Genomic DNA, 54,935 nt, shown 5'->3' with positions numbered 1-54,935 from the left:
CGAGCATGCGGCGCGCCTCGTCCTTGATGGCGGCGGTGACCTCGATACGGGCCCGCTCCCGGGCCCCGCGCACGGTACTCATACGAGCAGTGTGCCAGAAACAGAGCACTGCCCAAAAATCAGAGCGGAGATCCACTTAGAGAGCACTGCTCTTGCTTTGGGGTGGCGATCCGTGCACACTGATCTCAAGCGAGAGCACCGCTCTCCTAATCACCCGGAGCAAGTCATGAACGCGCCCACCCCGTACTACGTACAGGCCAGCCCGCTCGCCACCCGCTTCAACTCGTTCTTCGGGAAGCTGGCACGTCTCGGCATAAGCCTGGCCGGCTCGGCCGAGCTGTCGGTGCGCGGCCGCAAGTCCGGCCAGATGCAGCGGATCCCGGTCAACCCGCACACGTACGAGGGCGAGCAGTACCTGGTGTCGGCGCGCGGCCACTCCCAGTGGGTCCGCAACATGCGGGTGGCGGGCGGCGGCGAGCTGCGCGTGGGCCGCAAGGTGCGCACCTTCACGGTCACCGAGATCACCGACCCCGTGCAGAAGGCCGCTCTCCTGCGCACGTACCTGGAGAAGTGGGGCTGGGAGGTCAACCGGTTCTTCCAGGGCGTGACCGCCCGGTCCTCCGACGCCGAGCTCCAGGCCGCCGCCGGCGACCACCCGGTCTTCCGCATCACGGTGTCGAACTGACACACCCGGCCGCACCCGGCGTACGCAGCACCCGCGGGCGGCTCGCGCCGCCCGGCGCACATAGCGGACCGCGGACCGCGGACCGCAGACCGCCCATCGCGCACCGCGGCGTGCCCCTGCCCGGCCCCGGCCCCGACCCCGACCCGCCAGGCCGACCGCCATCGCACCCCGGCCGTCACGCCCCCGCGTCGCGCCCCGGCCCCGGCCCGCCACGCCGACCCGCCCCACCCCGCGCAAAACCAGCGGCGGCCTTGCCCGCACGCCCGGCAAGACCGCCACCCTCATCCGTACACCGGCCGGGGAGAACCCCGCCGCCGTAGCCCGTTTCCCGGAACCCGGCTCACCGGCCGGCCCGCGCCCCTGCCGGTCCCCGGCCCGCGCCCGGGCCAGGAACCCGCAGAACTCCGGAATCCAGATCCCGGACCCAGGCCCCTGGGCCCCCCGGCCACGGCCCCGGAACCGGTTACGCCTTGTCCGTCTCCTGCTCCGGCCCCTGCTCCGGCCCGTGTTCCGGCCCCCGCCCGGGCTCCTGCCCCTCGGCCCGGTTCCGTGCCTGCCTCCCGTCCAGGATGTGCAGCGCCTTGCGGGCGAGCGGGTACGTCCGCACCAGGTCCGGCAGCGTCGTCGCACCCCGCGTGATGCGGGCGAAGGCCCGCCACGCCGGGCGGAAGCCCGTGATCGCGGCGTGCAGCAGGCCCGGCTTGGCCTCGAAGGCGGTCAGCATCCGCTTGCCGACACTCATCTCCACGCCCAGTCCGGCCTTGACCGCGAACGCGTAGTTCAGGGCCTGGCGGCGCGCGTCCACCGCGTCCTGCGCCTCGGAGATCTTCACCGCCCACTCCCCGGCCAGCCGGCCCGAGCGCAGCGCGAAGGAGATGCCCTCCCGGGTCCACGGCTCCAGCAGTCCGGCCGCGTCGCCCGCGACCAGGACCCGGCCCCGCGACAGCGGCGACTCGGGCTTGCGGCAGCGGGTCAGATGTCCGGACGAGATGGCGGGTTCGAAGCCGGCGAGGCCGAGCCGGGCGATGAAGTCCTCCAGGTACCGCTTGGTCGCGGCGCCGTCGCCCTTCGCCGAGATGACCCCGACGGTCAGGGTGTCGCCCTTGGGGAAGACCCAGCCGTAACTGCCGGGCAGCGGGCCCCAGTCGAGCAGTACCCGCCCCTTCCAGTCCTCGGCGACCGTCTGCGGAACCGGGATCTCCGCCTCCAGGCCGAGGTCCACCTGGTCCATCTCGACGCCGACGTGCGCCCCGATCCGGCTCGCGCTGCCGTCCGCGCCCACCACGGCGCGCGCCAGGACGGTCTCGCCGTCGGCGAGCACCACGGCGACCGTGCGCCGGTCGGGCACCGCCGCCCCGTGCTGCTCGACCCGCGAGACGGCCGTACCCGTACGGATGGTGGCTCCGGCCTTCTCGGCCTCGGCGACCAGCCCGGCGTCGAAATCGGGCCGGTTGACGAGCCCGAACAGCATCTGCCGCGAACGGCGGGTGCGGGTCAGCTTCCCGTTGAGCGAGAAGGTGACCGCGTGGATGCGGTCCTGGAGGGGCAGGACGAACCCGGGCGGGAGGGCGTCGCGCGAGGGACCGATGATCCCGCCGCCACACGTCTTGTACCGGGGCAGCTCGGCCTTCTCCAGCAGCAGTACGCGCCGCCCCGCCGTCGCCGCCGCGAACGCGGCCGAGGCTCCGGCCGGGCCGGCCCCGACCACCACCACGTCCCACACGTCACCGGTGCCCCCGGGCACCTCGGCCATCCCGTCCTCCGCCCCCTGAGCGGCCTGCCCTGCTGCTGAGTCGGGTCCCCCGACGGTGCTGTCGTCGCTGCTCACGATGTGCTGCTGCTCCTGATCATGCGGTTGCTCCGATGCAGGGAAATCCTACGGCGCGAGACCGGCCCGTCCTGCTGTGCGAGGATCGGGACTGCCTTTCGCCGTACCCGGCATACGCCCACCACGCGGATGCGGGCGGCGTGCACGTACTGCCGAGTACACATACACGGCGTACGCGTACACGGCGTACACCTACACAACGTCGCACCCAAGAGGAGCGTGCCCATGTCCCAGAATCCGATCGCCGAGACCATCGCCTCGCTGATGCCCCGCGCCAAGCAGGAGCTGACCGAGCTGGTGGCCTTCCAGTCGGTGGCGGACTGGGCGCAGTTCCCGCAGAGCGAGAGCCAGGGTGCGGCGAACTGGGTGGCCGACGCGCTGCGCGCCGAGGGCTTCCAGGACGTGGCGCTCCTCGACACCCCCGACGGCACGCAGTCGGTGTACGGCTTCCTGCCGGGGCCGGCGGGTGCGCCGACCGTGCTCCTGTACGCGCACTACGACGTGCAGCCGCCGCTGGACGACGCGGCCTGGATCTCCCCCGCCTTCGAGCTCACCGAGCGCGACGGGCGCTGGTACGGGCGCGGGGCCGCGGACTGCAAGGGCGGGTTCATCATGCACCTGCTGGCACTGCGCGCGCTGAAGGCCAACGGCGGTGTGCCGGTGAGCGTGAAGGTGATCGTCGAGGGCTCGGAGGAGCAGGGCACCGGCGGTCTCCAGCAGTACGCCGAGGCCCACCCGGAGCTGCTGACCGCCGATACGATCGTCATCGGCGACACGGGCAACTTCCGGCTCGGTCTGCCGACCGTGACGGCGACGCTGCGCGGCATGTGCCTGATCAAGGTGAAGATCGACACCCTGGGCGGCAACCTGCACTCCGGCATGTTCGGCGGCGCCGCCCCCGATGCGCTGGCCGCGCTGATCCGGCTGCTGGACTCGCTGCGCGCGGCGGACGGTTCGACGACCGTCGACGGCCTGGCCTCGGACGCCGTGTGGGAGGGCCTGCAGTACCCGGAGGCGGACTTCCGCGCCGACGCCCGCGTACTGGACGGGGTCGGGCTGATCGGCGAGGGTACGGTCGCGGACCGGCTGTGGGCCCGTCCTGCCGTCACCGTGCTCGGCATCGACTGCCCGCCGGTGGTCGGCGCCACCCCTTCGGTGCACGCGAGCGCCGGCGCGCTGGTCAGCCTGCGCGTGCCGCCGGGCGTGGACACGGCCGAGGCCGTCAAGCTGCTGGAGGCGCACCTGGTGGCGCACACTCCGTGGCAGGCACGCCTCGGCCTGGAGGTCGTGGGCCAGGGCCAGCCGTTCCGGGCGGACACGGACAGCCCGGCGTACGCGTCGATGGCGGCGGCCCTGCAGGCGGCGTACCCGGGCGAGGAGATGCAGATCAGTGGCATGGGCGGATCGATTCCGCTGTGCAACACGCTGAACTCGCTCTACCCGGAGGCGGAGATGCTGCTCATCGGGCTGAGCGAGCCCGAGGCGCAGATCCACGCGGTGAACGAGAGCGTCTCTCCGCAGGAGCTGGAGCGGCTGTCGGTCGCGGAGGCCCTGTTCCTGGTCAACTACGCGGAGTCCAAGCGCGGCTGACCCGCGGACCGGCCCCGAGCCGGGGCCGGGGCCGGGGCCGGGCCGGGGCCGGTCGGCCTGCGCCAAGGGCGAACTCCGCTCCCGGTGAAAGGCGTGCCGGGAGCGGAGCCGGCGGACGTACGTTCGGGGCATGGATCTCGTCGAAGTGCTTCCGCAGCGGCTCCACATGCTCCGCTTCCCGATCGGCCAGGCGTACCTCTGGCAGGACGGGGAAGCCCTGACCCTCGTCGACGCCGGACACGCCGGTTCCGCGCCGGTGATCGAGGAGGCCGTCCGCTCCCTCGGGCTGGACCCGCGACGGCTGGAGCGGATCGTCCTGACCCACTGCCACCGCGACCACGTCGGGGCCGCGGAGGAGCTCGCCGGCCGCTGGGGTGCGCGGGTGGTGGCGCACCGGCTGGATGCTCCGGTGGTCCGGGGTGAGCTCCCGGTACCGGATCCGGACCTGCTCGACTGGGAACGCCCGCTGTACGAGCACGGCTTGACGGTGCCACCCGCGCCGCCGACGCGGGTGGACCGGGAGGTCGAGGACGGCGACGTGATGGGGTTCGGTGGCGGGGCGGTGGTCGTCCACGCCCCGGGCCACACGCCGGGCAGCATCGGCATCCACCTGCCGCGCCACGGTGTGCTGTTCACGGGGGACTGCATCGCCGCGGTGGGGCAGGTGATGCTGGGTGTGTTCAACGTGGACCGCGCGCAGGCCCAGGCCTCGTTCAGGCGTCTGGCGGCGCTGTCCCCGTCCGTGGCCTGCTTCGGGCACGGCGACCCGCTGACCGAGGGCACGGCCGCCGCCCTCCGCACGGCCGCAGCCGCGGAACCGTCCCTTCCCTAGGGCATGTCGTGCCGGCCGGCCCGGGCTGACCGGCACGACACACCCGGCCGCCGCCCCGTCCGACGGCTGCGACGGTTCGACTACGGCCTCGGGCGCCCGGCCTCCAGGTAGAGGGGGCGGCCCCGTTCGCGGGCCCGGAGGGCCCAGCGCAGCCGTTCGTAGCGGACCGGGGGCAGGAGGTCCGCCGCCTCCTCCTCCGTGACGAACCGCCACGCCCGCAGCTCCGGGCCGGGCAGCCGCAGCCCCGCCTCCGCGGCGGGTGACAGCCGGCCCCCGTCGAACAGCAGTCGCAGCCCCCCGTACGCCGGGGGCACCGGCGGCTCCCAGTCCACGACGAGCAGCCCCGGCACGGCCTCCAGTTCCAGGCCCAGTTCCTCCGCGACCTCCCGCACCCCGGCGCACCCCGGCGCCTCGCCCGCCTCCACGACCCCGCCCGGGAACTCCCAGCCCGGCTTGTACGTCGGATCGACCAGCAGCACCCGGTCCTCGTCGTCGAAGAGCAGCACCCCGGCCGCGACCGTCTCCCGCGTCGGCTCCGGGGTCTGCACGATGTCGCAGACCCGGGCCGCGTCCGTGCGTACGGCTTCGGCGATCCGCTCCGCCGTCTCGCGTACGGTCAGGGCGCCGTTGTCGATGACGTGCGCGTCCGCCGCGAGCCAGCCGCCCAGCGCCTGCCGGTAGACGGGGATGTGGTCGTACGCCCACTGCCGCACCCTGACGTCCACGTCGGCCGGGTCCCCCGGCTCCTCCCGGGTGGCGATCCGCTCGCGCAGGATCGTTTCCGCTGGGGCGAGCAGCACGTGCCGCACCGGAATCCGGCGGGCGGCCAGCCCGCCGAACATCTCGTCCCGGTACTCCTGCCGCAGCAGCGTCATCGGCACCACCAGCACCCCGCCCAGCTCCGCGAGCATCGCGGCGGCCGTCTCCACGACCAGACGCCGCCAGCTCGGCAGGTCCTGATAGTCGGACACCTCCGCGAGGCGTTTGCGCGGCAGCAGTTGGCGTAGTGCGTCGCCGACGAGCTCCGGGTCGTACAGGGTGCTGTCCGGCAGGATCCCGGTCAGTTCGCGGGCCGTGCTGGTCTTCCCGGCGCCGAATGTGCCGTTGATCCAGACAATCACGTCTACCCCTCTCCCCATGGCTCGTCCGGAGCCCCCAGTGGCTTGCCCGCATCACCCTGCCACGGAAACCCGCTCCCCGGCCCAGTGCTTATCCTCAAGGTCGGAAAGGGCAGCCCGGCCCCGCCCCACCACCGCCTCCGGAGGTTTCCGTCCCGTGCCGCAGACCCGCCGCCCGTCCGACCCCCGCTACGGCAACCGGCCGACCATGAAGGACGTGGCGGCCCGCGCGGGTGTGGGCCTCAAGACGGTCTCGCGCGTGGTCAACGGCGAGGCCGGGGTCACCCCCGACACCGTCCGGCGGGTCCAGGAGGCCATCGAGGCGCTGGGCTTCCGCCGCAACGACAGCGCCCGCGTGCTGCGCAAGGGCCGTACGGCCACGGTCGGGCTGGTCCTGGAGGACCTCGCCGACCCCTTCTACGGGCCGCTGAACCGCGCCGTGGAGGAGGTGGCCCGGGCCCACGGGGCACTGCTCATCAACGGGTCCAGCGCCGAGGACCCCGACCGCGAGCGGGAGTTGGCGCTGGCGCTGTGCGCGCGCCGGGTGGACGGGCTGATCGTGATCCCGGCCGGGGACGACCACCGGTACCTGGAGCCGGAGATCCGGGCGGGCGTGGCCACGGTGTTCGTGGACCGCCCGGCGGGCCGGATCGACGCGGACGTGGTGCTGTCGGACAGCTTCGGCGGTGCCCGCGCGGGCGTGGCGCACCTCATCGGCGGCGGCCACCGCAGGATCGGCTTCATCGGGGACCAGCCGCACATCCACACGGCGACGGAGCGTCTGCGCGGCTACCGGGCGGCGATGGCGGACGCGGGGCTGCCGGTGGCGGAGCCCTGGGTCTCCCTCGGCACGACCACTCCGGACCGCGTCGGGGAGGCGGCCCGGGCGATGCTGACGGGCCCCGACCCCGTCACCGCGGTGTTCGCGGGGAACAACCGGGTGACGGTCACTCTGGTACGGGTGCTGGCGGAGCGCCCTCGGCCGGTGGCCCTGGTCGGCTTCGACGACTTCGAGCTGGCCGACCTGCTGCGGCCCGGGGTGACGGTGGTGGCCCAGGACGCGGCGGCCCTGGGCCGGGTGGCCACCGACCGGCTGTTCCAGCGCCTCGCGGGCGCCGCCCTCCCCCCGGCCCGCATCGAGCTCCCGACGCGGCTGATCCCCCGCGGCTCGGGCGAACTCCCCCCGGCCGCGTAGGGGTCCGGCTTCAGAGGATCAGCCCGCGCAGTACGGGCACGGCCCCGCCGGCGGCGGTGAGCCCGGCGAGTACGGACAGGGCGACGGGAACCCCGCCCAGGAAGCTCAGCCCGCCGACCACGCCGCCGATCAGCAGGGCGATGACGAGCACGACGGCGGTGTGCAGGGACAGGAACGGCTGGTGCTGCTGCTGCGTTTCGCGTGGAGTGGTCATGGCTCGATTGCACCCCCGGACGGGCCGCCGGCCCGCACGTACGGAACGGATCCGGTCCGAGCCGATCGCCCCGGAAGTCCCTTGAACGACGGGCTCGTTCGGCCGAACGCCACACCCGTTCCCGCTCGTTCGGGAAAGTTCGGGACTGTTCCGCCCGCGGCGTTCTAACCTGGGCGGCCACACATGGCCGAGGGGGGACATGGGGGACACGGAGCCGCAGCCGCGCGCCGCCTTCGAGGAGGGACTCGCCGCGCTCGCCGGTGAGCTGACGCGATTACGGATCGGGCGGGGCCGGCCCTCGTACCGCGATCTCGAAGCCCGCGCGGCCGGTTCCGGTACCGGGCTCCGGCTGCCGGTGGCCACCCAGAGCGATGCCTTCAACGGCAAGAGGCTCGTGCGGTCGGACACCTTCATGGCACTGGTCCGGATCCTGCTGTCGTACGACGAATACGGCCGCCCGACCGCCATCCCCGCCCACACCGCACCCGAACTCGCCGTCTGGCGGAGGCGCTGGCAGGACCTGGCCGCGCTGCAGCCTCCCGGGCACTCCCGCGCCCGCGCGGCACGCGCCGCGCGGGCCGCCGCGGCGAGCGGTGAGGCGGTGCACGAGACCTCCCGGGACGCGCCCACGGGCCCCCGCGAACCCGCCGGCCCGCACGAGCCCGCCGGCCCGCACGAGCCCGCCGGCCCACAGGAGCCCGCCGCTCCCCAGGACCCCGTCCGGATCGAGGGCCTCTTCGGCCTCTTCGCCTCCCACGCCCACGCCCACGCCGACCCCGACGGCCCCTCCGAGGCACCCCGAACGTCCCGGCACCCCGAACCGGGTCGGGGACCGGCCCCCGAACCGGCCGCGGCCCCCGAGCCGGGCGCCGACCCGCCCTCCGAGCCGCCCTCCGAGCCGGCTCCCGGACCGGTTCACCGGCCCGATCCCCCGGCGGCCCCGGCCCCGGATGCCGGCCGGACTCCCCCGCCGGCCGCCGGCCAGGCCCCGTACGCCCTCCGGCACCGCCTCACCGGGCACCTCGCCCCGGTCCGGGACGTGGCCTTCTCCCCCGACGGCCGCCTGCTGGCATCCGCCGGCGGGGACACCGTCCAGCTGTGGGACACCGCGACGGGCGTCGGCACCATCACCCCCTTCACCGCGACGCACCCCCTCGCGTTCACCCCCGGGGGGCAGCTGCTGGCCGCGGACGCCAGGGATCCGTCGGTGCTCCACCGGATCGAACCGGCGACAGGCCGACCCGAAGGTCCGCCCCTCACCGGCCACGCCTCCCCCGTCACCGACATCACCTGCTCCCCGACCGGGGGCATGGCCGCCACCTTGGAACGCGGTGGCACGGTACGGCTCTGCGACCTGTCCACCGGCGGGCTTCCGTTCGTCCTCACGCACGGCGGCGGCACCGACCCGATCGACGCGGTGGCCTTCGCCCGCGACGGCCGGCTGCTGGCCGCAGCCCGCAGTTCACGCGTCTGGGACCTGCTCGACAGGGGTGTCGCCGGCGCGCCCCGTGCCGCGGACGGCGGCACTCCGGAGGCCGTCGCCCTCTCCCCCGACGGGCAGCTGCTCGCCCTCGGCCACCGCGACGGCCGTACCTCCCTGCACGAGGCCGCCGGCGGACGTGACGAGCTGACCCTTCCGGGCCACGCCGGCCCGGTCCGCGCCCTGGCCTTCTCGCCCGACGGCCGGCTGCTCGCCACGGGCTCCGACGACGCGACGGTACGCCTGTGGGACACGGCCACCGGCCTGCCCGTCGGCCCACCGCTGAGCGACCACGCCGGGCGGATCGAGGACATCGCCTTCTCGGCCACGGGAAGGCTGCTGGCCACCGCGTCCTCCGACGAGACGGCCCTCCTTTACGAGCGCTCCGGCACCGGCCCCGGCCGTACGACACCGCTCGCGGCGACGGCCCTGGGCGTGGCCCTGCGTGACCGGCAGCCGGTCCGGCTGCCGCCCGTACAGGCCGGGGCCGCCCTCGTCCGGGTGGCCTTCTCGCCCGACGCCGGCATGATCGCCGCGACCACGGTGACCGAAGTGGTCCGCCTGTGGTCCCCGGTCACACGGCGGCCGCTGCGGGCCGGGACGGCCGAGGCACGGGCCCTGCCCGGGTGCCTGGCGTTCACCCCGGACGGGACCCTGCTCGCCACGGCGCACACGGGCGGTGCGGTCCGGCTGACCGGTCCGGCGACCGGCGCCGTCCATCGGGAAGTGCAGACGGAACACACCGGCGCCCTGACCCGGCTCGCCTGCTCACCGGAGGGCCGGCTGCTGGCCACGGCGGACGCGGACGGGACGGTCGAGTTCAGGGATCTGGCCACGGGACGGCAGTTCGGCGGTCCCCTGGCCGCCCACCAGGGCAAGGTCGTCGCCCTCGTCTTCGCCCCGTACGGGCAGGTGCTCGCCACGTCCGGCACCGACGGCAGGGTGCTCGTCTGGCACGCGCGTCATCCGCACCGCTTGGAGGCGCCCCTCGCGGTTCACCGGGCGGTGGCGTTCTCGCCGGACGGCCGGACCCTGGCGACGGGCTGCGAGGACAGGACCGTACGCCTGTGGGACCCGCGCAGCGGCCTCCAACGCGGCGGACCGCTGATCGGTCACACCGCCCCGGTGACCGACCTGGCCTTTTCGCCGGGCGGGGACCTGCTGGCCTCGGCTTGCGCGGACGGCACGACGCTCTTGTGGGACCCGGCGACGGGGCAGCGCGCCGGCGGGTCGCTTCCGGGCCACGAAGGGGCCGTCAACGCCGTGGCCTTCTCCCCCGATGGGAGCCTGCTCGTCACCGCGGGTCAGGACGGCGCCCTCCACCGGTGGGTCCTCGGGCCCCTGTGAAACGCCGCGGGGCCCGGCCGGGGCGTACCGGCCGGGCCCCCGTCCGCCGTGGGACCGATCAGGCGGTCGCCGTGAGCGTCGCCGAGCGGCGCGGGATCGCGAACGCGTCCAGCTCGGCGCGGGTCAGACCGGTCAGGGCGGTGACCTCCTCGGCGCCCACCGCGCCGCAGTCCAGGCCGCGGACCAGGTAGCCGGCCAGGGCCTTGGCCGTGGCGGGCTCGTCCATCACGTCGCCCTCGATCTTCGCGACGTACGCCTTCAGCCGCGCGGCCGCGGCTTCGAGGCCCTCGCGGTAGAACGTGAAGACCGCCGCGTAGCGGGTCGGCAGGTGGGCCGGGTGCATGTCCCAGCCCTGGTAGTACGCGCGGGCCAGCGCCCGCCGGGTGAGGCCGTAGTGCAGCTTCCAGGCCTCGTGGACCTGCTCGGTGGTGCCGACCGGCTTGACGTTGGTCGAGCCGTCGGAGACCCGTACGCCGGTGCCGGCGGCCGCGACCTGCATGATCGCCTTGGCGTGGTCGGCGGCGGGGTGGTCGCTCGACTGGTACGCGGCGGAGACGCCGACGCAGGCGCTGTAGTCGAAGGTGCCGTAGTGCAGGCCGGTGGCGCGGCCCTTGGCTGCCTCGATCATCCGGGCCACGGTGGCGGTGCCGTCGGAGGCGAGGATCGACTGGCTGGTCTCGATCTGGATCTCGAAGCCGATGCGGCCCGGGCGCAGGCCTCGGGCGGTCTCGAAGGCCTCCAGCAGCTTGACGAAGGCGCTGACCTGCTCGGCGTACGTGACCTTCGGGAGGGTCAGGACGAGGCCCTCGGGCAGGCCGCCGTGCTCCAGCAGCCCGGAGAGGAAGATGTCGGTGGTGCGGATGCCGCGGTCGCGGACGTTGGACTCCATGCACTTCATGCGGATGCCCATGTACGGGGCGTTCGTGCCGTTGGCGAAGGCCTCGGAGACGAGGCGGGCGGCGCGGGCCGCGGCCTGGTCCTCCTCCTCGTCGGAGCGGACGCCGAAGCCGTCCTCGAAGTCGACGCGGAGGTCCTCGATGGGCTCGCGCAGCAGCTTGGCGCGGACCCGGTCGTAGACGGGTACGGCCAGCTCGTCGGAGATGCCGAGGACCTTGGCGAAGGTGACGGCGTCCGGGGCGTGCTCGTCGAGGGCGGCGAGGGCCTGGTCGCCCCACGAGCGGATGGTGTTGGCGGCGAAGACGTCACCGGGGACGTAGACCGTGTGGATGGGCTGGCGGGTGCCGGGGTCGCCCGGGTAGTGGCGCGCGAGCTCCGCGTCCACCGGCGCGAGGGAGGCGCTGATGCCCTCGCTGACCGCGCCGGCGAGGCTCGTCGCCACCTTCTCCTGCTGACCCATCGTGCACTCTCCTCTTTTTCCGCTTCACGGAAGCTTAGATCCGCATAGCAGAATTTAATGAGGGGTTCTTGTCTAGTCAATGGTTGCAGGAAACACCTCGGGGCCGCGTGGTGAGTGTCACCACGCGGCCCCGAGTCACAGCATCGAAGCAGGTCAGCCCTTGCGGGCCTTGATCTCGTCGGTCAGCTGCGGGACGACCGCGAAGAGGTCGCCGACCACGCCGTAGTCGACCAGGTCGAAGATCGGGGCCTCGGCGTCCTTGTTGATGGCCACGATGGTCTTCGAGGTCTGCATGCCGGCCCGGTGCTGGATCGCGCCCGAGATGCCGGAGGCGATGTACAGCTGCGGGGAGACCGACTTGCCGGTCTGGCCGACCTGGTTGGAGTGCGGGTACCAGCCGGCGTCGACGGCGGCGCGCGAGGCGCCGACGGCGGCACCGAGGGAGTCCGCGAGGGCCTCGATGATGCCGAAGTTCTCGGCACCGTTGACGCCGCGGCCGCCGGAGACCACGATCGCGGCCTCGGTCAGCTCGGGGCGGCCGGTCGACTCGCGCGGGGTGCGGGAGACGACCTTGGTGCCGGTGGCCAGGGCGCCGAAGGTGACGGCGAGCGCCTCGACGGCGCCGGCGGCCGGGGCGGCCTCGACCGGAGCCGAGTTCGGCTTGACGGTGATGACCGGGGTGCCCTTGGAGACGCGGGACTTGGTGGTGAAGGACGCGGCGAACGCGGCCTGCGTCGCGACCGGGCCCTCGTCACCGGCCTCCAGGTCCACGGCGTCGGTGATGATGCCGGAGCCGATGCGGACCGCGAGGCGGGCGGCGATCTCCTTGCCCTCGGCGGAGGACGGGACGAGCACGGCGGCCGGGGACACGGACTCGTACGCGGCCTGGAGCGCGTCCACCTTCGGTACGACGAGGTACTCGGTGAACTCGGGGGCGTCGGCGGTCAGGACCTTGACCGCACCGTGCTCGGCGAGCACGGCGGCGGTGTCGGCCGCACCGGCGCCGAGGGCGACGGCGACGGGCTCGCCGATGCGGCGGGCCAGCGTCAGCAGCTCAAGGGTGGGCTTGCGGACGGCACCGTCCGCGTGGTCGACGTAGACGAGGACTTCAGCCATGGGAATGCTCCTGCGAATGCGAAGTAGTCAGGGGGCGATCGGGAGGGTTTCGGCCGAAGCTCTTAGATGAACTTCTGGCCGGCCAGGAACTCGGCCAGCGCCTTGCCGCCCTCGCCCTCGTCCTTGACGATCGTGCCGGCGGTGCGGGCCGGGCGCTGGGTCGCGGAGTCGACCGCGGTCCAGGAGCCTTCGAGGCCGACCTCGTCCGACTCGATCTCCAGCTCCTCCAGGTCCCAGGACTCCACCGGCTTCTTCTTGGCGGCCATGATGCCCTTGAAGGAGGGGTAGCGGGCCTCGCCCGACTGGTCCGTCACGGAGACGAGCGCCGGGAGGGAGGCCTCCAGCTGCTCGCTCGCGGAGTCGCCGTCGCGGCGGCCCGTCACGGTGCCGTCCTCGACCTTGACCTCGGAGAGCAGGGTGACCTGCGGGACGCCCAGGCGCTCGGCCAGGATCGCCGGGAGGACGCCCATGGTGCCGTCGGTCGAGGCCATACCGGTGATGACCAGGTCGTAGCCGGCCTTCTCGATGGCCTTGGCGAGCACCAGCGAGGTGCCCATGACGTCGCTGCCGTGCAGGTCGTCGTCCTCGACGTGGATGGCCTTGTCGGCACCCATGGACAGCGCCTTGCGCAGCGCGTCCTTGGCGTCCTCGGGGCCCACCGTCAGGACGGTGATCTCGGCGTCGTCGGCCTCTTCGGCGATCTGCAGCGCCTGCTCGACGGCGTACTCGTCGAGCTCCGACAGCAGACCGTCGACGTCGTCGCGGTCGACCGTCAGGTCATCGGCGAAGTGCCGGTCGCCGGTGGCGTCGGGCACGTACTTCACACAGACAACGATCCTCAGGCTCACGCCGGCTCTCCTACCGCATCGTCTTTTTTCTGATACCGCCTTGTGCAGGCAGCATAGGCGCCTTGTCGGGCGGATCCCGGTCGGGGCGGCCCGCGCTCCGAAGGGAATGTTACTCGTCAGTACACCGTGGGTGCCCCGCGGTGGCAAGGCCGGTGAACTGTGATCTGTCCAACGCCGCACGAACCCGCCCCAGCAGGGACGATTCAGTCGCGCAGCGCGTTGAAGCGACCCTGGTGGTACAGGAGCGGCCGGCCTTCCCCGGCCGGGTCGCCCGCCACCGCCTCCGCGATGATCACCCGGTGCGCCCCTGCGGGCACACGGGCCACCACGCGGCACACCAGCCAGGCCAGTACGCCGTCCAGCACCGGAACCCCGTACGGACCCTCGGCCCAGCCCGTGCCGGGCCCGAAGCGGTCGGCTCCGCTGCGGGCGAACAGGCCCGCGAGGTCCTGCTGGTGCTCGCCGAGTATGTGGACGCCGAGGTGCTCGGCGTCGCGTATCGCGGGCCAGCTGGAGGCCCCCGTGGCGATGGTGAAGGACAGCAAGGGGGGATCCGCGGAGACCGAGTTGAGCGAGGTCGCGGTGAATCCGACCGGACGGCCCCCCTCCTCGGCGGTGATCACGGCCACGCCTGCGGCGTGTCGGCGGAAGACGGAGCGCAGCAGGTCGGGCGAGCCGGGCAGGCCGGAGGCGGCCGGGGCGGCGATGGAGGCGGTCGGGGCCGTCATGGAGGTGCTTCCTTCTGCCGCGGGGGCGGCGTGCGCGGGCGCGGGGGGATCGGGTCGGGGACCGGGTTCGTTCAGTCGTTCCGACAACGCGCGCTCGCGTAGCGGACGAGGTCCACGTGGACCCGCCCGTAAAGCAGGAGTTCGTACCGCATGCCGCCAGCCTGGCGATCTCCCGTGTACACAGTCAAGCCGCTCCGGGCAGATGCGAGGCGCGTCACGCTGCGTGCGGGCGCGTGCACCGGCGCGCCGGCCGTCGCACCGGCCGCACGGCGGGCCGTCGCACCCGTCCTGGCACCCGTCCTGGCACCCGTCCTGGCACCCGTCACATCGCGGCGCCCAGCGCGGCGATCACGTCCGCCTTGCGCGGCATCCCGGCCGCGCGCCGCACGATCCGCCCCCGCGCGTCGAGGACGAGCACGGTCGGCGTCTTCTCGATGCCCAGGGCGCGCACGAGCTCAAGGCGGGCTTCAGCGTCGATCTCGATGTGCTCGACGCCCTCCACCAGGCCGGCCACGTCGGCGAGGATCCGCCGGGTGGCCCGGCAGGGCTGGCAGAACGCGCTGGAGAACTGCACCAGGCTGGCCCGCCGCCCGGGCTCCGCGCCCAGCTCGGCCGCGCCCAGCCGCGTCAGGCCCGTGGCCTGCGCGTCCTCTTCGCCGTGCACCCCTGCTCCCGTCGCCGCGGACCTGGTTGCCGCATCATTGAATTGCGTTCGTACGGTGATCCGAGCGCCCCGGCCGCGCGCCGCATTCCCGGCGTGACGAGAATCTCCTCGGGCACGGTCGTCTGGGCTGGCCAGCAGCCCGCGTATGGGGCACGATCCCCAAGGGCAGCGTACCTACGCAGCCGTAACTTCCGGCCGGGAGCACCTCCCCAGGCAGAAAGCGGGGTCTCCCCCTCATGGCTGAGCTCGTCTACCCTCCGGTGATCGGCGCCGCCCACACCCTCTTCAAGGCGCTGGACATCCGCATCGACATGAAGGGCACGGAGAACATCCCGCGCAAGGGCGGGGCGGTCCTCGTGTCGAACCACATCGGCTACCTCGACTTCATCTTCGCCGGCCTGACCGCGCGGCCGCAGAAGCGCCTGGTCCGCTTCATGGCGAAGGAGTCGGTCTTCCGCCACAAGGTGTCCGGTCCGCTGATGCGCGCGATGAAGCACATCCCGGTGGACCGCAAGCAGGGTGAGACGGCCTACCAGCACGCCCTGGACTCGCTGCGCTCCGGCGAGATCATCGGCGTGTTCCCGGAGGCGACGATCTCCCAGTCGTTCACCCTCAAGAGCTTCAAGTCGGGCGCCGCGCGCATGGCCCAGGAGGCCGGCGTCCCGCTGATCCCGGTGGCGCTGTGGGGCACCCAGCGGCTGTGGACCAAGGGCCGTCCGAAGAACCTCAAGCGCAGCCACATCCCGGTGACGATGCGGGTCGGCGAGCCCATCGAGGCGCCCGCCGACCAGTACGCCGGGGCGATCACCCGCCGCCTGCGCGAGCGGGTCCAGGAGCTGCTGGACGCCGCGCAGAGCGCCTACCCGGCCAGGCCCAAGGGCCCCGAGGACTCCTGGTGGCTGCCGGCGCACCTGGGCGGCACCGCGCCGACGGCCGCCCAGGTCAAGGAAGCGGGCTGATCCGCCGCCACCGGACCGGGTGATCGTGCGGCCGCGCCGTTCACGGCGGGGCCGCACTGACGTACGACCGGCCGTCAGTTGGGGTTGTCGGCGTGGGTCAGTGTCTCCCACGCCTCGAAGTGGTTCTCGGTGCCCGCCGGGCGCCGCCCCTCGGTCAGCTTGCGGGTGTTCTCCATGCTGACGCCCAGGCGGGTGTGCAGGGCGTTGTAGCCGACCTCGGTGGCCGGGCCGATGCCCTTCGCCAGGCTCCCGCCGCACAGCCAGGACGGCACCTTCGCGCCGAGCTCGTACTGGGCGTGGAAGCCGAGCGCGTACCGGAACCGGTCCTTGAACTGCGGGTAGAGGTCGCGCCCCTGGATCCGCGAGGTCTCGGCGACGTGCATGGTCGCGGCGATCGCCATGCCGGTGTGGCCGAAGTCCCGGCAGGTCTCCTGGGCCAGTCCGTCCACGAAGGTGCTCTGGCCGTGCCAGTAGTCGACGAGCTCGCTCTTGGTGTCGATGGTCGAGCGCGGCGGGTACTTCGGCTGCGCCCCGTCGGAGGCCAGGTAGAAGTACGCCGGGACCCGGCCGAGGTAGATCGCCATCGCCTTGTCGTAGCTCGCGCGGTCGTCGAGATGGACCGAGATGCCGACGGCGGCGTCCATCATGATCAGTTCCCAGTTGCCGTTGCTGTTCGGCTTCCCGTTGATGACCTCGGGCAGGTAGACGTCGCGCAGCATGGTGGCGAAGCGCCCCTGAGCGGCCCAGCCGCCCGTGTACGTGTGCTTGATGATCTCGGCGGCGCGCGGCCAGGTGGAGCCCGCCCAGCCGCTCTGCAGCGGGGCGTTGGAGTTGGTGTGGTCCTTGATCTTCGCGGACCAGGCGTCCATCAGCTCGATCGACTTCCTGGCGTACTCGGCGTCGCGGGTGATGTACCAGGCGAGGGCGTCGGTGTAGGCGGCGATGGCGTCCTCGCGCTCGTCGCCGCAGCCGATGTCCGGGTTCGAGTACGAGCCGCACTCGACGACGGCGCGCGGTTTCGGGGTGCGTGACAGCGAGGCGTAGCCGCTGGAAAGCATCGCGTCGAAGGCCCCCTTCCACGGCTCCTCCCCCGCCTGCACCTTCGTGCGGACGAAGTCCAGCTGGGCGCGGCTGTCGAGGACTCCGGGGTGGGCGAACTGCGCGGGGGCCGCAGGGAGCGCGGGGGCCGCGGGCCGGCCGGCGGCGGGAGCCGGTGGGGGCCCGGCCTGGGCGGTGGGGGTGAGGGTCAGGGCGGCGGCCAAGCCCAGTACGAGGGCGGCCAGTCCCGCGGGAACTCCGTGGCGCATGGAGCACTTCCGTTCGGCGGTGGGGGGAACGGGATTCTCTGCCGCCGAAAGTACCCATGGGCATGCCAAGTTGACAACGTTATCCGACAGGAAACCTTCCTATCTCCGTGGGGAGGTTGCGCCACAGCTCCTGCCGGTCGGCGGACCGCCGGAGGGCCGCCAGCGCGGCCGGGTGCGGGGCGGCGTACAGCTCGGGGTAGTCCGCCTCGCCGAGCTCGGGGCGTACGGGGAAGGCGAGGCGCTCGGCATCCAGGGCGAAGCGCGCGTCCACGCCGGGCTTGTTGCCCCGGGGGTCCAGACGGGCCCAGCCCGCACCCCCCGGCAGCCGGAGCGCGATCAGCCCGTGCACGACGGGGTTCGAGCCGTCGTCCTCAGTGAGCCGCTGGTAGCAGAGGCCGGCCGGGACGCCCCGGGCCCGCAACAGGGCCACCAGCGCATGGGACTTCGCGTAGCAGATGCCGTTGCGGGTGCGCAGCACGTCCGAGGCGCGCCAGGAGACGCGCGGATCCCCGGAGTCGGCGGAGTGGGGGATGGTGTCGCGAACGAACTCGAAGGCGGATTCGGCGTATGAATATGCATCACCGGTGGCACCCCAGAGGGTGTCGGCGATCCCCCGTACCAGCGGGTGGCCGTGGTCGACGGTCTCATCCGCCGCCAGATAGGCGTGAACATCAGGGCTTTGCGGGATCAGCTGCATGGCCCGGAGCATAGGCATACCCCCGACCGCAGATCAATACATTTGCGGTAGGGGGTATATCTATTCAGACCCTCAGCGGGACAGCTCTTCCTTCAGCGCCTGAAGGAAGCCGTCCACGTCCTCTTCCTGGGTGTCGAAGCCGCACATCCAGCGGACGTGGCCGGCGGCCTCGTCCCAGAAGTAGAAGCGGTAGCGCTGCTGGAGCCGGCGCGTGACCTCCTGCGGCAGCTTCGCGAACACCGCGTTGGCCTGCACCGGGTAGAGGATCTCCACACCGTCGGTCTCGCGCACGCCCGCCGCGAGCCGCTGCGCCATCGCGTTCGAGTGCTGCGCGTTGCGCAGCCACAGGTCCTTGGCGAGCAGCGCCTCCAGCTGCACCGACACGAACCGCATCTTGGACGCGAGCTGCATCGACATCTTGCGGATGTGCTTCATCTGCCGGACCGCGTCCGGGTTGACGACCACCACGGCCTCGCCGAACATCATGCCGTTCTTGGTGCCGCCGTAGGACAGCACGTCCACGCCCACCGTGTTGGTGAACGTGCGCATCGGCACGTCGAGCGAGGCCGCGGCGTTGGCTATCCGGGCCCCGTCGAGGTGGACCTTCATGCCGTGCCCGTGCGCGTGCTCGCAGATCGCCCGGATCTCGTCCGGCGTGTAGACCGTGCCGAGCTCGGTGTTCTGGGTGATCGAGACGACCTGCGGCATCGCCCGGTGCTCGTCCTCCCAGCCCCAGGCCTGCCGGTCGATGAGCTCGGGGGTGAGCTTGCCGTCCGGGGTGGGGACGGTGAGCAGCTTGAGCCCGGCCATCCGCTCCGGGGCGCCGCCCTCGTCGACGTTGATGTGCGCCGACTCGGCGCAGATCACCGCACCCCAGCGGTCCGTCAGGGCTTGGAGGGCCGTGACGTTCGCGCCGGTGCCGTTGAAGACCGGGAAGGCCTCCGCGTACGGGCCGAAGTGGCTGCGGATGATCTTCTGCAGGTGCTCGGTGTAGTCGTCCTCGCCGTAGGCGACCTGGTGGCCGCCGTTGGCCAGGGCGAGGGCCTCCAGGATCTCCGGATGGACCCCCGCGTAGTTGTCGCTCGCGAATCCGCGCACCGCCGGGTCGTGGTGGCGGCGGGCATCGGTCTTCACGGTTGCGGAGTGAGCCACAGACGCTGTCCGTTCACATCGATGGCGGGCCGCTCCCAGACGCCGGCGATGGCCTCGGCCAGCTCCTTGACGTCGGTGAAGCCCGCGAACTTCGCATTGGGGCGCTCGGCGCGCATGGCGTCGTGCACCAGTGCCTTGATCACCAGGATCGCAGCCGCGGCGCCCGGGCCGTCCTCGCCCCCCGCCTTGCGGAAGGAGTCGGCGAGGGCCAGCGTCCAGGCCTCGGCCGCCGCCTTGCCCGCGTTGTACGCGGCGTTGTTGGCGACCGGCTTGTGCGCGCCGGACTGGCTGACCAGGACGTAGCGGCCGCGGTCACTGCGCAGCAGCCCGTCGTGGAAGGCGAGCGAGGTGTGCTGGACGGTGCGGATCAGGAGCTTCTCCAGGAAGTCCCAGTCCGCGAGGTCCACATCGGTGAAGGTCTTGCTGCCACGCCAGCCGCCGACGAGGTGGACGACCCCGTCGATCCGGCCGAACTCCTTCTCCGTGCGCTCGGCCCAGGCCTTGGTGGCCTCCAGGTCGAGCAGGTTCACGGTGTCACCGGTGACGGTGGCGCCGCCGTGGGCGTAGCGGGCCGCGTCCACGGACTCGGCGAGGCGCGTCGGGTCGGCGTCGGCGGCGACGACGACCGCACCGGCCTCGGCGAGGCGGAGCAGGGCGGCGCGACCGGCGGGGCCGCCGGCCCCGGCGACCGCGACCACGGCACCGTGGAGCTTGCCGTTCCCGGACTTCCCAGCGCTGTTCATCTGTGCAGCCTCCTGTGCGCGAGCGCTCACGCGGCGACCCGCTCGGCCGAATCCGCGTTCACCGCAGTGATGCCCTTCGTGGAGGCGATCACTCCCTTGAGCTTCTTGGCGAGCGCCTCATAGAACATGCTCAGCGGAAACTCGTCGGGAAGCACGTCGTCGACGAGCTTGCGCGGCGGCTGCGTGAGGTCGAGGGCGTCGGGGCCCTTGGCCCACTTGGAGCCCGGGTGGGGAGCCAGGTAGGTGGAGACGAGCTCGTACGCCTTGAACCAGTGGACGAGCTTCGGGCGGTCGATGCCGGCCCGGTAGAGGTCCTCGATCTCGGCGCACAGCTCGTTGGTGACCTGCGGGGCGCGCATCCAGTCGATCTTCAGCTTGTTGTCCGTCCAGCGCACGACGTCGTGCTTGTGGAGGTACGCGAAGAGCAGCTGGCCGCCGAGGCCGTCGTAGTTGCGGTTGCGGTCGCCCGAGACCGGGAAGCGGAACATCCGGTCGAAGAGGACGGCGTACTGCACGTCACGGCCGTGCTCGTTGCCCTCGGACTCCAGCTTCACGGCCTCCTTGAAGGCGGTGAGGTCGCAGCGCAGCTCTTCGAGGCCGTACATCCAGAACGGCTGGCGCTGCTTGATCATGAAGGGGTCGAACGGCAGGTCGCCGTGGCTGTGGGTGCGGTCGTGGACCATGTCCCACAGGACGAAGGCCTTCTCGCAGCGCTCCTGGTCCTCGACCATGCGGGCGATGTCCTCGGGCAGCTCGATGCCCAGGATGTCGACGGCTGCCTCGGTGACCTTGCGGTAGCGGGCCGCCTCGCGGTCGCAGAAGATGCCGCCCCAGGTGAAGCGCTCGGGGGCCTCGCGCACGGCGATGGTCTCCGGGAAGAGCACGGCGGAGTGCGTGTCGTAGCCCGGGGTGAAGTCCTCGAAGGTGATGCCGAGGAAGAGCGGGTTGTCGTACCGGGTGCGCTCCAGCTCGGAGAGCCACTCGGGCCACACCATCTTCAGGACGACGGCCTCGAAGTTGCGGTCGAGGTTGCCGTTCTGCGTGTACATGGGGAAGACGACCAGGTGCTGGAGCCCGTCGGCGCGCTCGGCGGCCGGGTGGAAGGCCAGCAGGGAGTCGAGGAAGTCCGGCACCTTGAAGCCGTCCGCGACCCACTTGCGCAGGTCGGAGACGAGCGCGCGGTGATACGCGGCGGCGTGCGGCAGCAGCGGCGACAGCGTCTCCACTGCGGCGACCGCCCGCTCGACGGCGGCGGCGACCTCGGCCGGTGCCGGGGCGTCCGCGGCGTCGAAGTCGATGGAGCCGTCCTTGGCCTGCCAGGGGCGGATCTCCTCCACGGCGGCCTTGAGCTCGGGCCACGCAGGGTGGTCGACCACCCGCGCACCGGCGGCTATCACCGCACCGCCAGAACCCGGCACAAGAATTTCCGTCATGTCACTTCCTCCACAGGAGAACCTCGCGTCAACACAGCGTATGGGTGCGAGCCTGTCCTGCTCAAGGGGCCGTGCGGGAAATTGTCCTGCGCGACCCCCATGGACACCGTAATTCTTCCCGCCGTCCATCGTGCGGGCGAGCGCTTCGCCCCTTTCGCACACCGCCGCCCGCCCCCGGTGACCCCTCGGGCGTCCGCCTGCGGGGTCACCGGGTGACGTCGGTCACTCAGGCGGTACGGAAGTGCGGAATGACCTTTTCGCCCCATTGCCTCAGGGTCTCCAGGCAGGCCTCCTGCGGCACCGTGCCCATCTGGATCAGGCACATGATCTCGTCCGCCCCCGCCTCCTTGAGCCGCCGCACGTACGCGATGGCGTCCTCGGCGCTCCCGTACGCGTGGTCGGCATGGAACGTCGCCGTGGACGTGGGCCGCACCGGGATGGCCTGCTCGTGCAGCCGGGCCACCACCTGCTCGGCCGCCCGGCGCATCTCCGCCGCCTCGTCGGCGCCCGCGACCACGGCCTCGTCCGGGACGCCCGCCCCGCCGTACCAGTGGCCGATGGACTGGGCGAAGAACCGCTGGCCGCGGATGCCGATCCGGCGCGCCCGGTCCGGGTCGTCGAGCACGATGGTCGGGCAGAGCACCGAGAAGTGGTCGTTGACCGCGGTGGAGACGAGGCGGGCGCCGTCCCGGCCGGCCACCGCCCCGTCGTACACGGCCCGCATCGCGGTGATGGACTCCGGCCCGGCGAAGCCCATCACCAGGGCCCCGACGCCCAGCTCGGCCGCCTGCACGAGGGTCTCGGCGCGGCTGCACGCCAGGAACAGCGGCGGATGCGGCGTCTGGCGCGGCCGCGGCAGGATCGGGTGCGGGTCGATGTCGATCAGCTCGCCGTGGTACTCCAGCTCCTCCTCCTGCCAGGCCTTGCCGATGATCCGCAGCGCCTCCTCCACCTCCTGCGCGGTGCGCTCCCGGTCGACCCCGCACAGGGAGGTCTCCTGTTCGGTGCCGCCGCGTCCGGCGCCGAGGTCGAGGCGGCCGCCGGAGAGCAGGTCGAGCATGGCGGCCCGCTCCGCGACGCGGACCGGGTGGTTGAAGTTGAAGGGCATGCAGACCACGCCGTGGCCGATGCGTATGGTGTGCGTCCGGGCCGCGACCCAGGTCAGGAAGACCTCGGGCGCGGACATGTGCGCGTACCACTTCAGCGAGTGGTGCTCGACGGCCCAGATCCGGTCGAATCCCATCTGCTCGGCGAGCACGGCCTGCTCCACGCAGTCGTGGATGACCTGGTGTTCCCGCTCCACGGTCGGGTCGGCGAGCTGAGCTTCGAAGATCACGGAGAATTTCACGATGCCTCCAGGGTTGCGTCCCGTGCCCGGCCTTACTTCAATTCGGAATATGACTAGTAGTCAGACGTCGAAGAAGCAAGACCTACCGGCGACCGCGTGGGCCGTACTCGGGCTGCTGTCCTTCCCCGGGGAGCGCACCGGGTACGAGCTGAAGAAGTGGGCGGACTCCTCCCTGCGCTTCTTCTACTGGTCCCCGGCCATCAGCCAGATCTACGCCGAACTGCGCCGGCTGGAGGAACTCGGGTACGCGGCCTCCGCGCGCTCGGGACCGGAGGAGGCGCGGGCCAAGCGCCGTTACGCCATCACCGGGGCCGGGCGGGCGGCCCTCGCCGGCTGGGCCTCGGAGACCGCGGAGGCCGGCCCCCCGGTGCTCAAGCACGGGCTGCTGCTGCGGATCTGGCTCGGCCACCTCGCCGACCCCGAGCTGTTGCGCGCGATGGTCGACGGGCACCTGGAGCGCACCCGGGGCGAACTGGCCGCCGTACGCGAGGCCATGGCGCAGGCGGACGACGTACCGGAGTGGGCCTTCCCGGCGCTCGCGCTGCGCTGGAGCGAGCGGCAGCACCTGGCCGAACTGGAGCTGGGCGAGGCCCTGCTGGCCGATCTCGCCGAGCTCGGCACCGCCGGTACGCAGACCCCGGCGGGGGTTCGTCAAGGCGGCGGGGACGCGCCCACGCCCGGGTGACGCGGCAAGGCCTCCACGCCCCGCGCGACGGCGTACAGCACTGGCGGGAACCGGTCGAAGGGCGCGTTCCGGGCGCTGCACGAGCGGTCCCATCGCATCCCCGGCGCACTAGCATGCGACCTCACCGCGCGCGGCCGGTAGGGACACCGCGACCGCGCGGGGAGCCGCCGTCGACGGAAGCGAGAGAACCTTGACTTTCCTCATCATCGGTCACCGCGGGGTCATGGGTGTCGAACCGGAGAACACCCTGCGGTCCTTCGTCCGCGCGGAACGTTCGGGGATGGACGTCATCGCGCTGGATCTGCAGCTCAGCAAGGACGGCGTGCTCGTCGTCCTGCACGACGCCGAGGTGGACCGCACCACCGACGGCTCCGGAGCCGTGGCCGACCTGACCCTGGCCGCGCTGCGCGAGCTGGACGCCGGTCAGGGTGAACGCGTGCCGGTGTTCGAGGAGGTCCTGGACGCGGTCCGGACCCCGCTCCAGGTGTCGGTGCAGGACGGGCCGACCGCCGCGGCGCTGGCGGATCTGATCCTGCGCCGCGACCTGAGCGCGCGGGTGGAGGTGGCCTCCTTCGACGACGCGGCGCTGGCCGGGACGGCCCGGCTGCTGCCCGGCGTACGGAGGGTGCTCCACGCGGACCTGGCCGACGGGGCCGGGAACGTGGTCGCCCGGGCCCTGGCCTGCGGCGCGCACACGGTCGCCCTCGACATCCGCGCGCTCACCCTGGACACCGTGGAGTCGCTCCACGGGGCCGGGCTGAGGGTGATCGGGCGGACGGTCGACACCCTTCAGCAGCTGCGGCTGGCCCGGGCGCTCGAACTGGACGGCGCGGCCACCGGGTTCCCGGAGATCCGCAGCTCGGGCCGGTTCATCGCCTGACCGCGGCGCCCGCTCCGTACTACAGCGACTTGACCAGCAGCTCGAAGGCCAGGTCCTCGCGGAGCGGGACACCGAAGCGCTGGTCGCCGTAGGGGAAGGGGCTCATTTCGCCGGTGCGCCGGTAGCCGCGGCGCACGTAGTAGGCGATGAGCTCCTCCCGTACGTTCACCACCGTCATCCGCATCTCCTTGGCGCCCCACGCCTCGCGGGCGCGGCGCTCCGCCTCGGCGAGGATCTCCTTGCCGAGGCCGCCGCCCTGCAGGCCCGGGCGGACCGCGAACATCCCGAAGTAGGCGTGGTCGCCGCGGTGTTCGAGCTGGCAGCAGGCGACGAGCTCGCCGGCGCGCTCGACGACGAGCAGGACGCCGTCGGCCGCCCCGATGATCGCGCGGACCCCCTCGGGGTCGGTGCGCTGGCCGTCCAGGTAGTCCGCCTCGGTGGTCCAGCCGGCGCGGCTGGCGTCGCCGCGGTAGGCGGACTCGACGAGGGCCACCAGTTCCGGTACGTCCGCCTCCACGGCACTGCGGAAGTTGAGGGCGGTGGAATGGGCGGTCGACATCGGAGGCTCCCGTTCTGCTCAGCGGCATATGACATGCCCGGTGCGGCAAGGAGAGCCTAACCCGGGGCGGCGTGCGGGTGTCCGGGCCGGGGCATCTCTTCCGTGACGCCGACGAACCGGGGGGTTCCGCCGTGCACGGTCCCGCGATGTCCCTGCCCGCTTCCCTCTCCGCCTGGCTGCTCGTCCTGCTCTGCGCCGTGAGCGGCGGGTACTGCCTGCGGAGGGTGCGCAGATCGGAGCGGGAGGCACGCGGCGGGGCGGCGGGCGAGGCGGTGATGGGCTTCGGGATGGCGGTGATGGCCGTCCCCTCGGGCATCGGGCCGTGGGGGCCCGGGATCCTGCTGGCGGTCTTCGGCGGAGCGGTGCTGCACGCGCTGTGGCTGCTGCGCGACGGGGTGCACCACGCGCACCACCTGGTCGGCTCGCTGGCCATGGCGTACATGGCGTACATGGCGCTGACCATGGCCGGCGGACACGGGCACGGCGGGGGCCCGCCGCTCGTCACCGGGGCGCTGCTCCTCTACTTCGCCGGGTACGTGCTGCTCGGCGGGGCCCGGCTGGTCACGGCGGGCGGGGGCGGGCAGCCCTCGGGCGGCCCGCCCCCGGTGCCCGCGGAGCTGACGCGGGCGTGCCGACTCGCCATGGGCATGGGCATGTTGGCGATGTTGCTGAGTCTGTGACGTCCGGGGGCCGTGCGGGCAAACGTGTCCTGCGTCACCAATCACCAAAGGCCGTACCCGCAGGTAGTCCCGCGCTCATAGGCTGGCGGACATGATGGTCCCCGCCGCACTGCTGCTGCTCGGCGCCCTGACCGCGGTGCTCGCTCCCCGTCTGCTGGCCCGGGCCGAATGGCCCGAGCGGGAGCCCGTCGTCGCCTTGTGGGTGTGGCAGTGCGTGGTGGGCGCGGTGCTCCTGTGCTTCGCCCTGTCGATGCTGCTGAGCGCTGCCGCCGCCTGGCTGGCGGTCCGGGGCCGGCTGTTCGCCGCGGCTCCGCACGGGGTGGTCGACGCGTACGCGCTGGGCCCGACCGGCGGTCCGTGGGCCGCGGGGACCGCGCTGGCGCTGGCCGGGGGCGGGCTGTGGACCGGGGCGCGGCTGACCCGGGAGGTGCTGCGGGCGCGTGCCCGGCGCCGGGCACAGGGCGCCGAGCTGCTCGTACGGGCGCCGCTGATGCCCGGGGAGGATCCGGCCGGGGCGAGGGTCGTCGTACTGGAGGGGACGCGGCCCGACGCGTGGTGGCTGCCGGGCGCGGCCCCGCAGCTGGTGGTGACGACGGCCGCGCTCGGCCGGCTCAAGGGGAGCCAGCTGGACGCCGTCCTGGCGCACGAGCAGGGGCACGCGCAGGCCCGGCACGACTGGCTGCTGCACTGCTCGCGGGCGCTGGCGGGGGGATTCCCGCAGGTGCCGGTGTTCGCGGCGTTCGAGGCGGAAATGCACCGGCTCGTCGAACTGGCCGCCGACGACGTGGCCTCGCGGCGGTTCGGGCGGCTGACGATCGCGTTGGCGCTGGTCGGGCTCAACGAGGACCGGGGTGTGTTCGGCCCCTACCCGAGCCCGCAGCCGCACGTGTCGGAGCGGGTGCGGCGGCTGCTGTCGGCGGCGCCCCGGCTGTCGGCGGGCCGCAGGCTGCGCCTGACGGCACTGGCCACGCTGGTCCCGGTGGTCCCGCTCGCGGTGGCCCTGATACCGGGTCTGAGCGCGCTCGCCTGAGCGCAACCCCCTGATCCCGTCCTCCGGGGCGGACAGGCCGAAACCCGTCGTCCGCCCGAGGTGTGGAAGTCCCTGCTCTGGGTGATCCCCCGCGTCACCCAGAGCAGGTGACCCCGCGCGCTGAGTATATTGGCTGGGAGCCAGTCAACGCAGGAGTAAGCATGTCCCCGCGCAGCGCATCGGTCAATGAAGAATTGCGCAGACGCTCCCGGGAGCGGCTGCTCCAGGCCACGGTCGAACTCGTCGGCGAACGCGGGTACGAGGCGACGACCCTCGGCGACATCGCCGATCGGGCGGGCACCGCCCGCGGCCTGGTTTCGTACTACTTCCCGGGCAAACGGCAGCTGCTCCAGTCGGCGGTGCACCGGCTGATGCACCTGACGCTGGAGGCCGCGCTGGAGCGCGAGCCGCGCACCGGCGACGGCCGCGAGCGGCTCGCCCGCGCCATCGACGCGGTCCTCGGGCTCGCCCGGGACGAACCGCTGCTGATGCGGACGCACATGGCGGGCATCCTCCAGGCCGAGGGCTTCGTGCAGTGCCCGGAGCAGCAGCGGCTGGCGGAGCTGCTCCGGGACACGGTCACGCGGTACGGGTCGGCGGACGTGGACACCGACTACCCGCTGTTGCGGGCGCTGCTGATGGGCGCGGTGGTCGCGGTCCTGCTGCCGGGGGCCCCGATGCCGCCTGCGCGGCTGCGGGCGGAGCTGTTCCAGCGGTACGGGCTGGACTGGGGGCTCGGCTTCCCGCCGGACGGCGGACCTCCCGGCGGGACGTTTCCCCCTTCGGGCTGAGCCGGTCAGTGGTACTCGGGCTGCGTCTGGACGTTGAGCCGGTCCATCCACACCCACTTCGCGCTCTCGGTGCGCCAGTCGTCGATGCGCAGCACGTCGAGGCCCTTGGCGATGTCGTTCGAGTAGACGTGTCCGTTGTAGTAGTACGCCGACCAGGACCCGCCGAGTCCGAGCTGGTCCGTGGTGAGCGGGCCGCGCTCGAAGTAGCCGATCTCCTTGGGCCGGGCGGAGTCGGTGAAGTCCCACACCGAGACGCCGCCCTGGTACCAGGACTGGACCATGATGTCGCGGCCGCCGCCGACCGGGATCAGCGAGCCGTTGTGGGCCACGCAGTTCTCGGTGTCGGCCTGGAGGCGCGGGATCTTGAAGTAGCTGCGGAAGACCAGCTTGCGCTGGTCGCCCCGGCCGGTGATGTCGTAGATGCCGTCGGCCCCGCGGTTCGGTCCGGTGGCCTCGTTGCAGGTGGCCCCGCCGCCTCCGCCCAGCTCGTCGGTGAACACCACCTTGTCGGCCTTCTCGTTGAAGGTCGCCGAGTGCCAGAACGCGAAGTTCACGTTGTCCTGCACCCGGTCGATGACCCGCGGCTGCTCGGGCTTGCTGATGTCGAACAGGATGCCGTCGCCCATGCAGGCGCCGGCCGCCAGTTTCCTCGACGGCAGCACGGTGATGTCGTGGCACCCGGTGGTCTTGCTGACGCCCGGGTTGGCGGGCCCGCCGGGATTGCCGCCGTCCGGGAAGAGGACCGGGAAGGCGACGACCGCCGCCTGCGTCGGGTTCTTCTTCGGGACCTTGATCACGGAGATGCCGTCGTGCGGCGGCAGGCAGTCCGGGAACGCCTCGTTCGGGGAGTACGAGGCCACGTAGAGGCAGATGTCACGCTCGCCCGGCACCAGGGTGTGGGTGTGGGAACCGCAGTTGGTCTCCACCGACTTGATGTACTTCGGGTTCTTCTTGTCCTTGATGTCGAAGATCTTGATGCCCTCCCACGAGGACTTTTCCGTCGCGGGCTGCGAGACGCTGTTGCAGGAGTCGTCGCTGCGCGAGGAGTCGGTGGAGAGGAAGAGCAGGTCCCCCTGGACGGAGACGTCGTTCTGGCCGCCGGGGCAGAGCACCTGGCTGACGGTCTTCGGGGCCTTCGGATTGCCGATGTCGTAGATAGTGAAGCCGTTGTAGTTGCCGGCGTAGGCGTACTTGCCCTGGAACGCCAGGTCGGTGTTGATCACACCGGGATAGGTGCTCGGGATGTTGGTCAGGTGCTTGACGTTGGCGCTGTGCACGATCTCGTCCTGGCCGGGGATCTCGCCGGGGGCGAGGGTGCGGCCGGCCGCCGCCGGGTCCCCGTCCTGACGGGAGACTCCGGGGGATAAGTCCCCGGGATCGGGGGTGGCGGCCGCGGGGCCGGCCGCGAACAGCGTGGTCAGCAGCCCGGCCGCGGCCAAGGCCGCCCCCAGACTCCTGTGCCGCACTCTGCTGGTGTGCTTCGAGGTCACTGTGCCTCCCATGGGAGTCCGATCGATTCCGACCGTGCAGGGAACGGAACCGGGCCCCCCGCAGTATGTTCCCTTCATGGACATGGCAAAAGGGTCACTCCATCGAACGACCGCGGCGGCCGTGGCCGCCGGGATGCTGCTCGCCCTGACCGGCTGCCGGGCCGGGGACGGCGGCGAGCGGGCGCAGGACGGCGGCGCGGCGGTCATCGCCCCCGGCAGACCGGGCGAGAAGGCCCGCACCCTCTCCCCCGAGGAGGCCGCGAAGCGGCAGCCGGACGACTCCCCCAACGCGGCCGACCGGGCCTACGTACAGCACATGGTGGAACACCACCGGCAGGCCCTCACCATGAGCGCGCTCGCCCCGGAGCGGGCCTCGGCGGACGGGGTCAAACGGCTCGCCGAGCGGATCTCGGCCGCCCAGAAGCCCGAAATCGGCGCGATGGAGAAGTGGTTGGCCGGCCACCCCGCGCCCTCCGGCGCCCCGGCGGCCGGCCACGACCACGGCGCGATGCCCGGCATGGCGACCGAGCAGCAGCTGCGACAGCTGACGGAGGCGAAGGGCCCCGACTTCGACAGGCTCTTCCTCGCCCTGATGACCGCCCACCACGAGGGCGCCGTGAAGATGGCGGGCGAGGCGCTGGCAGGCGGGAACAACGGCGCGGTGGAGGAGATGGCCAACGAGGTGGTGGCCACCCAGACCGCCGAGATCCACCGGATGCGCGCGATGGGCTGACGGCCGCCGGGCCCGGTGGCATGCTGGGAGCACCTGCGGGAGGAGCTCCGCCGTGCTTCGTGTCGCCGTCGTCGGTTCGGGCCCCAGCGGGGTCTACGCCGCCCAGACCCTCGTACAGCAGCGTGAGGTGCCGGGCGTCCGCGTCGACGTGCTGGATCGGCTGCCCGCGCCGTACGGGCTGGTGCGCTACGGGGTGGCCCCCGACCACGAGAAGATCAAATCGCTCCAGGGCAGCCTGCGCACCGTGCTGGAGGACGAGCGGATCCGCTTCCTCGGCAATGTGGAGGTCGGCGGCCCGCAGCTGTCCACCGCACGGCTGCTGGAGCTGTACCACGCGGTGGTGTACTGCGTGGGCGCCGCCCGCGACCGGCTGCTCGGCATCCCCGGCGAGGAGCTGCCCGGGGTGCATTCCGCGACGGCCTTCGTCGCCTGGTACAGCGGGCATCCGGACGCCGTGGCCGAGGCCTTCGACCTGTCCGGGGTGCGCTCGGCGGTGGTCGTCGGGGCGGGCAACGTCGCCGTCGACGTGACGCGGATGCTGGCCCGGGGCGAACCGGAACTGGCCCCTACCGACATGCCGCAGCCGGCCCTCGGCGCGCTCGCGGACAGCGGGGTGGAGTCGGTGTCGATGGTGGCCCGACGCGGGCCCTCGCAGGGCAAGTTCACCACCAAGGAGCTGCGGGAGCTGGGCACGATGCCCGGCGTGGCCGCCGTCGTGGACCCCGCGGAGCTGGCGCTCGACCCCGCGTACGCCGATCAGGACGCGGCCGCCGCGCTGCCCGCGGTGTTCCGCCGCAACCTGGAGGTGCTGCGCGGCTGGGCCGGGCAGGAGCCGGGCGACGCACGGCGCCGGATCGGCCTGCGGTTCTACCTTCGGCCGGTGGAGGTGCTCGCCGGACCCGGAGGCCGGGTCGCCGGGGTGCGCTTCGAGCGGACCGCCCCGGACGGCCGGGGCGGGGTCACTGGGACCGGCGCGTACGAGGACGTCGAGGCGCAGCTGGTGCTGCGCTCGGTGGGGTACCAGGGCGTTCCGCTGCCCGGGCTGCCGTTCGACCCGGCGAGGGCCACCGTCCCGCACGCCGCGGGCCGGGTGCTGCGCGAGGGCCGGGCCTCGGTCGGCGAGTACGTGGCGGGGTGGATCAAGCGCGGCCCGACCGGGGTGATCGGCACCAACCGGCCCTGCGCCAAGGAGACGGCGTCCTCGCTGCTCCAGGACGCCGCGGCGCTGGCGCGGCGGGAGCTGCCGGGGGACCCGCTGGACGCGCTGCGGGCGGCGGGTCTGCATCCGGTGGAGTGGCCGGGCTGGCTGGCGATCGAGACGGCGGAGGCCGATCTCGGGCGCTCGCTGGGCCGGCGCTCGGTGAAGATCCCGGACTGGCGGGGTCTGCTGGCCGCGGCCGACACGCGCGCGGGCGCCTGAGCCCGGGCCGGGTCCCGCGGGCCGGATCGGGCACCGGCCGGGCCGGATCGGGTCCCTGCGGGCCGGATCAGGTCCCTGCGGGCCGGATCGGTCCGGTCCGGCCGGTGCCCGATCCGCCGGCTAGCCGGAGCCCGCCCTGCGCGCCTCTTCCGCCGCGGCCGCGGTGAGCACGCTGCCGATCAGGCCCGGGAACAGGCCCTCCAGCTCCTCGCCCCGCAGGCCGTTCATCTTCGCCGTGCCGCGGTAGGTCTGGCGGACCACACCGGCCTCCCGCAGGACGCGGAAGTGGTGCGTGGTCGTCGACTTGGTGACCGGCAGGTCGAAGTACGAGCACGCCAGCTCGTCCGGCGTGGCCGCGAGGTCCCGCACGATCGACAGCCGGATCGGGTCGGACAGCGCGTGCAGCACCGCTTCGAGCCGGATCTCGGCGGGCCCGGGATGGGCGAGCGCGCGGGTGGTGGCCGTATCCGTCACGTCTGCCCTCATCTCACCCGGCTCCCCGTTCGTACGAGAACCACCGTAGTACATCGACCGCCGCCGGAGGGTCCGGCGGCGGGCCCCGCTACCAGGCGCGGTGGTACGAGACGGGCACCCGGACCCCGGCGGCCGCCCCGGTGGCCGCCCCGGTGGTCCGCTCGGCGCGCAGTGCGGCGGCCGCGGTGCGGGCCCAGTAGGGGTCGCGCAGCAGCTCGCGGCCCAGCAGGACCGCGTCCGCCTGCCCGTCGGCCAGGATCCCGCCGGCCTGCCCCGGCTCGGTGATCAGCCCGACGGCGGCCACCGGGAGCCCGGTGCGGGCCTTGACCTCGGATGCGAACGGCACCTGGAACCCGGGCGCCGCCGGGATGTCCGCCTTCGGGGCCATCCCGCCGGTGGACACGTCCAGGAGGTCCACCCCGCGCTTCCGGAGCAGTCCGGCCAGCCGGACCGTGTCCTGCGAGGTCCAGCCGGACTCCTCCAGCCAGTCGGTGGCGGAGATCCGGAAGAACAGCGGGAGCTCCTCGGGCCACACCGCCCGTACGGCGTCGACGACTTCGAGGGCGAAACGGGCCCGGTTCTCGAACGTGCCGCCGTACTCGTCGGTGCGCCGGTTGATCTGCGAGGAGAGGAACTGGCCGATGAGGTAGCCGTGGGCGCCGTGGATCTCGACGACCTCGTAGCCGGCGGCCAGCGCGCGCCGCGCGGCGGCCGCGAACTGTCCGGTGATCTCGTGGATCTCGGCGGTCGTCAGCTCGTGCGGCACCGGGTCGCCCTCGGCGAACGGCACCGGGCTCGGGGCGCTCGGAAGCCAGCCGCCCGCCTCGGGGCCGACGTAGCCGCCGCCCTCCCAGGGGCGGCCGGTCGAGGCCTTGCGCCCGGCATGGGCGATCTGGATCCCGGGGACCGTGCCCTGGGCCTTGAGGAAGGAGGTGATCGGGCGCAGCGCCTCGGCCTGGGCGTCGTTCCAGAGGCCGAGGTCGTAGGGGGAGATCCGGCCCTCCGGGGAGACCGCGGTGGCCTCCTGGAGGATCAGGCCGGTGCCGCCCACCGCGCGGGCGGCGTAGTGCGCGAAGTGCCAGGCCTGCGCCACGCCCGCCTGCGGGCCCGAGGCCTCGGCGACGTACTGGCACATGGGCGCCATCCAGATCCGGTTCGCCGCGGTGACCGAGCGGAGGGTGAGGGGGGCGAAGAGGGCCTCGGCGCGGGTGTCGGGGGCGGCGGGGGCGATGGGGGCAGCACTCATGAAGGACTCTCCGGAGGTGGCCGGGCACGCCGCGGGTCCGCGGCTTGTACGAGAGTCAGCGTACTACGATTCCTTCCGTACTACGAGACTTCTCGTACAAGCTCGTCGAGCTCCGCGCGCAGGGCCTCCGCCAGGGCCGCCAGGTCGGGCACGGCCGCCGCGTCCGCCACCAGGCCGTAGTGGACCGTGCCCTTGTACGTGGAGACCGCGACCGCGAGGGAGTGGCCGCGGGCGAGCGGGGCCAGCGGGTAGACCTCCCGGACCCGGCTGCCGCCGAGGGAGAAGGTGAAGCCGGGCAGCGGAACGCTGGTGACCAGGATGTCGAAGAGCATCCGGGCCGCCTGGGCGACCAGCGGGCCGCCGAGCCGGTGGCCGAGCGGGTGGACGTGGTCGGCGAGCAGGGCGACGGCCCCGGCGCCGCGGGCCGGTCCGGCCTCCTTGTTGCGGTCCATGCCGAGCCGCACCCGGTCCAGGCGCAGCAGCGGGTCCGGTTCGGCGAGCGGGAGCCTGAGCAGGTAGCCGGACAGCCGGTTGCCGTACTTCGCCGCACCACCCGGCCGCCGGCGCGATACCGGTATCAGGGCGCGCGGGCCGGCCCCCTCCGGCGCGGGGTCTCCGCGGCCCAGGAGCCAGCGCCGCAGGGCGCCGGCGACGAGGGCGATCAGCACGTCGTTGACGGTGCCTCCGGCGACCTTGCGGATGCGGTTGACGTCGTCGAGGTCGAGCGCGAGGCCGGCGACCGCGCGGGTGCCGGTCCGCGCCGGGGCGGCGGTCAGGGCCGCCGGGACCCCGAGGGGCAGTCCGGCGCGGGCCACGGAGGCGCCGATCTCCAGCGCCTGGCCGACGTCCTGGACCCGGGCCGCCAGCATCCCGGGGAGGCTGCGCAGGGCGGGGCCGGCTGCGGGCCGCGCCGCCGGGGCCGGGCGCGCGGGGCCCCGTACGGGCGGGCCCTCGTCGAAGAGCATGGCCGCCAGCGCGAGGGCCCCGAGGCCGTCGGCGAGGGCGTGGTGGAACTTGAAGAGCACCGCGAAGGAGCGCGGATCCGGCCCGGCCAGGACGTGCGCCTCCCAGGGCGGCAGGCCCCGGTCCAGGGGCCGTGCCATCAGCGGCCCGGCGGCGGCTTCCGGATCCGGGGTGCGTACGAGGAACACGTGCCGGGCGGGGTCGAAGTCCGCGTCGGACGACCAGGCGGCCGCGCCGATCGGCAGCAGCACGTCGTGGATGCGGCGGCGCAGGCCGGGCACGGCGGAGCAGCGCGCGGTGAGCAGTGCGGCGGCCCGGACGGCGGGGTCGGGGCCGGAATCGGGGCCGGGGGCGCCCTGCGGGGCGGCCTCGAAGACGGCGAGCGCGCCGAGGTGCATGGGGTGGGCGGCGGATTCGATCCGCCAGAAGGCGAGGTCGAGCGGTGACAGGTGCTCGGTGGCCACGTATTGCCTCTCGCGTGCGGTGGCAGAGGTGGAAGTCAACCGCTCTCGGCCTCCTACGATCAAGTAGCCACCCTTTGGATACGCCTGTTGATCGATGGCGACCGGCCTCCCGGAGCAGCGGAGCGGCGGCCGGGCCGCCGTCGGTGGCCGGGTGCACACTGGCGGGAACGGTACGCAGCACGACGGCCGGGACGACGAAGTCCGGAGGTGTCGACCATGTCAGAGGTGATCCTGCTCGCGGGGACCCGCAAAGGCCTGTTCATCGGCCGCAGGCGGGGCGACGGATCGTGGGAGCTCGACGGACCGCACTTCAACGCCCAGGCCGTCTACGCCGTCGCGGTCGACCGGCGGGGGCCCGCCCCGCGGCTGCTGGTCGGCGCCGACAGCCTGCACTGGGGGCCCTCCGTGTTCAGCTCCGACGACCTCGGGGCGAGCTGGCACGAGCCCGCCGCGCCCGCCGTGAAGTTCCCGAAGGACACCGGAGCCTCCCTGGAGCGGGTCTGGCAGCTGCATCCGGCCGGCCCCGAGGCACCCGGCGTGGTGTACGCGGGGACGGAGCCGGCCGCCCTGTTCCGCTCGACGGACCGCGGGGAGTCGTTCGAGCTGGTCCGCCCGCTGTGGGAGCACCCGAGCCGGGGGAGCTGGGTGCCGGGCGGCGGCGGTGAGGGCCTGCACACGGTCCTGACGGATCCGGCGGACCCCGCCAAGGTGACGGTGGCGGTCTCCACCGCGGGGGTGTTCCGGACCCAGGACGGCGGCGCCCACTGGAGCCCTTCCAACGACGGCGTCTCGGCGGTGTTCCTGCCGGATCCGCATCCGGAGTTCGGCCAGTGCGTGCACAAGATCGCCCAGGACGCCGGGGACCGGAAGCGGCTGTACCTGCAGAACCACTGGGGCGTGTACCGCAGCGACGACGCCGGGGCCCGGTGGACCGACATCGGCGCCGGCCTGCCCTCCGACTTCGGCTTCGCGGTGGCCGCGCACCCGCACCGGCCCGGCACCGCGTACGTGTTCCCGCTCAACGCCGACTCCGACCGGGTCCCGGCGGAGCACCGCTGCCGGGTCTTCCGCACCCGGGACGCGGGCGCGACCTGGGAGCCGCTCGGCCGCGGACTTCCGGCCGGGGACCACTACGGGACGGTGCTGCGCGACGCCCTGTGCACCGACGACGCGGACCCGGCGGGGATCTACTTCGGCAACCGCAACGGCGAGTTGTACGCCAGCCACGACGACGGGGACAACTGGCAGCCGCTGGCCGAGCACCTGCCCGACGTCCTGTGCGTACGGGCGGCGGTCATCGCTCACTGAATCGGCCAGTAGAGTGACTCGCTGTGGCAGCACGACCGTTGAACGAGATCGTCGAGCCGGGCTGGGCCCGGGCTCTGGAGCCGGTGGCGGCGCAGGTCGCCGCGATGGGCGACTTCCTGCGCGCCGAGATCGCCGCGGGCAGGACGTACCTGCCCGCCGGGGCGAACGTACTGCGCGCCTTCCAGCAGCCCTTCGACGAGGTGAAGGTGCTCATCGTCGGCCAGGACCCGTACCCCACCCCGGGGCACGCGATGGGCCTGTCCTTCTCGGTGGCGCCCGACGTGAGCCCCTGGCCGCCCAGCCTCGACAACATCTTCCGCGAGCTGTACGCGGACCTCGGCGTGCCCCGGCCGGCCAACGGGGACCTGACCCCGTGGACCCGGCAGGGCGTACTGCTGCTGAACCGTGCCCTGACCACCGCCCCGCGCAAGACCGGCGGCCACCGCGGCAAGGGCTGGGAGGCCGTCACCGAACAGGCGATCCGGGCGCTGGCCGCGCGCGGGAAGCCGCTGGTGTCGGTGCTGTGGGGGCGGGACGCGCGTAATCTGCGGCCGCTGCTGGGCGAGTTGCCGGCCGTGGAGTCCGTCCACCCCTCCCCGATGTCCGCCGCCAACGGATTCTTCGGCTCGCGGCCGTTCAGCAGGACCAATGACCTGCTGGTTCGCCAGGGAGCCCAGCCGGTGGACTGGCGGCTTCCGGCCGCCGGGTGATCTTTCTGTTGAACGGTATACGACATTCCACGGATAAATACGGACAGAAGCCGCCCGTTGAGGCCCTGCCCGAACACTCGGTTCCGATAAGCCAGTAGCATGCGGCGCCATGAGCTCCCCCACTGGGCCCGCGAATGGCCTGCCCGTACGAATGCCGCGACCCCGCCCTGCCGGACGGCACCGCCGACCCGAGCCCGCGGTGGCGCCCGAGGGCGCGCCCGCGCTGGTGCTCGCCGTGCCCGGTGCCCCTTCGGCCGCCTCCCGGGGACTCGCCGAAGAGATCGTCAGCATCGGCCGCTCCGAGCTGCCGGGCCTGGACGCCCGCATCGGTTTCCTGGAGGGCGATGACGCCGAGGGCTCCGAGTTCCCGGCCCTCTCCCGCGTACTGACCTCCGTCGCCGGCGAGCGCATCGCCCGCGCCGAGTTCGCCCGCGCCGCCGGCCACGAGGTGCCCGCGCCGACCGGCCCCGACGCCGTGGTCGTCCCGCTGCTGGCGGGCCCCGACGCCGATCTGCTGCGCCGGATGCGCCAGGCCGTCATGGACTCCTCCGCCGCCGCCGAGCTGGCCGAGGTGCTCGGCCCGCACCCCCTGCTCGCCGAGGGCCTCCACGTGCGGCTCTCCGAGGCCGGTCTGGCCCGCGCCGACCGCGCCCGGCTGTTCACCGTGACCACCGCCGCCGACGGCATCATCGTGGCCACCACCGGCGGCGCGGAGGCCGTCCAGGCCGCCGCGGTCACCGGCATGCTGCTGGCCGCCCGCCTCGCGGTACCGGTCAAGGCCGCCGCGCTCGACCAGGAGGGCTCGGTGGCCGCCGTCGCCGAGCAGCTGCGCAGCGAGGGCTCGACGCAGCTCGCGCTGGCTCCGTACCTGATCGGCCCGGAGGCCGCCGAGGGGCTGCTGGACACGGCCTGCAAGGAGGCCGACTGCGCGGCCGCCGAGGTGCTCGGCGCCTACTCTGCGCTCGGCAAGCTGGTCGTCACCCAGTACTCCGCGGCGCTGGGCCTGCCCCAGGGCGCCGCTGCCCACTGATCCCGCACAGGTCCGCTCGTACGAGGGCCCGCGACCCGGGGGTTGAATCCCCCGGGTCGCGGGCCCTCGTCCGTGCGTACGGGCAGGCGTCGGCGGGTCAGGCGAAGACCACGCAGGTCGCGGCCGGCACCGCCACCGATCCGGCCCGCCGCGGCTGCCCGGTCAGCGGGTCGACGTCGAACCAGGTGACGTCCCCGGAACGCTCGTTGGCCGCGTACAGCCGCCGCCCCGAGGGGTCGGCGGCGAGGTCCCGCGGCCAACTGCCGCCGCAGTCCACGGTGCCCACCAGACGCGGTTCCTCCGGCCCGTCGGCGAGCGAGAGGGTGGCGATGGCGTCGGCCCCGCGCACGGCTGCCCACACGAAGCGGCCGTCGGGCGAGGACACCACGGCCGAGGGGTAGGCCCGTACGGCCCCTGGAGCGGCCGCGGAGGCGACCGGAACCTCGCCGATCGGTTCCAGTTGCCCGGAGTCCGCGTTCCAGCGGCAGACGGTCAGCTGCGGATCCAGCTCGTGCAGCACGTAGACCACGTTTCCGTCCGGGTGGAAGGCGAGGTGGCGCGGGCCCGTCCCGGCGCGCAGCGCGGTCTCGGCGTGCAGGCGCAGCGCCCCGGTGGCCGGGTCCGGGGAGCAGACCCGGACCGAGTCGGTGCCGAGGTCCACGCTGAGCACCCAGCGGCCGCTCGGATCGGGCAGCACCTGGTGGGCGTGCGGCCGTTCCTGACGGCTCGTGTCGGGGCCGCGGCCCTCGTGGACGAGGACCGACGCGGGGCCGCCGAGGCTGCCGTCCGCGGCGAGCGGGATGCTGCTGACGCTGCCGGAGGTGTAGTTGGCGGTCAGCAGCCGCCGCCCGGCCACGCCGAGGTGGGTCGGTCCGGAGCCGCCGACGGGGACGGCGGGGCCGAGGGGGGCGAGGCCCTCGGGGGTGGACCGGAAGGCGGCGGCCGCGCCGTGGTCCGTCTCGCTCACGGCGTAGAGCACCCCGGCGACCGGATCCAGGGCGAGGTACGAGGGGTCGGCCACCGCGTCGGTGGCGCGGAGGAGGGTCAGCGCACCCGTCGCCGGGTCCACGGCCGCGGTGGTGATGCCGCGGCCGCCTCCCGAGGTGAACGAGCCGATGTGGGCCCGCAGTCCGACGCTCCGGCCCGCGCCGTCCACGCCCTGCGCACCCTGCGCGCCTCCGGTGCCGTCCGTGCCTTCAGTGCCTTCGGTTCCGTTCACGAGGTCCCCTCTCCACCGTCCGGATCGATCCGTGGGGAGCCGACGGTAACAGAAGGTCTAGACCAGATCGCGCCCTTGGGCCCGTTCCTGCGCTCCCGGGTGGTGCACGTACGCCGTCGAGCTCGGCCGGTCCTCGTACGTGCGGTGGAAGACGGGCGTGGCGGAGCCGGAGATCGGCGGGACGATCCAGGACCAGTCGGCGCCCACGTCACGCCCCTTGCGCTCCTCGCGCTCCATGTGGCTGAGGAAGCGCCGGGACTCGGTGTGGTGGTCGGCGATGGTGACCCCGGCCCGGTCGAAGGAGTGCAGTACGGCCCGGTTGAGCTCGACGAGGGCCCGGTCCTTCCACAGCGAGCGGTCGCTGGCGGTGTCGAGGCCGAGGCGCCGGGCGACGGCGGGGAGGAGGTTGTACCGGTCGGTGTCGGCGAGGTTGCGCGCGCCGATCTCGGTCCCCATGTACCAGCCGTTGAAGGGTGCGGCCGGGTAGTGGACGCCGCCGATCTCCAGGCACATGTTGGAGATGGCGGGTACGGCGTGCCAGCGCAGGCCCCATTGCGCCCAGCCGGCGTCGTCGGGGTGCCCGATCGGGACTTCCAGTACGGCGTCCGCGGGGGTGTCGAACCAGCGGGGCTTGTCGTCCACGCCCTGGACCACGAGCGGCAGGAGGTCGAAGGGCGTGCCCGCGCCCCCGGTCCAGCCGAGGCTGAGCAGCGCACTCGTGAGCGGTGCGTTGCGGGCGTCGCCCACGGTCACGGAGTGGTGGTCGCCGTAGCCGGCGTACCGGACGAGCTGCTCGCTCCAGATCAGCGGGCCGGGGCGGTCCGGGGCGTCCGGGGCGAAGACGGTGATGGTGGGTCTGACCCGGCCGGCGTTGGTCGCGTCGCGCAGGTGCTCGAAGCACTCGGCGGCTATCCCGTCGGCGTCGGTGAGCTCGCGGCGGTCGCGTACGCGCAGCGAGTTCCAGTACAGCCTGCCGATGCAGCGGTTGCTGTTGCGCCAGGCGACACGGGCCCCGTGGACGAGCTCCTGCGGGGTGTGCCGGTAGCTCCCGGTGTCCGCGAGCTCGGCCCGCACGGCGGCGAGCCGGGCCCGGGGGTCGCCCGCCTGCGGATTCTCCCGGTGGAAGAGCTGGATGAACTCCTCGGCCGCTTCCCACACCTGGGCGGTGGTCGAGCGCTGTTGAAGTATTTCCATCCCGGGCGTTACCCCCTGTCCGGCCAGATCCACCCTGTGCGTGCCGGATGAATGCGCGGTCAACCATGACCCGTTGTACCCGCCGCCGGTCGGCGGCGAAGGGCACATACATCCGGAACAACTCCACCGAGTGATCTTCGGGCCGTTGCCCTGCGGAGCGGCCCGGACAGGGCGTAGGATCCGCCGACGTCGTTCCTCCGGCCTGGTGGACCAGGGGCGGGACGGGGTCAGGCCGTGATGGCCAGGGGAGCGCGCGGGTCGGTGCGCAGGGGCCCGTGGAGGGCCACGAGGGCGTGCTCCAGGCCGTGCAGGTGGGCGAGGGCCGGTTCCGCGGCGGTGGGCCCGGGGTGGGCCAGAGCGGCGCGTTCCGTCATGGCCCGCGGGGTGGTCAGCGCCTCCACCGCGGTCTCCACCCGCCAGCACGCGGCGGCCAGCCGGGCATCGTGCGAGGCCTGCGGGTCGGCGGCGACGGCCACCAGTCCGCGCACCTCGCGGGCGCAGTCGTCGAGCAGCCCGAGCACCTGCCGGGCCCGGGCCTTGCGGGCGCGCAGCGGGCTCAGCGGGTGGACGAGGGGGGCGAGGGCCATCCGTACGCGGCCCAGCAGCAGTTCGAGTTCGGCGGCGTGCGGGGCGGGATCGGCGTCGGGGTCCCCGGCGAGGCGGTCGAGGGCCGCGGCCGTGGAGGCCCGTACGCAGTGCAGGGCCCGCTGGATCCAGGCGTCGTTGGCGGCGTGCGTGGTCACCGGGAGGACGAGCGCCACGGCGAGCGCCGTGCCGAGCGCGCCGACCGCGGTCTCCTCGAAGCGCAGGAGCAGCAGGCCGGGGTGCAGGACGCCCAGGAGCCCGTAGAGCAGTCCGGCCATGACGGTGACGAAGAACATCATCCAGGAGTACGAGGGCGCCGCGGTGTAGAAGATGCCGAAGACGCATACCGCGACCAGGGCGGCCGTGGGCGCGGGGGCGCCGTGCAGCGGTACGGCGATCAGCAGCCCGGCGGCGATGCCGACGACCGTGCCGAGGACCCGGCGGAAGCCGCGGACGAGGGTCTCGCCGCGGGAGGCGGTGTTGACGAAGATCCACCAGGAGGTGCCGACGGCCCAGTACCAGCGGTCGTCGGAGAGCGCCTGGCCGATGCCGAGCGCGAAGGCGCAGGCGGCGGTGGCCTGGAAGGCCTGGCGCGTGGTCGGCCGGGCCAGGCCGGTGCCGGGCAGGCCGGGCGGCGCGGCGGGCGGCGGGGTGCGGCGCTCGATCGGCCACAGGACGAACCGCACGGCCCCGGCGGCGAGCAGCGCCAGCCCGACGGCGGCGTACAGCTCGGGCAGCTGAGCGGGGACGGCGTGCAGGAACTGGGTGACGAAGAACATCATGAAGCCGAAGATCCCGAGGGCGTGCCCGCGCGGCCCCCAGCGGCGGGCGTAGACCCCGGCGAAGACGACGGCGAGGAAGGCGGCGTCCCGGGCGAGCGGCGTCCCGTGGAGGGTGGTGGCCAGTGCGAGGACGGGAAAGCCGGCGACCGGCAGCAGGGCACTGGTCACGCGCTGGGCGCGCACGGTCGGGTCGAGCACGGTGAAGAGGGTGAGCAGGGCCGCCAGTCCCCCGGTGATGGAGGCGGTGAGGGAGAGGCCGCAGAGCTCGGACACGGCGACGGCGAGCCCGATGCCGAGCACGGCCCGCAGCGAGTTCCTCAGTCTCTGGCGCCCCGGATCCGGAGCCACGAACATCCTCTTCACGGCGGTGTGCCGCCCCCCTTGCAGTGGTGCGCGCCGGTCCGGCGTCCGCCCGGGGGTGGTGGGCGGCAGGCGGGCACGGCGAAGGCACCGCGCTCCGGACCGGCCTCGTTGCCGCCCGGCGCTGCGCGGCGCCGTAAGTACATGGATACGACACAGATAAGCATCCGAAGGCCCACTGGCTCAACACAGCTCCGGTTCACTGGGCCATTGGCCCAGTCCTGGACTGTATGTATCGGCCACCGGCGGCCAACGGACCAGCGTTCGCTCAGGCGGGCCGGCGGGCGCGGCAGAAGAAGTGCTCCTCCGGCTCGGCCCCCTCGGGCCGGAAGGGCGCGGTGTGGTGTTCCAGCACCTCCAGGCCCGCCGCGCCGAGCAGTCGCAGGTGCTCCGCCGGGGAGAGGCTGCTGACGGTGACCTCGTGCCCCATCCACACGATGTCCAGGTCGCTGATGTCCCCCGGGACGGTGGCCAGGACGAGGTACCCGCCGGGCGCCACCCACGAGGCCATCCGCCGCAGGGCCGCGGCCACCTCCGGCTGGGACATCACGAGCAGCGGGAAGAAGGAGCACACCGCGTCGAAGCCGCCCTCGGCCGGCGCGTACGTGCGGACGTCGGCCTGCTCGAAGCGGGCCTGCGGGACCCGGGAGCGTGCGAGGCCGACCATGTGCTCCGACACGTCGATGCCGGTCACGGCGCAGCCGGCCCGTGCGAGGACTTCGGCGGTCGGGCGGCCCGTACCGCTGCCGACGTCGAGGACGCGGGCGCCGGGGGCGAGGCGGGCGGTGAGCCAGTCCAGTGCGGCGAGCTGCCCGGGGACGTGCCCGAACGCCTCCTCGTACCGTGCGCCGACGTCGTCGAAGACCTCTGCCGCGGACTTGCCACCCTTCATCGGCTCCCCCACCGTCACCCTCGATCCGTGCGTGCCCTCGCCCGGTCGGTCCGGACGCCGTGGAGGTTCTGCCCGAGGGCGCGGCCGGGAAACGGCGGGGGGCGGACGCTCATCCGGGGGGCCGGGTCGCGGCACGGCCCGAGGCGATGGTTCCGAGGTCCGCCGTCAGGGAGTCCAGCCAGGCGGTCGTGGCGAAGTACGGGAGCCCGGCATCGGGCGGTGCCGCCTCCGTGGGCGGGGTCAGCGCCTCCGGCAGGAGGTCCCCGGGGCCGCCGGGTGAGCCGCCGTCCCGGTTCTTGTGGGGGGTGGCCGCGACCGCCGCCGCACGGCGCAGTCCGGCCGCGACGCGGGCCGCGTACTCCTGGAGCCCCGCCGCCTCGCCGCGCGCGAGCGGTGTCCCGTCCGCGCTGCCCAGGACCCGGCCGGCGCCCCAGAGCACGTGGTGCCCGGTCATCACAGTGGCCTGCCAGTCGGGGCCCGGCCCGGCCGGGCGCTGCGTCTCGCTCTGGTACTGGGCGTACGCCGACTCGGCCATCACCAGCGTGACCCGGACCCGGTGCTCCTCGTCTCCGGGCGGCTCGGCGGGCCGCCCCGGCGCCGTGATCACGGCCGTGGTCGACTCGACGTCGTCGGCGCAGGCGCGCAGCAGCCCGGCGACCGCCCGGCCCAGCTCGTCCTGGGCGCCGCGGGGCCAGGCGAGCAGCCCGCACACGATCCCGATCGAGCTGCCGATGAGCACGTCGAGGAAGCGGACCTCGGCCAGCTGCCAGGTGACCCGGGACAGCTGGGCGAAGACGACGGAGACGACCAGCGTGAACAGGGCCTGCGCCCAGCCCACCCCCTTCACCGGCCCGACGGTGAACGTGAACAGCATCAGCGGCGCGAGCGCGATCGCGTACACGGTGGTCTGCCCGCCGGCCAGGGCGAGCACCGTGCCGGCGGCGAGCGCGCCCACGCAGGTGCCGATGAGTGCGCTGCGCACGGTGCCCCGGGTCTGGACGGCGGTGGTCCGGGTGAGGCTGACGACGGCGAGCATCGCCCAGAAGCCGTGCGGGAGGGAGTCGAGCCCGGCCACGGTACGGGCCACGGCGAGGGCCAGCGCGATCCTTACGGCGTTCTGGAAGTGCACGGACCGCGGCCCGGTGTGCGCGGCGAGCCGGTGCCACCACAGGCCTGCGGTGCTCTCCCTCACGTACCAGAACCGGTCCGCCGCGTCGGCGCCCAGATGCGCGCGGCGCCCCCGCAGCGCGATGTCGGCCGCCGTGCGCAAGGCCACGGCGGCGTCCGCGACCTCCAGCAGGGCGGCCTGCCGGCGGCGGGACTCGGGCAGCTCGGCGGGGGTGCGGGCGTTCCGGGCGCGCAGCCGGAGCAGTTCCGCCGAATCCGTGGCGGGCTGCCGCCCGTCGCGCAGCAGGGTGGCCGTCGCGCACGCCGATTCCCGGACCGCGTCGAGCAGGTCGAGTCCGGCCCGTCTCGGTTCCCGTCCGGCGGCTGGTCCGGGCAGGTTCCGCAGCCGGTTGAGCAGGGTGCGCGCGGCCAGGCCCGTGTGGGCCAGGCCCCGCTCGCGCAGCCCCGCTCCGGCGGGCCGCTCCGCCTCCGGGACGCGGGAGGAGCGCAGCGAATCGGCGGCGGCCCGGGCCCGGTCGGAAGCCGGAGCCGTCAGCACGTACGGCGGCCGCCCCAGCGCGGCGGCGCACCGTACCGCCTCGGCCACGGCGGCCGAGGCCCGCTCCGCGTAGGTGGGCACGCGCGGGTCGGGCAGGATCCACGCCTCGGCGGCGATGAGCAGCAGGAGGCCGGCGAGGGCGCCGCCGAGGCGCTCGCCGAGGGTGTGGGGGAGGTAGGGCGGGAAGCTGGGCAGGATGTAGAGCAGCTGGAGTCCGGGTGCGGCGCCCGCCGCCCGCGGTCCGGCCGCCGCGGAGAAGGCCAGGCAGAAGCCGACGACGGCCATGCCGAGGACGGCGCTCCAGGTGCGGACGGCGAGGAAGGTGCCGAGGATCACCAGGAAGCAGACCACCGGGAGGAGCCTGACCATGACGGCGGCCCGTTGCCGTCCGGTGCCCGGGATGCGGGCGAGCCCGGCCAGGGAGACGGCGCCGAAGAGGGCGTAGGTGGCGGCGACGGGCCGGTCGAACGCGTACAGGAACACGAGGAAGCTCGTGCAGGCGGCGAACGTGGTCCGGACGGCGCGGCGCGCGGCCGCCGGCACCGGGCCGGTGCCCGTCCGGAGCTCCCGTTCGAGTTCCCCAAGGGCTCGCACGGTTTCAGAATCCCACGTGGACGGCCGCGGGACCTGGGGACGGGCCGGGGAGGCCTCGTGGATCATGCCGGAGGCCGCAGCCCCGCCGTGATCCGACGGACACCCCCTAGGGGTGGGTGTTCCAGCCGGCGATCACCGGGAGGCCGTGTTCGGTGGACAGGATGCTGACCGTGCCCGTGCGCAGGAGGAAGAGCCGGCCGTCCTGCGGGGGCAGTTTCAGGTAGCGGGCGGTGAGGACGCGCAGGAAGTGGCCGTGGGCGACGATGACGGCATCGCCGCGGTCCTCGGCGAGGACCTCGCCGACCCGGGCCAGGGCGCGGTCCGCGCGGGCGCCGACCTGGGCGGCGTTCTCCCCGGGGTGCTCGGCGTCGCCGGGCGGGACGCCGTCGGTCCACAGGGACCAGTCTGGGCGCGTCCGCTGGATCTCGGCCGTGGTGATGCCCTCGTAGCCGCCGTAGTCCCATTCGTGGAGGTCGGGGTCGGTGACTCCGCCGTTCAGGCCCGCGAGTTGGGCGGTGGCCACGGCGCGGCGCAGCGGGCTGGTCAGGACCAGGGCGAAGTGCCGGTCGCGGAAGTACGGGGCGAGCGAGATCGCCTCCTCGACCCCGGCAGCGGTCAGCGGGATGTCGGTCCGTCCGGTGTGGCGCCCGTTGGCGCTCCAGGCCGTCTCACCGTGTCTCACCAGCAGCAGGTCGCTCATGATCCGGACCCTAAGCCCTCCGGCATGTCGGCGCCGGAGGATTCGGACGGCATGTCACTGTCGGGCGTCATGGACGAGAGCGCGCACCCGTCGCGGCTGCCGCCGTTGACGACGTTGTTGGTCGTACTGACCTTCGTGACCGGAATGATCGAGGCGGTCAGCCTGCTCGCGCTGGGGCCCGTGTTCACGGCGATGCAGACCGGCAACGTGCTGTTCCTGGCCTTCGGGGCGGCCCGGGAGGGGAGCCTGCCCGCCCTGGCGCCCGCGGTGTCACTGGCCGCCTTCGCCCTGGGGGCGGTGTGCGGGGCCCGGTTCGAAGGAGCGTCGGAGGCTCTGGGGCGGCGCTGGTTCGTGATCGGCCTGGGGATCGAGGGCGGGCTGATCCTGGTCGCGGCGGGCGCGGGCTGGGGCCTGGCGGCCCACTACGGCGAGCCGACCGGGCGGCACATGGTGGTGGCGGCGCTGCTGGCCGCGACGATGGGCATGCGCAACGTCACGAGCATGCGGGTGAACGTGCCCGGGCTGCCGACCACGCTGGTCACCCGCTCCATGACCTCGTTCCTGGGCGGTTCGGCGCTGGGACAGGACAGTGCCTTCGGGTACGGGACGGGGGCCTGGGCGCGGCGGGCCGCCGCCGTCCTCGCGATGTTCGCGGGCGGGATGGCGGGGGCACTGCTGGTGCGGGCGGGCCTCCCGGTGAACTGGCTGCTGGTGGTGCCGGGCGGAGTGGTGCTGGCGGTGGCCTTGGCCTACCTGCCCCAGCCCTTGCTGCACGCGCGCTGAGCCACCGGGCGGGGGCCGTCGGCGGCCGGGAGCGGCAAATCGATGCGCAAACGCTGCGAGTGGCTCGCCCGGGGCGCGCTCGCGAGGCTCGGAGCATGGACGAGGCCATGGACGGGCGGGAGCGCGAGGAGTGCGTCGCGGCGGGTTTCGCAGCGGGCGACGAGCGGTGCATGGAGGCGGTCTACCGGCGCTGGCGGCCGCTGGTCCACGCGCTCGCCCACCGGTACCTGGGCGACGAGCGGGAGGCGGAGGACGTCACCCAGCAGGTGTTCCTCGCCGCCTGGCACGGCCGGCACCGCTACCGCCCCGGGCCCGGCGGGCTCGGGGCCTGGATCAGCGGCATCACCCGCCACAAGGTCGCCGACGCGCTGGAGGCGCGGACCCGCAGGGCCCGGGTGGCGGCGGCCGCCGTGCGCACCTCGCCCGTCGCGGCCGACCGGCCCGGGGGGCCGGCGCGTCAGGAGGCGGAGCAGGTCCTGGACCGGGTGCTGGTGCTCGGGGAACTCGCCCGGCTGCCGTCCGAGCAGCGGCGGGTGCTGCACCTCGCCTTCTACGCGGACCTGACCCAGACCCAGATCGCGGACCGCACGGGGCTGCCGCTGGGCACCGTCAAGAGCCATATGCGAAGGGCCCTGCACCGGCTGCGGGGGTCGCTTCCCCCGGCGGCGCCAGCGACTCGATGACCGCGAGGCCCGAACGCAGCCCGTACAGCCGCTCGGTGCGCGGCCCCGGCGCCTCCGCTCCCCATCCGGGCCCGGCGAGGAGCAGGGCCGGTCGGGCCCGGGCGCCGCGCAGCCCCCACTCGATGCCGGCCACCGACCGGGCCAGGGCCACGTCGGCGGTGGTGCGGGACTGCGCCCACAGGACGACGCCGCGCGGGCCGGTACGCCGTACGGCGTCGTGCAGGGCCTCGGGGGGCAGTGCGGCCCCGAACATCCGGGCGGGCACGCCGCGCTGGCCGAGGGCAGCGGTCAGGGCCTCGATGGGCAGGCTGTGCTGTTCGCCGGGGACGCAGGCGAGGAGTACCGGCGGGCTCATGGGCGGCTCGGGCAGGGGCCGGATCCGGTGCAGTGCCGCGGAGATCTGCCAGGACAGGAGGTGTTCGACCTCCACGTAACGCTCCCCCGCGGTGGCCCACTTGCGGCCCACGGCATGCAGGGTCGGCGCGATGACCTCCTCCCAGGCCGTGACCAGACCGTCCTCTGCCAGGACCCCCTCCAGCAGCTCCGCCACGGTCGGCGCGTCCAGGCGTACGGCGGCCCGCGAGAGGCCCCGGCACTCCGGACGGACCGCCCCGAGCGGGAGGGCGCCGGGCCCGCCCGGGGTCGCCGACGGTACGTCAGCCCCGGCGCGGGGCGCTGCGGGGGCGCCGCCGAGCGCGGCGCGGGCGGCCTCGGCCGGTGGTACCCCGTCGGCGGTGAGCCGGCACATCAGCTCCAGCCGGGCGATGTCCTGCGCGGTCCAGCGGCGGTGGCGGCCGGCCTCGCGGCGGGCCGGGCCGATCGCGTACCGGCGCTCCCAGGAGCGCAGCGTCGTCGGCGAGACCCCGAGGCGGCGGGCGACCGCGCCGGTGCTCAGCGCGGCGGCGGGGCGGGCCGGGGACCGGAGTGGAGGCGGGGGTGGCGTCTGGGGCGGGGGTGGTCTCTGGGGCAGCGGTGGTGTCTGGGGCGCGCGGTCCACCCGCTCACGATAGGGGCCGGGAACCGGTTCCGCGGCTCACTCCGCTCCCCGTCCGCGCCGGAACCGGTCGAGCCCGTCGGCCAGTTCCACGATCGGGTCAGGGTAGTCGTACCGGGCCCGCTCCAGCCCGGGCAGCCGCCAGGGCTCGTGCACCCTGGGGGCGTCCAGCCCGGCGAGCTCGGGGACCCATCGGTGGACGTACCGTCCCGACGGGTCGTAACGCAGGCCCTGGCGCACCGGGTTGAGGACGCGGTTGGGCCGGGTGTCGGTGCCCGTGCCGGCCACCCACTGCCAGTTGAGCTGGTTGTTGGCGAGGTCCCCGTCCACGAGGAGGTCCAGGAAGTACCGGGCTCCGATCCGCCAGTCCACGTACAGGGTCTTGGTGAGGAAGCTGGCGGCGAGCAGTCGGCCCCGGTTGTGCATCCAGCCCTCGTGGCGGAGCTGGCGCATGGCCGCGTCGACCACCGGATAGCCGGTGCGGCCCTCCTTCCAGGCCTCGGTCTCCTCCTCGGCGGCCGCCCCGTTGCGCCAGCGGTCCCGGCGGTCGCGGTAGTCCCGTGCGGCCGCCTCGGGGCGGGCGGCGAGCACTTGGTGGTGGAAGTCGCGCCAGCAGAGCTGCCTGACGAACGCCTCGGCGCCGGGGTCCCCGGCGGGGCCCTCGGCGGCGGCGCGGGCGCGGTGGACGGCCTCGGTGGGCGAGAGCGTGCCGAAGTGCAGGTGCGGGGAGAGGCGCGAGGTGGCGTCGCCGGCCAGGTCGTCGTGGGCGTCCGCGTACCGGGAGAGGCCCGCGCGCAGCCAGCGCCTGAGGAGGTCGCGGGCTTCGCGCTCGCCGCCCCGGGCCAGGCCCGGGGAGACCCCGGTGAGGTCCGCGCGCCGCGGCAGCGGCTCGGAGCCGATCCCGTCGGGCACGCGGACGGAGCGCGGGGCGGCGGCGACGGCGCGGGGCGGCAGTTCGGACCAGCGGCGGAAGTACGGGGTGAACACGGCGAAGTGGTCGGAGCCGGCGGGCAGCACGGCCCCGGGGGCGGCGACCGTGACCACCGCCTCGTGTACGTAGAGCCGCACGCCCTCGGCTTCGAGGGCGGCGCGCAGCCGTTCCTCGCGTGCGTGGGCGTAGCCGCTGACCCCGGCCGCCATGTGAACCTCGTCGGCGTCGCACTCCCGGACGAGGGCGAGGACTTCGGCGACGGCGTCGCCGGAGCGCAGGGTCAGGCGGCCGCCGCGGTCGCGCAGTCCGGCGTCGAGGTCGGCCAGGCAGTCGGCGAGGAAGGCGAGCCGGTTGGGCGCGGCGAAGCCGGCCGCGTCGACGGCCCGGTCGCGGACGAAGAGCGGCACCACCCGGTCGCAGGAGGAGAGGGCCGCCCGCAGCGGCGGGTGGTCGTGCAGGCGCAGGTCGGAGGTGTACAGGACCACCGCGACGTTCATGGGTTCTCTCGCTCCGCGTCGGGACCGGGGGGACGGCTGTCGTCGGGTACTTCGGCGGACGGGGGCCGGTCGGATGCGGACGCGCGGGCCGGATGCGCGGCGGCCTCCTCGTCCAGACGCTTCGCGGCCCGGGCGATGTTGCGGGCCATGCCGCCGAAGACGACGGCGTGGAAGGGCGACACGCTCCACCAATAGAGGTGGCCGAGCAGTCCGTGCGGGTGGAACAGGGCCCGCTGGCGATAGCGGGCGCTCTGCACGGTGCCGCCCCGGTCCCCGTTCCGCGATGAGGGGGGCAGCGGGTCGGCGTACATCTCCAGCCACGCCAGCCCCGGCAGCCTCATCTCGGCGCGCAGCCGCAGCAGGCGGCCCGGTTCGATCTCCTCCACCCGCCAGAAGTCCAGGGAGTCCCCCACCCGCAGCCGGGCCGCGTCGCGCCGGCCGCGCCGGATGCCGACCCCGCCGACGAGCCGGTCGAGCCAGCCCCGTACGGCCCAGGCCAGCGGGAACGAGTACCAGCCGTTCTCCCCGCCGATCCCCTCCACCACCCGCCACAGCGCGGCGGGCGAGGCGTCGACCTCGCGCTCGCGCCGGTCGGAGTAGAGGCTGCCGCCCGCCCAGTCGGGGTCGGTCGGCAGCGGGTCGCTGGGCGCACCGGGCAGGGAGGCGGAGGACCAGCGGGTGGTCACGTCCGCCTCGCGCACCCGCATCAGGGCCAGGGACACGGCCCGGTCGATGCCGATCGGGGCCCCGGGCGGGTCCGGGACGTAGCGGGCGATGTCGTGCTCCGCGCAGACGACCTCGTGGCGCAGGGATTCGGCGAGCGGCCGGGCCAGGGCCCGCGGTACGGGCGTGACCAGGCCGATCCAGTGGCTGGACAGCCGCGGGGTCAGCATCGGGACGCGCACGATGAGCCGGTGGGGCAGCTCGGCGACGACGGCGTAGCGGCGCATCATCTCCTCGTACGTGAGCACGTCGGGCCCGCCGATGTCGAAGGCGCGGCTGACCTCGGGGGGCATGGTGGCGCTGCCGACGAGGTAGCGCAGGACGTCGCGGACGGCGATGGGCTGGACGCGGGTGCCGACCCAGCTGGGGGTGACCATGACGGGGAGCCGCTCGGTCAGGTAGCGCAGCATTTCGAAGGAGGCCGAGCCGGATCCGATGATGACGGCGGCGCGCAGGACGGTGGTCGGTACTCCGGAGCCGAGGAGGATCTCGCCGACCTCGGCGCGGGAGCGCAGGTGCGGGGAGAGCTCCCCGGCCGGGATCCCGGCCGGGGTGAGGCCCCCGAGGTAGACGATGCGGCCGACGCCGGCCGCGCGGGCCTGTTCGGCGAAGATGCGGGCGGCGGCGCGGTCGCGGTCCTCGAAGCCGGAGCCGCCGCCGAGGGCGTGGACGAGGTAGTAGGCGACGTCGATGCCGCGCAGGGCCGCGGCGACGGACTCGGCGTCGGTGACGTCGCCTCGGACGGTCTCGGCGCGTCCGGCCCAGGGGTGGTCGCGCAGCTTCTCGGGCGACCGGGCCAGGCAGCGGACGCGGTGCCCGGCGTCGAGGAGCTCGGGCACCAGGCGTCCTCCGATGTAGCCGGTGGCCCCGGTGACCAGGCAGTGCAGACCGGTGCTGGCCGTCATCGCTCTCTCCGTTCCTCGGCGTTCCTCGGCGTGCGCCCGTAAGGGATTCCGGCCGGCGGCCGGTCGCGGATGCGGCGGGCCGCCGGAAAAGGCACCGCACTGTGCCATTGGTACAGTCGCGACATGGCGGTGGACGAGCTCGACACCCGGATCCTGCGTCTGCTGATCGAACAGCCGCGCACCAGCGTCCGCGAGTACGCGCGGATCCTCGGGGTCGCGCGGGGCACCCTGCAGGCCCGGCTGGACCGGCTGGAGCGCACCGGGGTGATCACGGGGACCGGTCCCGTGCTGTCCCCCGCGGCGCTCGGGCATCCGGTCCTGGCCTTCGTGCACATCGAGGTCACCCAGGGACACCTGGACGAGGTGGGCGACGCCCTGGCCGCCGTACCCGAGATCATCGAGGCCTTCTCGATCACCGGCGGCGGTGATCTGCTGACCCGGGTCGCGGCCCGGGACAACGCGCATCTGGAGGACGTGATCCAGCGGCTGATCCGGCTGCCGGGCGTGGTGCGCACCCGTACGGAGGTGGCGCTGCGCGAGCGGGTCGCGCACCGTCTGCTGCCGCTGGTCGAGTCCGTGGGACGAGGAGTTCGCAAACCCTGACAGGATGGTTGCGACAGGCATGTAACCGGCAGGACGGGCAGAGCGGATGATTTCCGTCATATTCGATCTCGACGGCACCCTCGTGGACAGCGAGCCGAACTACTACGAGTCGGGGCGCCGCACCCTGGCCCGGCACGGCGTCCCCGACTTCACCTGGGAGCAGCACGCGCGCTTCATCGGCATCGGCACCCTGGAGACGCTGGAGATCCTCCGGGAGCGGTACGCGATCGGGGCCCCGGTGGAGCAGCTGCTGGCCGAGCAGAACGCCGCGTACCTGGAGCTGGCCCGGACCGGGACCGAGGCCTTCCCCGAGATGCGGAAATTCGTGGAGCGGCTGCACGCGGAGGGGATCCCGATGGCGGTGGCGTCCGGGTCCTCGCGCGAGGCGATCGACGCCGTCCTGGCGGGGACGGGCCTGGACGCGCTGCTGACCACGGCGGTCTCGGCCGAGGAGGTGGCGCACGGCAAGCCCGCCCCGGACGTCTTCCTGGAGGCGGCCCGCCGCCTCGGCGCGGACCCCGCCGACTGCGTGGTGGTCGAGGACGCGGCCCCGGGAGCCCGGGCCGCCCACGCGGCCGGCATGTCCTGCGTGGCGATCCCGTACGTCCCGGCCATGGCCCACGACCCGGCCTTCACCGGCGCCGGCCTGCTGTTCCGCGGCGGACAGCGCGATTTCAGCGCGGAGGCGGCCTACGACTGGCTCTGCGAACACCCGGCCGCGTAGGGGGCGTCCCCCGGGTTCCCGGGAAGATCCCGGGGCCGGGGCGGGTTGGTAGAACCGTGGACGACATGGTGCGGGGTGTGGCGGACGTCGACGTGGTGGTCGTCGGGGCCGGGCAGGCGGGGTTGTCGAGCGCGTACCACCTGGCGCGGGCCGGGATCGGGCACGTGGTGCTCGACCACGCGCCGCGGCCGGGCGGGGCCTGGCAGTTCCGCTGGCCCTCGCTGACGTACGGCAAGGTGCACGGGATGCACGCCCTGCCGGGCATGGAGCTCACGGACGCCGACCCGCGGCGGCCGTCGTCGGCGGTGATCGGGGAGTACTTCGCGGCGTACGAGGAGCGGTTCGGCCTGCCCGTGCGGCGGCCCGTGGACGTCACGGCCGTACGGGACGGGGCCGACGGGCGGCTGCGCGTGGAGTCCTCGGCCGGGATCTGGTCCGCACGGGCGCTGATCAACGCGACCGGGACCTGGGACCGGCCCTTCTGGCCTCGCTACGCGGGCCAGGAGACCTTCCGTGGCCGCCAGCTGCACACCGCGAACTACCCGGGGCCCGGGGAGTTCGCCGGGGCCCGGGTGGTCGTGGTGGGCGGTGGCACCTCGGCGGTCCAGCACCTGCTGGAGATCGCCGAGGTGGCGGCCGGGACCACGTGGGTGACCCGCAGACCCCCGGTGTTCCGCGACGGGAGCTTCGGCGAGGCCGAGGGCCGGGCCGCGGTGGCCCTGGTCGACGAGCGGGTGCGCCGGGGGCTGCCGCCCCAGAGCGTGGTCAGCGTGACCGGGCTCCCGCTGAACGAGGCCGTCCGGGCCGGGCTGGCCTCGGGGGTGCTGGAGCGGCAGCCGATGTTCGACCGGATCACGCCGACGGGCGTGGCCTGGGCGGACGGGCGGCAGGCGGAGGCCGACGTGATCTTGTGGGCCACCGGCTTCCGGGCCGCCATCGATCACCTGGCTCCGCTGCACCTGCGCGAATCCGGGGGCGGCATACGGGTCGAGGGCACCCGCGCGGTCCGCGACGAGCGGATCCACCTGGTCGGCTACGGCCCGTCGGCGTCGACGATCGGCGCCAACCGTGCCGGCGGGGCCGCGGTCCGCGAGATCCGCCGCCTCCTGACCGGCGGCGCGGCCGGCCTGGCCGACCGGGTCGACCCGGTCGGCATGGGAGTGCCGTCACGGTAGCGCCGGCCGGAAAGGACCTCGACGACGTCCCTAGCCGGCGCGGGAGCCGGCCCGGGCGCGGCCGGCGGCGACCTCGCTGGTCCCCGTCCCGGCCTCCGGTCCCGGCCCCGTGCTCGCACGGGTGCCTGCACTGGCACTGGCACCGGCGCTGGCACCGGCACTGGCACCGGCCCGGACACGGTTGAACTCCGCCACGTGCTTCTTGTGCTCCTCGTAGGTCGCGGAGAAGCGGGTGTCCCCCGGCTTCACGGTGACGAAGAACAGCCAGTCGCCGGGCGTCGGCGCGACGGCCGCGGCCATGGCCTCCACGCCCGGACTGTCGATCGGCGTCGGAGGGAGCCCCTGGCGCTCGTACGTGTTGAAGGGGCTGTCGATCCGCGTCTCGCTCAGCTTGGTGTCCACCGTGTTGCGGCCCAGCGCGTAGTTGATGGTGGAGTCCATCTGGAGCGGCATCGACCGCGCCAGCCGGTTGTGGACCACGCGGGCGACCTTGCCCCGGTCGGCGCGGGATTCCGCTTCCGCCTCGATGATGCTGGCGAGCGTGGCCGTCTGGTACGGGGTCATCCCGTGGGCCTTGGCGCCGTCTGCGACGGCTCTGGTCGCCAGCTTCCGGTTGGCGGTGTCCACCATGTACGCGAGCAGGGTGGCCGGGGTGGACTTCGAGGTCACCGGGTAGGTCGCCGGGAAGAGGAAGCCCTCCGGATTGCCCTTCGCCTCCGCGGGCAGGGCCAGTGCGGCCTTGGGGACCGCCGCCTTGGTGGAGCCGGCCGGGAGCTTCAGCTCGCGGTCGATCGCGGCGTACACCTGGGGTGCCCGCCATCCCTCCGGGATGGTCAGCCGGCGCGGCTTCTCAGGGGCTTCTCCGCCTCGCATCAGCGGAAACAGGGCGGCCGCACCGACGGCGAGCAGCATGCCGAGGAAGAGCGCCAGACGGCCCCGGCGGGTGAGCCGGGAGCGACGCCGTGGCGGCTGGTACTCATGGCGCATGCCGGCACGCTAACCCGCAAAGCGCTGTATTTCCGGCATCACACCCACGTTCCGATCAGACGATCACACTTTTACCGGTGCGGGCTGCGCGACCGGCTCCGGCGTGAGCGCGGCTTCCCGGTCCCGGCGGACCAGGGCCGCGTACCGGCCCTCCGCCTCCAGCAGCTCCTCGTGCGTACCGCGCTCGGCGATGCGGCCCTTGTCCAGGACGACGATCTGGTCGGCGTCGCGGACGGTGGAGAGCCGGTGCGCGATGGTGATCGTGGTGCGCCCCTGGGACAGGTTGTCGATGGCCCGCTGCACGGCGTGCTCCGTGCGGGTGTCGAGCGCGCTGGTGGCCTCGTCGAGGATCAGCACCGGCGGATCGCGCAGGATGGTGCGGGCGATGGCGAGGCGCTGCTTCTCGCCCCCGGAGAAGCGGTAGCCGCGCTCGCCGACCAGGGTGTCGTACCCGTCGGGCAGGGATTCGATGTGCTCGTGGATCTGGGCCGCCCGGGCGGCCGCGGCGATCTCCTCGTCGGTGGCGTCCGGCTTGGCGAAGCGGAGGTTGTCGGCGACGGAGGCGTGGAAGAGGTACGTCTCCTGGGAGACCACGCCTATGGAGCGGGCCAGCGAGTCGAAGTCGAGATCCCGTACGTCCACGCCGTCGAGGGCGACCCGGCCGCCGGTCACGTCGTAGAGCCGGGGCACGAGGTAGCTGAGCGTGCTCTTGCCCGAGCCGGTCGGTCCGACCACGGCGAGCGAACCGCCGGCCGGGACGGTGATGTCGATCCCCGTCAGGGTGGGCCCGTGCTTGGCGTCGTACGCGAAGTGCACGTCCTCCAGCCGGACCTC

At 73.7% G+C, this 54,935-nt stretch carries 53 protein-coding genes (2 of these 53 only partly in view); 21 read left to right on the top strand and 32 right to left on the bottom strand.

The features are described from left to right. Positions 1–82 carry the 5' end (the start) of a TetR/AcrR family transcriptional regulator gene (locus tag ACFYXV_RS09905; RefSeq protein ID WP_383499382.1) on the bottom strand. Its footprint begins 617 nt before the window's first position, so only the first 82 of its 699 coding nucleotides appear in the window; it begins with the start codon at positions 80–82; its stop codon lies beyond the left edge, outside the window. 144 nt (positions 83–226) lie between these two features. Between ACFYXV_RS09905 and ACFYXV_RS09900 the strand changes: the two genes are divergently transcribed. After that, positions 227–685, top strand: a complete 459-nt coding sequence (locus ACFYXV_RS09900) for a nitroreductase/quinone reductase family protein (RefSeq protein WP_385473181.1) — start codon at positions 227–229, stop codon at positions 683–685. A gap of 463 nt (positions 686–1,148) precedes the next feature. Here the strand turns inward: ACFYXV_RS09900 and ACFYXV_RS09895 are convergent, their stop codons facing one another. After that, complete coding sequence (locus ACFYXV_RS09895) at positions 1,149–2,438, bottom strand: geranylgeranyl reductase family protein (protein WP_389382832.1); 1,290 nt, start codon at positions 2,436–2,438, stop codon at positions 1,149–1,151. Positions 2,439–2,738: 300 nt separating this feature from the next. Between ACFYXV_RS09895 and ACFYXV_RS09890 the strand changes: the two genes are divergently transcribed. Both ACFYXV_RS09890 and ACFYXV_RS09885 read left to right on the top strand, forming a co-directional pair. Continuing rightward, positions 2,739–4,103 carry a dipeptidase gene (locus ACFYXV_RS09890; protein ID WP_389382534.1) on the top strand — a complete coding sequence of 455 codons (1,365 nt, stop codon included), beginning with the start codon at positions 2,739–2,741 and terminating at the stop codon, positions 4,101–4,103. 130 nt (positions 4,104–4,233) lie between these two features. Beyond that, the gene (locus ACFYXV_RS09885; protein WP_389382533.1) at positions 4,234–4,935 is read left to right on the top strand and encodes an MBL fold metallo-hydrolase; all 702 of its coding nucleotides are present in this window, start codon (positions 4,234–4,236) and stop codon (positions 4,933–4,935) included. Positions 4,936–5,015: 80 nt separating this feature from the next. Here ACFYXV_RS09885 and ACFYXV_RS09880 read toward each other — a convergent pair whose 3' ends face one another. Next, entirely contained in the window at positions 5,016–6,074 is a 1,059-nt protein-coding gene (locus tag ACFYXV_RS09880; protein WP_385836041.1) for an NUDIX domain-containing protein, read from the bottom strand. A gap of 136 nt (positions 6,075–6,210) precedes the next feature. Here ACFYXV_RS09880 and ACFYXV_RS09875 point away from each other — a divergent pair, with 136 nt between their 5' ends. Beyond that, positions 6,211–7,248: a LacI family DNA-binding transcriptional regulator gene (locus tag ACFYXV_RS09875; RefSeq protein WP_389382532.1), complete on the top strand. Its 1,038-nt coding sequence runs from the start codon at positions 6,211–6,213 to the stop codon at positions 7,246–7,248. A 10-nt stretch (positions 7,249–7,258) separates the two neighbouring features. On the opposite strand, the gene ACFYXV_RS09870 is transcribed toward ACFYXV_RS09875, so the two are convergent. After that, the gene (locus ACFYXV_RS09870; protein WP_383339108.1) at positions 7,259–7,462 is read right to left on the bottom strand and encodes a hypothetical protein; all 204 of its coding nucleotides are present in this window, start codon (positions 7,460–7,462) and stop codon (positions 7,259–7,261) included. 199 nt (positions 7,463–7,661) lie between these two features. Between ACFYXV_RS09870 and ACFYXV_RS09865 the strand changes: the two genes are divergently transcribed. After that, positions 7,662–10,289: a hypothetical protein gene (locus ACFYXV_RS09865; RefSeq protein ID WP_389382530.1), complete on the top strand. Its 2,628-nt coding sequence runs from the start codon at positions 7,662–7,664 to the stop codon at positions 10,287–10,289. Between the two features lie 58 nt (positions 10,290–10,347). Here the strand turns inward: ACFYXV_RS09865 and ACFYXV_RS09860 are convergent, their stop codons facing one another. From ACFYXV_RS09860 to ACFYXV_RS09835, 6 genes are all read right to left on the bottom strand, one after another. Further along, positions 10,348–11,646 (bottom strand): DUF6986 family protein, encoded by a 1,299-nt coding sequence (locus ACFYXV_RS09860; RefSeq protein ID WP_389382528.1) that lies wholly within the window; start codon positions 11,644–11,646, stop codon positions 10,348–10,350. A gap of 153 nt (positions 11,647–11,799) precedes the next feature. After that, positions 11,800–12,762 (bottom strand): electron transfer flavoprotein subunit alpha/FixB family protein, encoded by a 963-nt coding sequence (locus ACFYXV_RS09855; protein WP_383339117.1) that lies wholly within the window; start codon positions 12,760–12,762, stop codon positions 11,800–11,802. A 62-nt stretch (positions 12,763–12,824) separates the two neighbouring features. Continuing rightward, complete coding sequence (locus ACFYXV_RS09850; RefSeq protein ID WP_229342647.1) at positions 12,825–13,610, bottom strand: electron transfer flavoprotein subunit beta/FixA family protein; 786 nt, start codon at positions 13,608–13,610, stop codon at positions 12,825–12,827. A gap of 203 nt (positions 13,611–13,813) precedes the next feature. Next, positions 13,814–14,338 carry a flavin reductase family protein gene (locus ACFYXV_RS09845; protein WP_385473202.1) on the bottom strand — a complete coding sequence of 175 codons (525 nt, stop codon included), beginning with the start codon at positions 14,336–14,338 and terminating at the stop codon, positions 13,814–13,816. 71 nt (positions 14,339–14,409) lie between these two features. Continuing rightward, positions 14,410–14,490, bottom strand: a complete 81-nt coding sequence (locus ACFYXV_RS09840) for a putative leader peptide (protein WP_359173546.1) — start codon at positions 14,488–14,490, stop codon at positions 14,410–14,412. A gap of 170 nt (positions 14,491–14,660) precedes the next feature. Further along, positions 14,661–15,002, bottom strand: a complete 342-nt coding sequence (locus ACFYXV_RS09835) for a thioredoxin family protein (RefSeq protein ID WP_385473205.1) — start codon at positions 15,000–15,002, stop codon at positions 14,661–14,663. Positions 15,003–15,238: 236 nt separating this feature from the next. On the opposite strand from ACFYXV_RS09835, the gene ACFYXV_RS09830 reads away from it, so the two are divergent. Then, positions 15,239–15,961, top strand: coding sequence for a lysophospholipid acyltransferase family protein (locus ACFYXV_RS09830; RefSeq protein WP_383339129.1), 723 nt, complete (start codon positions 15,239–15,241; stop codon positions 15,959–15,961). A gap of 74 nt (positions 15,962–16,035) precedes the next feature. Here the strand turns inward: ACFYXV_RS09830 and ACFYXV_RS09825 are convergent, their stop codons facing one another. From ACFYXV_RS09825 to ACFYXV_RS09800, 6 genes are all read right to left on the bottom strand, one after another. Then, entirely contained in the window at positions 16,036–17,268 is a 1,233-nt protein-coding gene (locus ACFYXV_RS09825) for an alginate lyase family protein (RefSeq protein ID WP_389382527.1), read from the bottom strand. Positions 17,269–17,347: 79 nt separating this feature from the next. Beyond that, positions 17,348–17,965: a transglutaminase family protein gene (locus ACFYXV_RS09820; RefSeq protein ID WP_389382526.1), complete on the bottom strand. Its 618-nt coding sequence runs from the start codon at positions 17,963–17,965 to the stop codon at positions 17,348–17,350. 72 nt (positions 17,966–18,037) lie between these two features. Continuing rightward, complete coding sequence (locus ACFYXV_RS09815; protein ID WP_383339138.1) at positions 18,038–19,099, bottom strand: threonine aldolase family protein; 1,062 nt, start codon at positions 19,097–19,099, stop codon at positions 18,038–18,040. Beyond that, the gene (locus ACFYXV_RS09810; protein WP_383339141.1) at positions 19,096–19,860 is read right to left on the bottom strand and encodes an SDR family NAD(P)-dependent oxidoreductase; all 765 of its coding nucleotides are present in this window, start codon (positions 19,858–19,860) and stop codon (positions 19,096–19,098) included. Before ACFYXV_RS09810 ends, ACFYXV_RS09815 begins: the two co-directional genes overlap by 4 nt. 26 nt (positions 19,861–19,886) lie before the next feature. Beyond that, positions 19,887–21,293, bottom strand: a complete 1,407-nt coding sequence (locus tag ACFYXV_RS09805) for a DUF6421 family protein (protein ID WP_385473212.1) — start codon at positions 21,291–21,293, stop codon at positions 19,887–19,889. A 226-nt stretch (positions 21,294–21,519) separates the two neighbouring features. Further along, complete coding sequence (locus ACFYXV_RS09800; RefSeq protein WP_389382525.1) at positions 21,520–22,641, bottom strand: LLM class flavin-dependent oxidoreductase; 1,122 nt, start codon at positions 22,639–22,641, stop codon at positions 21,520–21,522. A 49-nt stretch (positions 22,642–22,690) separates the two neighbouring features. Here ACFYXV_RS09800 and ACFYXV_RS09795 point away from each other — a divergent pair, with 49 nt between their 5' ends. Then, positions 22,691–23,326: a helix-turn-helix transcriptional regulator gene (locus ACFYXV_RS09795; RefSeq protein WP_389382524.1), complete on the top strand. Its 636-nt coding sequence runs from the start codon at positions 22,691–22,693 to the stop codon at positions 23,324–23,326. Between the two features lie 190 nt (positions 23,327–23,516). After that, complete coding sequence (locus ACFYXV_RS09790; RefSeq protein ID WP_385473221.1) at positions 23,517–24,206, top strand: glycerophosphodiester phosphodiesterase; 690 nt, start codon at positions 23,517–23,519, stop codon at positions 24,204–24,206. Between the two features lie 19 nt (positions 24,207–24,225). Here the strand turns inward: ACFYXV_RS09790 and ACFYXV_RS09785 are convergent, their stop codons facing one another. Beyond that, positions 24,226–24,765, bottom strand: coding sequence for a GNAT family N-acetyltransferase (locus tag ACFYXV_RS09785; protein WP_385473224.1), 540 nt, complete (start codon positions 24,763–24,765; stop codon positions 24,226–24,228). Between the two features lie 146 nt (positions 24,766–24,911). Here ACFYXV_RS09785 and ACFYXV_RS09780 point away from each other — a divergent pair, with 146 nt between their 5' ends. From ACFYXV_RS09780 to ACFYXV_RS09770, 3 genes are all read left to right on the top strand, one after another. Continuing rightward, positions 24,912–25,445, top strand: a complete 534-nt coding sequence (locus ACFYXV_RS09780; protein ID WP_389382523.1) for a DUF5134 domain-containing protein — start codon at positions 24,912–24,914, stop codon at positions 25,443–25,445. Between the two features lie 91 nt (positions 25,446–25,536). Continuing rightward, positions 25,537–26,475 carry a M56 family metallopeptidase gene (locus ACFYXV_RS09775; protein WP_389382522.1) on the top strand — a complete coding sequence of 313 codons (939 nt, stop codon included), beginning with the start codon at positions 25,537–25,539 and terminating at the stop codon, positions 26,473–26,475. 161 nt (positions 26,476–26,636) lie between these two features. Continuing rightward, positions 26,637–27,266, top strand: a complete 630-nt coding sequence (locus ACFYXV_RS09770) for a TetR/AcrR family transcriptional regulator (RefSeq protein WP_385473233.1) — start codon at positions 26,637–26,639, stop codon at positions 27,264–27,266. 5 nt (positions 27,267–27,271) lie between these two features. Here the strand turns inward: ACFYXV_RS09770 and ACFYXV_RS09765 are convergent, their stop codons facing one another. Next, positions 27,272–28,756, bottom strand: a complete 1,485-nt coding sequence (locus tag ACFYXV_RS09765) for an LVIVD repeat-containing protein (RefSeq protein WP_389382521.1) — start codon at positions 28,754–28,756, stop codon at positions 27,272–27,274. A gap of 76 nt (positions 28,757–28,832) precedes the next feature. On the opposite strand from ACFYXV_RS09765, the gene ACFYXV_RS09760 reads away from it, so the two are divergent. Then, positions 28,833–29,489: a DUF305 domain-containing protein gene (locus ACFYXV_RS09760; protein ID WP_389382520.1), complete on the top strand. Its 657-nt coding sequence runs from the start codon at positions 28,833–28,835 to the stop codon at positions 29,487–29,489. A gap of 52 nt (positions 29,490–29,541) precedes the next feature. Further along, positions 29,542–30,909 carry an FAD-dependent oxidoreductase gene (locus ACFYXV_RS09755; RefSeq protein ID WP_385473242.1) on the top strand — a complete coding sequence of 456 codons (1,368 nt, stop codon included), beginning with the start codon at positions 29,542–29,544 and terminating at the stop codon, positions 30,907–30,909. Positions 30,910–31,029: 120 nt separating this feature from the next. Here ACFYXV_RS09755 and ACFYXV_RS09750 read toward each other — a convergent pair whose 3' ends face one another. The 3 genes from ACFYXV_RS09750 to ACFYXV_RS09740 form a co-directional block, all read right to left on the bottom strand. After that, positions 31,030–31,383 carry an ArsR/SmtB family transcription factor gene (locus tag ACFYXV_RS09750; protein ID WP_385836038.1) on the bottom strand — a complete coding sequence of 118 codons (354 nt, stop codon included), beginning with the start codon at positions 31,381–31,383 and terminating at the stop codon, positions 31,030–31,032. 88 nt (positions 31,384–31,471) lie between these two features. Further along, the gene (locus ACFYXV_RS09745; protein WP_385477325.1) at positions 31,472–32,629 is read right to left on the bottom strand and encodes an NADH:flavin oxidoreductase/NADH oxidase; all 1,158 of its coding nucleotides are present in this window, start codon (positions 32,627–32,629) and stop codon (positions 31,472–31,474) included. 80 nt (positions 32,630–32,709) lie between these two features. Next, positions 32,710–34,056 (bottom strand): wax ester/triacylglycerol synthase family O-acyltransferase, encoded by a 1,347-nt coding sequence (locus ACFYXV_RS09740; RefSeq protein ID WP_385477334.1) that lies wholly within the window; start codon positions 34,054–34,056, stop codon positions 32,710–32,712. A 216-nt stretch (positions 34,057–34,272) separates the two neighbouring features. On the opposite strand from ACFYXV_RS09740, the gene ACFYXV_RS09735 reads away from it, so the two are divergent. The 3 genes from ACFYXV_RS09735 to ACFYXV_RS09725 all read left to right on the top strand — a co-directional run bounded on the left by ACFYXV_RS09735 (position 34,273) and on the right by ACFYXV_RS09725 (position 37,104). Then, positions 34,273–35,364 carry a WD40/YVTN/BNR-like repeat-containing protein gene (locus ACFYXV_RS09735; RefSeq protein WP_389382519.1) on the top strand — a complete coding sequence of 364 codons (1,092 nt, stop codon included), beginning with the start codon at positions 34,273–34,275 and terminating at the stop codon, positions 35,362–35,364. Positions 35,365–35,387: 23 nt separating this feature from the next. Further along, positions 35,388–36,074: a uracil-DNA glycosylase gene (locus ACFYXV_RS09730; protein ID WP_385477331.1), complete on the top strand. Its 687-nt coding sequence runs from the start codon at positions 35,388–35,390 to the stop codon at positions 36,072–36,074. 109 nt (positions 36,075–36,183) lie between these two features. After that, positions 36,184–37,104 carry a sirohydrochlorin chelatase gene (locus ACFYXV_RS09725; protein ID WP_383339189.1) on the top strand — a complete coding sequence of 307 codons (921 nt, stop codon included), beginning with the start codon at positions 36,184–36,186 and terminating at the stop codon, positions 37,102–37,104. Positions 37,105–37,201: 97 nt separating this feature from the next. Here the strand turns inward: ACFYXV_RS09725 and ACFYXV_RS09720 are convergent, their stop codons facing one another. From ACFYXV_RS09720 to ACFYXV_RS09695, 6 genes are all read right to left on the bottom strand, one after another. After that, positions 37,202–38,260 (bottom strand): lactonase family protein, encoded by a 1,059-nt coding sequence (locus ACFYXV_RS09720; RefSeq protein WP_389382831.1) that lies wholly within the window; start codon positions 38,258–38,260, stop codon positions 37,202–37,204. A gap of 120 nt (positions 38,261–38,380) precedes the next feature. Then, positions 38,381–39,517, bottom strand: a complete 1,137-nt coding sequence (locus ACFYXV_RS09715) for a nitric oxide synthase oxygenase (protein WP_385468281.1) — start codon at positions 39,515–39,517, stop codon at positions 38,381–38,383. A gap of 227 nt (positions 39,518–39,744) precedes the next feature. Then, entirely contained in the window at positions 39,745–41,238 is a 1,494-nt protein-coding gene (locus ACFYXV_RS09710) for an FUSC family protein (protein WP_389382830.1), read from the bottom strand. Between the two features lie 274 nt (positions 41,239–41,512). After that, complete coding sequence (locus ACFYXV_RS09705; protein WP_389382518.1) at positions 41,513–42,136, bottom strand: class I SAM-dependent methyltransferase; 624 nt, start codon at positions 42,134–42,136, stop codon at positions 41,513–41,515. A gap of 109 nt (positions 42,137–42,245) precedes the next feature. Then, positions 42,246–44,396 carry an FUSC family protein gene (locus tag ACFYXV_RS09700; protein WP_389382517.1) on the bottom strand — a complete coding sequence of 717 codons (2,151 nt, stop codon included), beginning with the start codon at positions 44,394–44,396 and terminating at the stop codon, positions 42,246–42,248. Positions 44,397–44,502: 106 nt separating this feature from the next. After that, positions 44,503–45,096 (bottom strand): histidine phosphatase family protein, encoded by a 594-nt coding sequence (locus ACFYXV_RS09695; RefSeq protein ID WP_385468290.1) that lies wholly within the window; start codon positions 45,094–45,096, stop codon positions 44,503–44,505. Positions 45,097–45,147: 51 nt separating this feature from the next. Between ACFYXV_RS09695 and ACFYXV_RS09690 the strand changes: the two genes are divergently transcribed. Both ACFYXV_RS09690 and ACFYXV_RS09685 read left to right on the top strand, forming a co-directional pair. Beyond that, positions 45,148–45,879, top strand: coding sequence for a YoaK family protein (locus tag ACFYXV_RS09690; RefSeq protein WP_389382516.1), 732 nt, complete (start codon positions 45,148–45,150; stop codon positions 45,877–45,879). A 95-nt stretch (positions 45,880–45,974) separates the two neighbouring features. Further along, positions 45,975–46,562 (top strand): RNA polymerase sigma factor, encoded by a 588-nt coding sequence (locus ACFYXV_RS09685; RefSeq protein ID WP_385468296.1) that lies wholly within the window; start codon positions 45,975–45,977, stop codon positions 46,560–46,562. On the opposite strand, the gene ACFYXV_RS09680 is transcribed toward ACFYXV_RS09685, so the two are convergent. The 3 genes from ACFYXV_RS09680 to ACFYXV_RS09670 form a co-directional block, all read right to left on the bottom strand. Next, a complete protein-coding gene (locus ACFYXV_RS09680) occupies positions 46,489–47,457 on the bottom strand; it encodes a MerR family transcriptional regulator (RefSeq protein WP_385468475.1) in 969 nt (322 codons plus the stop codon). The two genes, ACFYXV_RS09685 and ACFYXV_RS09680, sit on opposite strands and share 74 nt — an antisense overlap. A gap of 138 nt (positions 47,458–47,595) precedes the next feature. After that, positions 47,596–48,984, bottom strand: coding sequence for a cryptochrome/photolyase family protein (locus ACFYXV_RS09675; RefSeq protein ID WP_389382515.1), 1,389 nt, complete (start codon positions 48,982–48,984; stop codon positions 47,596–47,598). Next, positions 48,981–50,612, bottom strand: coding sequence for an SDR family oxidoreductase (locus ACFYXV_RS09670; RefSeq protein WP_389382514.1), 1,632 nt, complete (start codon positions 50,610–50,612; stop codon positions 48,981–48,983). Before ACFYXV_RS09670 ends, ACFYXV_RS09675 begins: the two co-directional genes overlap by 4 nt. A 123-nt stretch (positions 50,613–50,735) precedes the next feature. On the opposite strand from ACFYXV_RS09670, the gene ACFYXV_RS09665 reads away from it, so the two are divergent. From ACFYXV_RS09665 to ACFYXV_RS09655, 3 genes are all read left to right on the top strand, one after another. Continuing rightward, complete coding sequence (locus ACFYXV_RS09665; RefSeq protein WP_385468305.1) at positions 50,736–51,215, top strand: Lrp/AsnC family transcriptional regulator; 480 nt, start codon at positions 50,736–50,738, stop codon at positions 51,213–51,215. 46 nt (positions 51,216–51,261) lie between these two features. After that, positions 51,262–51,939, top strand: a complete 678-nt coding sequence (locus tag ACFYXV_RS09660; protein WP_389382513.1) for an HAD family hydrolase — start codon at positions 51,262–51,264, stop codon at positions 51,937–51,939. 65 nt (positions 51,940–52,004) lie between these two features. Then, positions 52,005–53,114, top strand: a complete 1,110-nt coding sequence (locus ACFYXV_RS09655) for an FAD-dependent oxidoreductase (RefSeq protein WP_389382829.1) — start codon at positions 52,005–52,007, stop codon at positions 53,112–53,114. Between the two features lie 30 nt (positions 53,115–53,144). Here the strand turns inward: ACFYXV_RS09655 and mltG are convergent, their stop codons facing one another. Both mltG and ACFYXV_RS09645 read right to left on the bottom strand, forming a co-directional pair. After that, positions 53,145–54,101 carry an endolytic transglycosylase MltG gene (gene mltG, locus ACFYXV_RS09650; RefSeq protein WP_389382511.1) on the bottom strand — a complete coding sequence of 319 codons (957 nt, stop codon included), beginning with the start codon at positions 54,099–54,101 and terminating at the stop codon, positions 53,145–53,147. A 63-nt stretch (positions 54,102–54,164) separates the two neighbouring features. Then, positions 54,165–54,935, bottom strand: the final stretch of a protein-coding gene (locus tag ACFYXV_RS09645; protein ID WP_385468314.1) for an ABC transporter ATP-binding protein. Its footprint extends 1,086 nt past the window's final position; the window shows 771 of its 1,857 coding nt (coding positions 1,087–1,857); its start codon lies beyond the right edge, outside the window; the stop codon is at positions 54,165–54,167.

Origin of the sequence: Streptomyces sp. NPDC002181 (assembly GCF_042890485.1) — a bacterium.
GTDB lineage: Bacteria > Actinomycetota > Actinomycetes > Streptomycetales > Streptomycetaceae > Streptomyces.
Note: the sequence above shows the minus strand (reverse complement) of the source record. Positions and strands in the feature narration are given on the sequence as shown.

Bases quoted from the DNA above. Each gene is read 5' to 3' on its own strand.
- ACFYXV_RS09900 (WP_385473181.1), top strand. From the start codon at position 227: ATGAACGCGCCCACCCCGTACTACGTACAGGCCAGCCCGCTCGCCACC.
- ACFYXV_RS09895 (WP_389382832.1), bottom strand. From the start codon at position 2,438: ATGGCCGAGGTGCCCGGGGGCACCGGTGACGTGTGGGACGTGGTGGTG.
- ACFYXV_RS09890 (WP_389382534.1), top strand. From the start codon at position 2,739: ATGTCCCAGAATCCGATCGCCGAGACCATCGCCTCGCTGATGCCCCGC.
- ACFYXV_RS09885 (WP_389382533.1), top strand. From the start codon at position 4,234: ATGGATCTCGTCGAAGTGCTTCCGCAGCGGCTCCACATGCTCCGCTTC.
- ACFYXV_RS09880 (WP_385836041.1), bottom strand. From the start codon at position 6,074: ATGGGGAGAGGGGTAGACGTGATTGTCTGGATCAACGGCACATTCGGC.
- ACFYXV_RS09870 (WP_383339108.1), bottom strand. From the start codon at position 7,462: ATGACCACTCCACGCGAAACGCAGCAGCAGCACCAGCCGTTCCTGTCC.
- ACFYXV_RS09865 (WP_389382530.1), top strand. From the start codon at position 7,662: ATGGGGGACACGGAGCCGCAGCCGCGCGCCGCCTTCGAGGAGGGACTC.
- ACFYXV_RS09860 (WP_389382528.1), bottom strand. From the start codon at position 11,646: ATGGGTCAGCAGGAGAAGGTGGCGACGAGCCTCGCCGGCGCGGTCAGC.
- ACFYXV_RS09855 (WP_383339117.1), bottom strand. From the start codon at position 12,762: ATGGCTGAAGTCCTCGTCTACGTCGACCACGCGGACGGTGCCGTCCGC.
- ACFYXV_RS09845 (WP_385473202.1), bottom strand. From the start codon at position 14,338: ATGACGGCCCCGACCGCCTCCATCGCCGCCCCGGCCGCCTCCGGCCTG.
- ACFYXV_RS09840 (WP_359173546.1), bottom strand. From the start codon at position 14,490: ATGCGGTACGAACTCCTGCTTTACGGGCGGGTCCACGTGGACCTCGTC.
- ACFYXV_RS09830 (WP_383339129.1), top strand. From the start codon at position 15,239: ATGGCTGAGCTCGTCTACCCTCCGGTGATCGGCGCCGCCCACACCCTC.
- ACFYXV_RS09825 (WP_389382527.1), bottom strand. From the start codon at position 17,268: ATGCGCCACGGAGTTCCCGCGGGACTGGCCGCCCTCGTACTGGGCTTG.
- ACFYXV_RS09820 (WP_389382526.1), bottom strand. From the start codon at position 17,965: ATGCAGCTGATCCCGCAAAGCCCTGATGTTCACGCCTATCTGGCGGCG.
- ACFYXV_RS09810 (WP_383339141.1), bottom strand. From the start codon at position 19,860: ATGAACAGCGCTGGGAAGTCCGGGAACGGCAAGCTCCACGGTGCCGTG.
- ACFYXV_RS09805 (WP_385473212.1), bottom strand. From the start codon at position 21,293: ATGACGGAAATTCTTGTGCCGGGTTCTGGCGGTGCGGTGATAGCCGCC.
- ACFYXV_RS09795 (WP_389382524.1), top strand. From the start codon at position 22,691: ATGACTAGTAGTCAGACGTCGAAGAAGCAAGACCTACCGGCGACCGCG.
- ACFYXV_RS09785 (WP_385473224.1), bottom strand. From the start codon at position 24,765: ATGTCGACCGCCCATTCCACCGCCCTCAACTTCCGCAGTGCCGTGGAG.
- ACFYXV_RS09780 (WP_389382523.1), top strand. From the start codon at position 24,912: ATGTCCCTGCCCGCTTCCCTCTCCGCCTGGCTGCTCGTCCTGCTCTGC.
- ACFYXV_RS09775 (WP_389382522.1), top strand. From the start codon at position 25,537: ATGATGGTCCCCGCCGCACTGCTGCTGCTCGGCGCCCTGACCGCGGTG.
- ACFYXV_RS09770 (WP_385473233.1), top strand. From the start codon at position 26,637: ATGTCCCCGCGCAGCGCATCGGTCAATGAAGAATTGCGCAGACGCTCC.
- ACFYXV_RS09760 (WP_389382520.1), top strand. From the start codon at position 28,833: ATGGACATGGCAAAAGGGTCACTCCATCGAACGACCGCGGCGGCCGTG.
- ACFYXV_RS09745 (WP_385477325.1), bottom strand. From the start codon at position 32,629: ATGAGTGCTGCCCCCATCGCCCCCGCCGCCCCCGACACCCGCGCCGAG.
- ACFYXV_RS09735 (WP_389382519.1), top strand. From the start codon at position 34,273: ATGTCAGAGGTGATCCTGCTCGCGGGGACCCGCAAAGGCCTGTTCATC.
- ACFYXV_RS09725 (WP_383339189.1), top strand. From the start codon at position 36,184: ATGAGCTCCCCCACTGGGCCCGCGAATGGCCTGCCCGTACGAATGCCG.
- ACFYXV_RS09715 (WP_385468281.1), bottom strand. From the start codon at position 39,517: ATGGAAATACTTCAACAGCGCTCGACCACCGCCCAGGTGTGGGAAGCG.
- ACFYXV_RS09710 (WP_389382830.1), bottom strand. From the start codon at position 41,238: ATGTTCGTGGCTCCGGATCCGGGGCGCCAGAGACTGAGGAACTCGCTG.
- ACFYXV_RS09705 (WP_389382518.1), bottom strand. From the start codon at position 42,136: ATGAAGGGTGGCAAGTCCGCGGCAGAGGTCTTCGACGACGTCGGCGCA.
- ACFYXV_RS09695 (WP_385468290.1), bottom strand. From the start codon at position 45,096: ATGAGCGACCTGCTGCTGGTGAGACACGGTGAGACGGCCTGGAGCGCC.
- ACFYXV_RS09690 (WP_389382516.1), top strand. From the start codon at position 45,148: ATGTCACTGTCGGGCGTCATGGACGAGAGCGCGCACCCGTCGCGGCTG.
- ACFYXV_RS09685 (WP_385468296.1), top strand. From the start codon at position 45,975: ATGGACGAGGCCATGGACGGGCGGGAGCGCGAGGAGTGCGTCGCGGCG.
- ACFYXV_RS09675 (WP_389382515.1), bottom strand. From the start codon at position 48,984: ATGAACGTCGCGGTGGTCCTGTACACCTCCGACCTGCGCCTGCACGAC.
- ACFYXV_RS09670 (WP_389382514.1), bottom strand. From the start codon at position 50,612: ATGACGGCCAGCACCGGTCTGCACTGCCTGGTCACCGGGGCCACCGGC.
- ACFYXV_RS09665 (WP_385468305.1), top strand. From the start codon at position 50,736: ATGGCGGTGGACGAGCTCGACACCCGGATCCTGCGTCTGCTGATCGAA.
- ACFYXV_RS09660 (WP_389382513.1), top strand. From the start codon at position 51,262: ATGATTTCCGTCATATTCGATCTCGACGGCACCCTCGTGGACAGCGAG.
- ACFYXV_RS09655 (WP_389382829.1), top strand. From the start codon at position 52,005: ATGGTGCGGGGTGTGGCGGACGTCGACGTGGTGGTCGTCGGGGCCGGG.
- mltG (WP_389382511.1), bottom strand. From the start codon at position 54,101: ATGCGCCATGAGTACCAGCCGCCACGGCGTCGCTCCCGGCTCACCCGC.